55 protein-coding genes and 1 tRNA gene (2 of these 56 only partly in view) are annotated in these 57,671 nt (G+C 37.4%); 46 read left to right on the top strand and 10 right to left on the bottom strand.

The genetic code is table 11. From position 1 onward, the window contains the following. The 9 genes from M3182_RS10580 to spoVIF all read left to right on the top strand — a co-directional run. On the top strand, nt 1–191 hold the 3' end of the coding sequence (locus tag M3182_RS10580; RefSeq protein ID WP_251425321.1) for a long-chain-fatty-acid--CoA ligase. It extends 1,420 nt beyond the left edge of the window; only the last 191 of its 1,611 coding nucleotides appear in the window; its start codon lies beyond the left edge, outside the window; its stop codon occupies nt 189–191. 186 nt (nt 192–377) lie between these two features. Next, complete coding sequence (locus tag M3182_RS10585) at nt 378–947, top strand: TetR/AcrR family transcriptional regulator (RefSeq protein WP_251425324.1); 570 nt, start codon at nt 378–380, stop codon at nt 945–947. A 90-nt stretch (nt 948–1,037) separates the two neighbouring features. Continuing rightward, nucleotides 1,038–1,439 carry an acyl-CoA thioesterase gene (locus tag M3182_RS10590; protein ID WP_251425327.1) on the top strand — a complete coding sequence of 134 codons (402 nt, stop codon included), beginning with the start codon at nt 1,038–1,040 and terminating at the stop codon, nt 1,437–1,439. A gap of 37 nt (nt 1,440–1,476) precedes the next feature. Next, nucleotides 1,477–2,547 (top strand): phosphotransferase family protein, encoded by a 1,071-nt coding sequence (locus M3182_RS10595; RefSeq protein WP_251425330.1) that lies wholly within the window; start codon nt 1,477–1,479, stop codon nt 2,545–2,547. A 30-nt stretch (nt 2,548–2,577) separates the two neighbouring features. After that, nucleotides 2,578–3,333: a 2-phosphosulfolactate phosphatase gene (locus M3182_RS10600; protein WP_251425333.1), complete on the top strand. Its 756-nt coding sequence runs from the start codon at nt 2,578–2,580 to the stop codon at nt 3,331–3,333. Between the two features lie 19 nt (nt 3,334–3,352). Next, on the top strand, nt 3,353–4,132 hold the full coding sequence (locus M3182_RS10605; protein WP_251425336.1) for an SDR family NAD(P)-dependent oxidoreductase: 780 nt from the start codon (nt 3,353–3,355) through the stop codon (nt 4,130–4,132). A 323-nt stretch (nt 4,133–4,455) separates the two neighbouring features. Further along, the gene (locus M3182_RS10610) at nt 4,456–5,235 is read left to right on the top strand and encodes an enoyl-CoA hydratase/isomerase family protein (RefSeq protein WP_251425340.1); all 780 of its coding nucleotides are present in this window, start codon (nt 4,456–4,458) and stop codon (nt 5,233–5,235) included. Between the two features lie 16 nt (nt 5,236–5,251). After that, nucleotides 5,252–6,235 carry a quinone oxidoreductase family protein gene (locus tag M3182_RS10615; RefSeq protein ID WP_251558028.1) on the top strand — a complete coding sequence of 328 codons (984 nt, stop codon included), beginning with the start codon at nt 5,252–5,254 and terminating at the stop codon, nt 6,233–6,235. Nucleotides 6,236–6,426: 191 nt separating this feature from the next. After that, nucleotides 6,427–6,681, top strand: coding sequence for a sporulation-specific transcription regulator SpoVIF (gene spoVIF / locus M3182_RS10620; RefSeq protein ID WP_251425347.1), 255 nt, complete (start codon nt 6,427–6,429; stop codon nt 6,679–6,681). A 19-nt stretch (nt 6,682–6,700) separates the two neighbouring features. Here the strand turns inward: spoVIF and M3182_RS10625 are convergent, their stop codons facing one another. The 4 genes from M3182_RS10625 to M3182_RS10640 all read right to left on the bottom strand — a co-directional run bounded on the left by M3182_RS10625 (nt 6,701) and on the right by M3182_RS10640 (nt 11,384). Further along, nucleotides 6,701–9,025: a UvrD-helicase domain-containing protein gene (locus tag M3182_RS10625; protein ID WP_251558030.1), complete on the bottom strand. Its 2,325-nt coding sequence runs from the start codon at nt 9,023–9,025 to the stop codon at nt 6,701–6,703. 412 nt (nt 9,026–9,437) lie between these two features. Then, on the bottom strand, nt 9,438–9,860 hold the full coding sequence (locus M3182_RS10630) for a GNAT family N-acetyltransferase (RefSeq protein ID WP_251426175.1): 423 nt from the start codon (nt 9,858–9,860) through the stop codon (nt 9,438–9,440). 3 nt (nt 9,861–9,863) lie between these two features. Further along, nucleotides 9,864–10,376 carry a YjcG family protein gene (locus M3182_RS10635; RefSeq protein ID WP_251558032.1) on the bottom strand — a complete coding sequence of 171 codons (513 nt, stop codon included), beginning with the start codon at nt 10,374–10,376 and terminating at the stop codon, nt 9,864–9,866. Between the two features lie 279 nt (nt 10,377–10,655). Next, the gene (locus M3182_RS10640; protein ID WP_251558034.1) at nt 10,656–11,384 is read right to left on the bottom strand and encodes an alpha/beta hydrolase; all 729 of its coding nucleotides are present in this window, start codon (nt 11,382–11,384) and stop codon (nt 10,656–10,658) included. A gap of 203 nt (nt 11,385–11,587) precedes the next feature. Between M3182_RS10640 and M3182_RS10645 the strand changes: the two genes are divergently transcribed. From M3182_RS10645 to M3182_RS10655, 3 genes are all read left to right on the top strand, one after another. Beyond that, a complete protein-coding gene (locus M3182_RS10645) occupies nt 11,588–12,589 on the top strand; it encodes a TAXI family TRAP transporter solute-binding subunit (protein WP_251558036.1) in 1,002 nt (333 codons plus the stop codon). Between the two features lie 164 nt (nt 12,590–12,753). Further along, nucleotides 12,754–13,281, top strand: a complete 528-nt coding sequence (locus M3182_RS10650) for a DUF1850 domain-containing protein (RefSeq protein WP_251558038.1) — start codon at nt 12,754–12,756, stop codon at nt 13,279–13,281. Continuing rightward, nucleotides 13,271–15,229 carry a TRAP transporter permease gene (locus M3182_RS10655; RefSeq protein WP_251558040.1) on the top strand — a complete coding sequence of 653 codons (1,959 nt, stop codon included), beginning with the start codon at nt 13,271–13,273 and terminating at the stop codon, nt 15,227–15,229. Before M3182_RS10650 ends, M3182_RS10655 begins: the two co-directional genes overlap by 11 nt. Nucleotides 15,230–15,449: 220 nt before the next feature. Here the strand turns inward: M3182_RS10655 and M3182_RS10660 are convergent, their stop codons facing one another. Next, on the bottom strand, nt 15,450–15,689 hold the full coding sequence (locus M3182_RS10660) for a WYL domain-containing protein (protein WP_251558042.1): 240 nt from the start codon (nt 15,687–15,689) through the stop codon (nt 15,450–15,452). Nucleotides 15,690–15,853: 164 nt separating this feature from the next. On the opposite strand from M3182_RS10660, the gene M3182_RS10665 reads away from it, so the two are divergent. From M3182_RS10665 to M3182_RS10715, 11 genes are all read left to right on the top strand, one after another. Next, a tRNA-Val gene (locus M3182_RS10665) sits at nt 15,854–15,926 on the top strand. Between the two features lie 264 nt (nt 15,927–16,190). Continuing rightward, nucleotides 16,191–16,475 carry a hypothetical protein gene (locus M3182_RS10670; protein WP_251425372.1) on the top strand — a complete coding sequence of 95 codons (285 nt, stop codon included), beginning with the start codon at nt 16,191–16,193 and terminating at the stop codon, nt 16,473–16,475. 199 nt (nt 16,476–16,674) lie between these two features. After that, nucleotides 16,675–17,001 carry a rhodanese-like domain-containing protein gene (locus tag M3182_RS10675; protein WP_251558044.1) on the top strand — a complete coding sequence of 109 codons (327 nt, stop codon included), beginning with the start codon at nt 16,675–16,677 and terminating at the stop codon, nt 16,999–17,001. 20 nt (nt 17,002–17,021) lie between these two features. Further along, nucleotides 17,022–17,282: a metal-sensitive transcriptional regulator gene (locus M3182_RS10680; protein WP_251425378.1), complete on the top strand. Its 261-nt coding sequence runs from the start codon at nt 17,022–17,024 to the stop codon at nt 17,280–17,282. Between the two features lie 169 nt (nt 17,283–17,451). Further along, the gene (locus M3182_RS10685) at nt 17,452–17,934 is read left to right on the top strand and encodes a DsrE/DsrF/DrsH-like family protein (RefSeq protein WP_251426176.1); all 483 of its coding nucleotides are present in this window, start codon (nt 17,452–17,454) and stop codon (nt 17,932–17,934) included. A 697-nt stretch (nt 17,935–18,631) separates the two neighbouring features. Next, nucleotides 18,632–22,315, top strand: a complete 3,684-nt coding sequence (locus tag M3182_RS10690) for a nitrate reductase subunit alpha (RefSeq protein ID WP_251558046.1) — start codon at nt 18,632–18,634, stop codon at nt 22,313–22,315. Continuing rightward, a complete protein-coding gene (gene narH / locus M3182_RS10695; protein ID WP_251425384.1) occupies nt 22,305–23,870 on the top strand; it encodes a nitrate reductase subunit beta in 1,566 nt (521 codons plus the stop codon). The genes M3182_RS10690 and narH overlap by 11 nt, the downstream gene beginning before the upstream one ends. After that, nucleotides 23,845–24,384, top strand: coding sequence for a nitrate reductase molybdenum cofactor assembly chaperone (narJ, locus tag M3182_RS10700; RefSeq protein ID WP_251425387.1), 540 nt, complete (start codon nt 23,845–23,847; stop codon nt 24,382–24,384). The genes narH and narJ overlap by 26 nt, the downstream gene beginning before the upstream one ends. 21 nt (nt 24,385–24,405) lie before the next feature. Continuing rightward, nucleotides 24,406–25,110, top strand: coding sequence for a respiratory nitrate reductase subunit gamma (gene narI, locus M3182_RS10705; RefSeq protein ID WP_251425390.1), 705 nt, complete (start codon nt 24,406–24,408; stop codon nt 25,108–25,110). Nucleotides 25,111–25,166: 56 nt separating this feature from the next. Further along, on the top strand, nt 25,167–25,595 hold the full coding sequence (locus M3182_RS10710; RefSeq protein WP_251425393.1) for a hemerythrin domain-containing protein: 429 nt from the start codon (nt 25,167–25,169) through the stop codon (nt 25,593–25,595). A gap of 228 nt (nt 25,596–25,823) precedes the next feature. Then, on the top strand, nt 25,824–26,924 hold the full coding sequence (locus M3182_RS10715; RefSeq protein WP_251425396.1) for an AI-2E family transporter: 1,101 nt from the start codon (nt 25,824–25,826) through the stop codon (nt 26,922–26,924). Nucleotides 26,925–27,032: 108 nt separating this feature from the next. On the opposite strand, the gene cls is transcribed toward M3182_RS10715, so the two are convergent. Beyond that, on the bottom strand, nt 27,033–28,481 hold the full coding sequence (cls, locus tag M3182_RS10720) for a cardiolipin synthase (RefSeq protein WP_251425400.1): 1,449 nt from the start codon (nt 28,479–28,481) through the stop codon (nt 27,033–27,035). Nucleotides 28,482–28,755: 274 nt separating this feature from the next. Between cls and M3182_RS10725 the strand changes: the two genes are divergently transcribed. The 3 genes from M3182_RS10725 to M3182_RS10735 all read left to right on the top strand — a co-directional run bounded on the left by M3182_RS10725 (nt 28,756) and on the right by M3182_RS10735 (nt 31,772). Further along, a complete protein-coding gene (locus tag M3182_RS10725; RefSeq protein ID WP_251425403.1) occupies nt 28,756–29,646 on the top strand; it encodes a peptidylprolyl isomerase in 891 nt (296 codons plus the stop codon). 85 nt (nt 29,647–29,731) lie between these two features. After that, nucleotides 29,732–30,634 carry a hypothetical protein gene (locus M3182_RS10730; protein WP_251425406.1) on the top strand — a complete coding sequence of 301 codons (903 nt, stop codon included), beginning with the start codon at nt 29,732–29,734 and terminating at the stop codon, nt 30,632–30,634. Nucleotides 30,635–30,818: 184 nt separating this feature from the next. Then, entirely contained in the window at nt 30,819–31,772 is a 954-nt protein-coding gene (locus M3182_RS10735) for a siderophore ABC transporter substrate-binding protein (protein WP_251425408.1), read from the top strand. A 323-nt stretch (nt 31,773–32,095) separates the two neighbouring features. Here the strand turns inward: M3182_RS10735 and M3182_RS10740 are convergent, their stop codons facing one another. After that, entirely contained in the window at nt 32,096–32,527 is a 432-nt protein-coding gene (locus tag M3182_RS10740; RefSeq protein WP_432806702.1) for a Fur family transcriptional regulator, read from the bottom strand. A gap of 260 nt (nt 32,528–32,787) precedes the next feature. Between M3182_RS10740 and M3182_RS10745 the strand changes: the two genes are divergently transcribed. Continuing rightward, entirely contained in the window at nt 32,788–33,360 is a 573-nt protein-coding gene (locus M3182_RS10745; RefSeq protein WP_251426177.1) for a shikimate kinase, read from the top strand. 58 nt (nt 33,361–33,418) lie between these two features. Then, the gene (aroD, locus tag M3182_RS10750; protein WP_251425414.1) at nt 33,419–34,183 is read left to right on the top strand and encodes a type I 3-dehydroquinate dehydratase; all 765 of its coding nucleotides are present in this window, start codon (nt 33,419–33,421) and stop codon (nt 34,181–34,183) included. A gap of 406 nt (nt 34,184–34,589) precedes the next feature. On the opposite strand, the gene yfkAB is transcribed toward aroD, so the two are convergent. Beyond that, nucleotides 34,590–35,690, bottom strand: coding sequence for a radical SAM/CxCxxxxC motif protein YfkAB (yfkAB, locus tag M3182_RS10755; RefSeq protein WP_251558123.1), 1,101 nt, complete (start codon nt 35,688–35,690; stop codon nt 34,590–34,592). 253 nt (nt 35,691–35,943) lie between these two features. Between yfkAB and M3182_RS10760 the strand changes: the two genes are divergently transcribed. The 15 genes from M3182_RS10760 (at nt 35,944) to M3182_RS10830 (ending at nt 54,984) form a co-directional block, all read left to right on the top strand. Then, nucleotides 35,944–36,966: an STAS domain-containing protein gene (locus tag M3182_RS10760; protein WP_251425417.1), complete on the top strand. Its 1,023-nt coding sequence runs from the start codon at nt 35,944–35,946 to the stop codon at nt 36,964–36,966. 24 nt (nt 36,967–36,990) lie between these two features. Further along, complete coding sequence (locus tag M3182_RS10765; protein ID WP_251425420.1) at nt 36,991–37,833, top strand: STAS domain-containing protein; 843 nt, start codon at nt 36,991–36,993, stop codon at nt 37,831–37,833. A 100-nt stretch (nt 37,834–37,933) separates the two neighbouring features. After that, entirely contained in the window at nt 37,934–39,262 is a 1,329-nt protein-coding gene (locus M3182_RS10770; RefSeq protein ID WP_251425422.1) for an MFS transporter, read from the top strand. A gap of 135 nt (nt 39,263–39,397) precedes the next feature. Next, nucleotides 39,398–40,858, top strand: coding sequence for an alanine/glycine:cation symporter family protein (locus M3182_RS10775; RefSeq protein ID WP_251425425.1), 1,461 nt, complete (start codon nt 39,398–39,400; stop codon nt 40,856–40,858). 217 nt (nt 40,859–41,075) lie between these two features. Further along, a complete protein-coding gene (locus tag M3182_RS10780; protein ID WP_251425428.1) occupies nt 41,076–41,636 on the top strand; it encodes a M15 family metallopeptidase in 561 nt (186 codons plus the stop codon). A 618-nt stretch (nt 41,637–42,254) separates the two neighbouring features. Then, complete coding sequence (locus tag M3182_RS10785) at nt 42,255–43,064, top strand: cyanophycinase (protein WP_251425431.1); 810 nt, start codon at nt 42,255–42,257, stop codon at nt 43,062–43,064. Between the two features lie 2 nt (nt 43,065–43,066). Beyond that, nucleotides 43,067–45,685 carry a cyanophycin synthetase gene (gene cphA / locus M3182_RS10790; RefSeq protein WP_251425434.1) on the top strand — a complete coding sequence of 873 codons (2,619 nt, stop codon included), beginning with the start codon at nt 43,067–43,069 and terminating at the stop codon, nt 45,683–45,685. 155 nt (nt 45,686–45,840) lie between these two features. Beyond that, nucleotides 45,841–46,560, top strand: a complete 720-nt coding sequence (locus M3182_RS10795) for a protein-glutamine gamma-glutamyltransferase (RefSeq protein WP_251558050.1) — start codon at nt 45,841–45,843, stop codon at nt 46,558–46,560. A 411-nt stretch (nt 46,561–46,971) separates the two neighbouring features. Next, nucleotides 46,972–47,079: a YjcZ family sporulation protein gene (locus M3182_RS10800; RefSeq protein WP_251425440.1), complete on the top strand. Its 108-nt coding sequence runs from the start codon at nt 46,972–46,974 to the stop codon at nt 47,077–47,079. Between the two features lie 217 nt (nt 47,080–47,296). After that, complete coding sequence (locus M3182_RS10805; RefSeq protein WP_251558052.1) at nt 47,297–48,484, top strand: alanyl-tRNA editing protein; 1,188 nt, start codon at nt 47,297–47,299, stop codon at nt 48,482–48,484. 321 nt (nt 48,485–48,805) lie between these two features. Beyond that, nucleotides 48,806–50,383 (top strand): peptide chain release factor 3, encoded by a 1,578-nt coding sequence (locus tag M3182_RS10810; protein WP_251425446.1) that lies wholly within the window; start codon nt 48,806–48,808, stop codon nt 50,381–50,383. Nucleotides 50,384–50,755: 372 nt separating this feature from the next. Beyond that, nucleotides 50,756–52,153, top strand: a complete 1,398-nt coding sequence (gene nhaC, locus M3182_RS10815) for a Na+/H+ antiporter NhaC (protein WP_251425449.1) — start codon at nt 50,756–50,758, stop codon at nt 52,151–52,153. Nucleotides 52,154–52,323: 170 nt separating this feature from the next. After that, the gene (locus tag M3182_RS10820) at nt 52,324–52,791 is read left to right on the top strand and encodes a hypothetical protein (protein ID WP_251425452.1); all 468 of its coding nucleotides are present in this window, start codon (nt 52,324–52,326) and stop codon (nt 52,789–52,791) included. Nucleotides 52,792–53,092: 301 nt separating this feature from the next. Then, entirely contained in the window at nt 53,093–53,848 is a 756-nt protein-coding gene (sigI, locus tag M3182_RS10825) for an RNA polymerase sigma factor SigI (RefSeq protein ID WP_251425455.1), read from the top strand. Beyond that, a complete protein-coding gene (locus tag M3182_RS10830) occupies nt 53,845–54,984 on the top strand; it encodes an anti-sigma-I factor RsgI family protein (protein WP_251558054.1) in 1,140 nt (379 codons plus the stop codon). Before sigI ends, M3182_RS10830 begins: the two co-directional genes overlap by 4 nt. Before the next feature lie 59 nt (nt 54,985–55,043). Here the strand turns inward: M3182_RS10830 and M3182_RS10835 are convergent, their stop codons facing one another. Continuing rightward, nucleotides 55,044–55,250 (bottom strand): alpha/beta-type small acid-soluble spore protein, encoded by a 207-nt coding sequence (locus tag M3182_RS10835; protein ID WP_251558056.1) that lies wholly within the window; start codon nt 55,248–55,250, stop codon nt 55,044–55,046. A 208-nt stretch (nt 55,251–55,458) separates the two neighbouring features. On the opposite strand from M3182_RS10835, the gene M3182_RS10840 reads away from it, so the two are divergent. Next, the gene (locus M3182_RS10840) at nt 55,459–56,817 is read left to right on the top strand and encodes a TrkH family potassium uptake protein (protein ID WP_251425464.1); all 1,359 of its coding nucleotides are present in this window, start codon (nt 55,459–55,461) and stop codon (nt 56,815–56,817) included. Between the two features lie 89 nt (nt 56,818–56,906). Here the strand turns inward: M3182_RS10840 and M3182_RS10845 are convergent, their stop codons facing one another. Then, nucleotides 56,907–57,254: a DUF3905 domain-containing protein gene (locus M3182_RS10845; protein WP_251425467.1), complete on the bottom strand. Its 348-nt coding sequence runs from the start codon at nt 57,252–57,254 to the stop codon at nt 56,907–56,909. A 149-nt stretch (nt 57,255–57,403) separates the two neighbouring features. Between M3182_RS10845 and M3182_RS10850 the strand changes: the two genes are divergently transcribed. Together M3182_RS10850 and M3182_RS26135 are read left to right on the top strand one after the other, a co-directional pair. Then, the gene (locus M3182_RS10850; RefSeq protein WP_251558058.1) at nt 57,404–57,565 is read left to right on the top strand and encodes a protein YkzP; all 162 of its coding nucleotides are present in this window, start codon (nt 57,404–57,406) and stop codon (nt 57,563–57,565) included. Beyond that, nucleotides 57,565–57,671: the 5' portion of a hypothetical protein gene (locus M3182_RS26135; RefSeq protein ID WP_285867741.1), read on the top strand. 25 nt of this gene lie beyond the right edge of the window; the window shows 107 of its 132 coding nt (coding positions 1–107); it begins with the start codon at nt 57,565–57,567; its stop codon lies off the right edge, out of view. Before M3182_RS10850 ends, M3182_RS26135 begins: the two co-directional genes overlap by 1 nt.

A 57,671-nucleotide genomic window follows, 5' to 3' on the forward strand; every position in this document is an offset into this window, starting at 1 on the left:
GGGAAACTGTAAAAGCTGTAATTGTTTGTAAGGCTGGGAAGTCGGCGACGGAAGCTGAGATTATCCAATATTGTCGAGAGAATATGGCTGCGTATCGTGTACCTAGCATTGTCGAATTCCGTGAAGAGCTTCCGAAAACAGCTGTCGGGAAAATTTTACGCAGAGCATTAAGAGATGAAGTGAAAAAATAAAATTATATAAACATATAGTTTCTCTCTATAGATATATTGGTGAGTTTGTTATTAAAAAAACGAAAAGCCATAAAAATGTACCTTTTGTAAGAAAATAATGAAAACTAAGGCGGATTGTGGCGTATGGCGGATGCTGTTGTGGTATAATTTTCTCAGAAAAATAGTATGATTGTGAGGCTGTATACGGTGAAAGAAAAAATAACAGAACAGAGCATTCGCCTATTTGAAAAAAAGGGTTTTAGTGAAACATCTATACAAGATATTGTCGATTCTTTGGGTGTAACAAAAGGAACATTTTATTATTACTTTTCAAGTAAAGAAGAGCTCTTGATGGATATTCACTACAAGTATATTAAAACACTGGTTGAAGACGAGGAAAGGATTCTTAACAATCATCAAAATGATTGCAAAACTAAGCTTGCTGGAATTGTTCATATGCTGATTGGAGACATTGATAAAACGGGTCTTAGTGCAAAAATTTTCTTTCGCGAGATGAAAAATCTGAAACCAGAACACCTCGAAAAGATTGTTCCCTTACGAGATCAATTTCGGATTAATATTGAAGAATTGATAAAAGAAGGAATTCAAAAGGGTGAATTTAAAGAACATTTAAATGCAACCATCATTTCATTAGGAATTCTTGGTGTAACAAATTGGAGTTATCAGTGGTTCAAACCGGAGGGAGCTAAGACAGCAGAAGATGTATCCAACATGTTTGTCGACATGATTTTGAACGGTGTTGCTAACGAACAATAAGTCGGAAGAACTTTTTCTTCCGCTTATTTATAAATAAAACATACCAACTGGTTAGTATTATTATAGTTTTGAGAGGAGGCGGTTATTAAATTGAGGGAAATTACAATTACTGTTCGTTTTGGGGAAACTGATGCATTAGGCCATGTAAATAATGCTAGTTATTTTACTTATTTGGAAGAAGCAAGGATTCGTTTTTTTGAATCATTAGGTTACAACATCGATGGGGACAGCTGGAATTTTATTTTAGCATCGACAAAACTTGATTTCGTTAATCAAGGTTTTTTTAATCAAGTTCTAACAATAAAAACATATGTATCAAAAGTAGGGAATAAAAGTTTTGAATTAGGCCATGTAATTAGTCGTTCTGAGGATGGGGAGCTCATCGCACAAGGAAACGCTGTAATGGTTTTTTATGATTTTGGGCTTCAAAGGAGCATTCAGATTCCTGAACGATTTAGAGATGGTTTATCAAAGCACTTAGTCTGTCAATAATAGACGGAATTTTCTTTAAAATGGAAGGGGAGATTGTATGAGACAACAATTAAGGGGAGATACCATTCCAGTGCGTCAAGGAGAAGAACTGGACGTGACTGCACTTGAATGGTTCTTAAGAAAAAACATTGATGGCCTACCATATGAACGTTTAGAAGTACGGCAGTTTTCTGCCGGGCATTCCAATTTAACTTATCAGTTGAAAGTTGGAGATTGGGAAGCAGTATTACGTCGACCTCCACTAGGACCAGTTGCTCCAAAAGCACATGATATGGAAAGAGAGCACAAAATTATTTCAGAAATTCATCCTTTGTTTTCTCCTGCCCCAAATCCAATTTTATTCTCTGATGATCCTTCAATCGTTGGTAGTCCTTTTCAATTAATGGAGCGTAAACATGGCATTGTTTTAGATACAACATTTCCAAAATCAATTGAACCGACAGAAGAAACCTGTAAAAGAATTTCAGAAATAATGGTAGATCGATTAGCTGAGCTTCACTCTATTGATTATAAACAAACAAAGCTAGGTGAAATATCAAAGCCTGAAGGATTCATGGAAAGACAAGTATATGGATGGATTGGGCGATATGAAAGAGCAAAAACGGATGAAATTAAAGAAGCAACTTTGTTAACAGAATGGCTAGCCAAACATGTTCCAGAAAAACATCAAGCGGCGATCATTCATTATGACTATAAATTAAATAATACGATGTTTAATCATGAATTAACGGAAATGGTTGGATTATTTGATTGGGAAATGACAACGGTTGGAGATCCGCTTGCTGATTTAGGAGTTGCTCTAGGATACTGGCTGCAATCAGATGACCCTGAGCTTTTAAAAAATGGATTTAGCAAGCCTTCGGTAACCGTCAATCCAGGCTTTTTAACACGTGATGAATTTATAGAACGATATGCTAAAAAGAGTGGTCGTGACGTAACCAATATTAACTTCTACTTAACATTTGCTTATTTTAAACTAGCTGTCATTTTGCAACAAATTTATTACCGGTATAAAAAAGGTCAAACCAATGATCACCGCTTTGCCAATTTTAATGAAACTGTCCGTAATCTGATTAGTTATGGAACTTATGTCGCTTTTAATAAATAATCAAATTTAATCAATAACAGAGGTGCAGAAATGCAAAAAGTCCATCTGCTAATGAAGAAGGAAGAATTAAACGAAGAAAAGTTAGAAATCGGAAACAAGATAGCGGTTGTACTTGATGTATTACTGGCTACAACAACGATAACAGCTGCATTAAATAGTGGCGCTAAACAAGTTATTCCAGTTTTAAACAGTGAAGAAGCACTTGCAGAGGCTGAACACTTCAATGTGAAAGACCGTGTAATTGCTGGCGAACTGAATGCAAAACCAATAGATGGATTGGTTTATCCCAGTCCATCTATCATTTCTCCAATTATCCAAAATAAAACCTTAATCCTTTCAACAACAAATGGAACCGTTGCACTTAGGAAAGCTGCTGCAGCTAATAAAGTGTTTATTGCATCGTTACTCAATAACCCTTTTGTTGCAGACGCTGTGAGAAAGGAAAGAGAAGCAGAGACGATTGTCGTTGTCTGTTCGGGGAACTCGAGTGGTTTTAGTTTGGAGGATTTTTACGGTGCAGGGCACTTTATTGACTGTTTAGTAGGGGATAGAAAGCAATTTGAATTAACAGATGCTGCTCTAGCTGCAAAGCAGTTTTATCAGGCTCGTAAAAGTAGCGCGATGGAAACCTTATCGAGCTCATTGGTTGGTCGGATGTTTCATCAACATGATGGAGACCCAGAAATGCTATTAGCAGCTAATAAGGGCGCGATAAATTTGGTACCAATTCTCGAAAATGGGAAAATAGTAAACTCTGAAAAATTCCGTATTACAAAACAAGGTTGAAACAGAGGTGAGTAGAGAAGTGAACAGATTTGCGGATTGTGTTGCTGTGGTAACTGGTGCCGGTAGTGGAATTGGAAAAGCCGCTGCTGAGCGGCTTGCGAATGAAGGAGCTAAGGTTATCCTTGTTGGTCGGACAAAGTCAAAACTTGAACAAGCTGCGAGAGAGATTAACGATACCAAGAAAATACCCGCAGCTGAAATTTTCCCAGCTGATGTGACCGATGAAGAGGATTTAGCAGAGTTAACTCAGTATATTGAAGAACAATATGGGGATTTCCATATCTTAATTAATAATGCTGGTGGCTCAAGCAATGGGAAATTATTAGAGATGGACGCGGCTGAGTGGGATCAAATTCAGTCAGTTAATCTGAAAAGCGTTTTTCTTTCAGCAAAAGTTCTTGGTGGATTCATGGCCAAGGGAGCCGCGCGCACGAGGGGAGATGATAATCGTGCAATCGTGAACGTCGCCTCTTTGTCGGGGCATCAAGCAGGGGCACATATCCCCCATTATAGTGCGGCGAAGGCTGGAGTGATTAATTTAACAAAATCACTAGCTCTTGAGTTTGCTCAATATGGAATTCGAGTAAATTCTGTTTCTCCTGGATTTATTGAAACCCCTTTAACAGAGCAGGGATTGCAAAACGATAAGTTTGTTAAAGCGATTGAAAGGAATACGGCCTTGCAAAGAGTAGGGAAGGCAGAGGAGATTGCCAATATTATAGCATTTGTTGCATCAGGCGAAGCCTCTTATATGACTGGATCGGATGTATTAGTTGATGGTGGTTGGTTAATAAAATAAGCCAGCCTCTAATGGTTAAAATCAAGATTAATAATGAAAAGATTATTTGAACATCCCGAGTTTTATACATTTTAAAACATGGTTGTTTGCGAAAGGCTATTTCCGTAAAGATGTTGTTAAAATCCTAAAATTGATTTTAATGAAGGATAATTCATTTTGTGCTAAGTTTACTGGCTCCTTTTTCCTGATTTAAAGTTGCTGTCCAATGAAAACACAGTTAATTCTTTTCTCTTTATATCTAATAGCAACAAATAGCAACAAAGTTTGAGAAATGAGCCTTGCGAAAAGAGCCGAAATTTGTAAAAAGAAAAGGGGAAATGAACATGAGTGGAGAACATTTATTAATAAGCAAGGAAAAAATGATTCTTTCATTAACGTTAAATCGTCCTGAAAGTTTAAATGCCTTTAGTCCAGAGATGATTCTAGGTTTGACCAATGCCTTTAAAGAGGCACAAACGGACCCAGAGGTTAAAGTCATTGTTCTTTCAGGGGCAGGCCGTTCATTTAGTGCTGGTGGTGATGTGAAAACAATGGGAGAGAGGTCGGCTACGCATGCATACGACCATATCGGACGCTTGAATGAATTGATATTAGCCATGAGAAACACGGAAAAGCCAATCATTGCGGCCGTACATGGATTTGCAGCGGGTGCCGGTTTTAATCTTGCTCTTGCTTGTGACTTAATTGTAGCAGCGGAGGACAGTAAATTTGCCTTAAGCTTTTCAAAAGTAGGGCTTGTTTCAGATGGTGGAGGGTCATATTTCTTACCGCGTCTAGTTGGCCCACATTTAGCTAAGCAATTTTTCTTTAGTGCAGAGCCAATTCCAGCATCACGATTGTATGAGCTAGGGGTCATAAATGAATTGGTACCTTCAGAGAGTTTACAGGAAGAAACATTGAAACTTGCGACGAAGCTCTCTTTTGGTCCAGGCCGTGCTTATGGAATGATAAAAAAATTAGTTGATCATTCCTTTACGGCAACACTAGAAGAAATTCTTGAACAAGAAAGAATTACCCAGACAATGATGATTTCAACCGAAGATCATCAAGAAGGGGTAACAGCCTTTAAAGAAAAAAGACAGCCTGTTTTTACGGGGGAATAGTTAGGGGAGATAGGGAATGAAAGCGGTACAATTTAAAGAGTACGGTGGTCCAGAAGTATTAAATGTCATTGATGCTGAAAAACCAGTAGCAAAGGGACGTGACGTGGTCATTGAAGTGCATGCAGTTGGTGTAAACTACGCAGATACAGCAAGAAGAGAAGGGCAATATGTGGTTCCAACACCACTACCATATATTCCAGGGGCAGAAGTAGCTGGTGTTGTAGTGGAAGTAGGGGAAGATGTAACCAGCGTCCGTCCGGGAACAAGAGTTGTCACGTTGATTGAATCTGGTGGTTATGCGGAGTATGCCCTCGCTGATGTGAGAAGTTTAATCCCTTTGCCAGACCAAATTGATTACCATACTGCTGCGGCGTTACCGCTGCAAGGGCTAAGTGCCTATCATGTGTTAAAAACTATGGGAAGACTTGAAAAAGGAGAAACCGTTCTTGTTCACGCGGCAGCAGGAGGAGTTGGGACGATTGCTGTTCAGCTTGCAAAAGTTTTTGGAGCAGGCAAAGTGATTGCCACAGCAAGTACTCCAGAAAAATTAGAGCTTGCTCGTGAAATGGGAGCTGATGTTTTAATAAATTATACCGAAGAAGGTTGGGAGCAACAGGTCCGTGAAGCAACCGGGAAAAAAGGTGTCGATGTTGCACTTGAAATGGCTGGAGGAGACGTTTTTTATAAAACGCTTAAATGTTTAGCTCCTTTTGGAAGACTTGTTATTTTTGGTGTCGCTAGCGGGGAGCAAAGTAAATTTAACCCATCTTCACTAATGGCGAGGAACCAATCAGTAATTGGTTTTTTCCTTCCGCAAATTATGCGAAAGCCTGAACTACTTCTGCCAAGCACACAGGAGCTTTTTCAATATGTGATTGAAGGGAAAGTCAAGCTGACAATTGGAGGCGTATATCCTCTTGATCAAGCTCAGGAGGTACACACTTTATTACAAGGCAGAAAGACAATCGGGAAATTAATTTTAGAGCCTGGTAATAGCTAAGGCCGCAGGGATTGTAGCAATACGTAAAGCTTAGAAATGATTAAAGCGGTTGGTTTCTATATGTAGTAAGTGAACTTAGTTATAATAAGCAAGAGTCAGAAGAGGTTACTTACCTTTTTTGGCTCTTTTGTTTTCACCAATTTACGCCTTCTTCATACTATAAGAGTAGTTGAAAGGGGCGTGATGTTTTTATGGATAACAATTTCTTTAAGAATATTGAAAAGAAAACAGGCGTGAACATGAAGGATATATTTGAGCTAGCGAATTCATTACAAAATGCAAACTTTAAAGATGAACATACGGTAAGAGGGGTCATCCGAAAAGTTTCGCAAATTGCCAACAAGCCAGTTTCGAGAGAAATGGAAAACAAGATTGTGGATTCCATTGTGAAAGATGGAAAACAACTAGACTTTAACCAAATCTCAAAAATGCTAAATAAAAAGTAGAGTACAAAACAGGACCTAGTTACAGGTCCTGTTTTTCAATATGCGGTTCAATTGATTCTTTTCTTAAATGGGACAAGAAGCGGGAAGGCTGCGCTTTTCTTCCGCGTCGATACTGTGGAACAGAAAGATAGAGTCGCTCCATTGCTCGAGTAATTGCAACGTATAAAAGACGACGTTCTTCCTCTAATGGCTCTTGATCTCCATTTCTTAAAGAATCAAGCGCAAAATCATGCGGAAGGCTACCATCTACGGTTCCTAATATATAGACATGTGAATATTCCAGGCCTTTTGCACGGTGGATAGTACTTAAGATAATAGCATTCTCGGTTTTTTTGCTTAAAGCCCTTATTTCACGATTCATGGCACTAATATGGTCAGAGTGTTCAATGAATTCAGCTACAGTTGAGAAAGAGCGCATCGCAACACGTAAATCACGAAGATCATCTGACCCCTTTTCAAGCTGATTTCCTTCATTTCCCCGTTTTTTGATAAAATCCTGGAATCCAAGGTCCTTTTCAACAATCTCAATTGCTCCAAGTGGCGACTTTGTACGTAAAGAACGCACAATTGGTATTAATTTTTTTAACTTCTGCTCTTGGAAAGCAAAACCTGTTTTTACGTGAGACAAAGCTTCAAGCATGGAACAGTCTTTCAAGATACTTTCAGCTTGTAGGTCGCGGAATATAGATTGTTTAAGAAAAAGCGATGGCAAGATCTGTTTAATTGCTTCTGAATCGTCCTCATTTAAGCTTAGCCGAAGGAAACCCAATATTCCTTTCACCATAAACCGGTCATAGAAAGATTCGATTTCCTGGTCCATTTTAAATGGCAGACTTGATGCTGCTAATCGTTCAAAGACCGCTCGGCTAGCTGTATTGGTTCTGAACAGAATCGCAAAGTCTTGCGGATTTGCACCATTTTCAATCTTCTCCTGAATATCGGTAAGAATCATTGTGGCTTCTTCTTCCTCATCATAAGGATAAAAGAGAATAGGCTTAAATGGGATTGAGTACTGTGCTTTCATTTTCTTTTGATGCCGTTGCTGGTTGATAGAAATAACCTTATTAGCTGTTTCAACAATTTCGTGAGGAGAACGATAGTTTTGATTTAAGATGACTGTTTTTGCATCTGAAAAGTCACGTTCAAATTGCAATAAGTATCTAGGATCACTTCCACGAAATGCATAAATGGATTGATCATCGTCACCAACTGCACAAACATTTTTGCTTCGGAAAGAGAGCATTTTGATTAATTCATACTGAACTTTATTGATATCCTGAAATTCATCAATTAAGAAATAGTCAAACCGGTTTTGGTATTGTTCTAGTAACTGAGGTTCATTGCTAAATAATTGATGACAACCATTTAGCATGTCATCAAAGTCAAAATAGCCATGCTTTTCTTTACTATCCTCATACCCTTTATATAAGAGAGCAATTTTTTCTTCCCAGGGACTGTCAGGCTTGACGTGATTAGGTAATACCATTGTATTCTTCCAATAACTAATTTGTTGTAAGGCTAAATCATAGGCAAATTCCTTATCTTCAAGACCTAACTTTCGACCGGTTTCTTTTAGAATTTGTTCCCTTTGCCAGTCTTTTTTTAATAACCGATCGCCAGACCATTTTTCACGTTGGTGGAAAATTAATATTTTATAAAAAATGCTATGAAAAGTCCCTGAGACAATTCGGTTGATTTTACTTTGGTTCATATTGGGGTACATACTCAGCCTTTTTTTCATTTCATTCGCTGCTTTTGCGGTGAAGGTTACGAGCATCATCCGTTCGGGTGCTGTTTCTTTCTCCGATAGGATAAAAGCGGTCCGAGCCGTAAGTACCCTAGTTTTGCCACTTCCGGCCCCAGCAAGAATTAATAGAGGTCCCTCCGTACTCATGACTGCTTTCGCTTGGTTGTGATCAAACTGAACCCCAGCTTTTGTTAATTCTTGGAGGTATCCGCCAGTTGCAGGGGCTTCTAAGGATGACTTTCCTCCATGGAATGGGGAGTCTACTTTTAATATTTGAGCAGTCTTGTAAGGTTCATTAGCTTCAGTCGAGATAATTGCACGTGACTGTGGAAGACGAAAACCATTTTGTTCAACGTAATTCTTCTCCTCTTGCATTGGTGAGGAAGAATCTAATACCGGGTCTTGACAAGATGTATTTCGATTAAAATGGTGATAAAAGTGTGCTGCAGATTGGATGCCAAGATATAGACGAACGGGTTCTCCGCACACTCTACATGTAAGAAGACCTTTTCTTCCCGCTTCATATAATTTTTGAAACTCTTCACGATTGATATGATTAAGATTTATTGATTTCTTTTGGTACAAAGCGGTTTTCATTGATTTCCCTCATTTTTAAAGCTGTTTTCGTAAAGTTTGTTGTAAAAACTTAAAGCCGATTTTAACAAAATTGTAGCCATTCCCTATGTTTAAATTAAGTTTGCAAGCTCTTTTCTAATAATTGAGACTATTTTTGAATAACATAGCTCAATCAGCCTTAATTTTTTTGTACAATAGAAACAAAGTTTGAGAAAAGAGCCTGTTTAAAGCTGTTTTCGTATGTCTGTTGTTATAATCTGAAAAGAGTAGGCATTTATGTTGACTATAACTTGATATTATTTTTTAAAAATAAGCAATAACTCTTCAAAAGAAACAAAATAAAATTAGCCAGACTCTATCATATCAGAAGGCAGTAGTTCGGAAAAAGAGGAAATTCTCTCCCAAAACAAAAAGGACTCGTTATGAGTCCCCTTTAAATCGTCTTTTTCATTGTCTTATGAGGGATTCCTGCATCTAGGAATTCTTCTGAAATCACTTCATACCCCAATTTACTGTAGAATGGGATCGCATGTGTTTGAGCGTTGAGTTTTAAGGCACCTACTCCTTTAGACTTCGCGTACTGCTCAATTTTCTCCATAATTGCTTTCCCAGCACCCGTTCCACGTTGGGTAGACAAGACGCAAATACGCTCCACTTTTCCAACCCCATCTAAAATCCTAAATCGACCTGTTGCAACAGGTTCCCTTTGGTGATATAAAACGAAATGAGTTGATGTTTCTTCATATTGATCGATTTCCTCTTCCATAGGAACGTTTTGTTCATCAACAAATACTTTTTTTCTAACTTGGAACGCATCGTTAAGCTCTTTTTCATTGGTTACTACTTGTACTTCCATCATTTATTTTTCCTTTCCTAAACGAAATGTTTCATATACTGTCCAAGAACCATTTTCTAGTTGGTATAGTAAATGCATTCGGTCTGCTGGTTCTTCAAAAAGGACTTTGTTCATTCGTAGCGATTGGTATACATCGGAATGTTCATCATCTGATAAATTTTGACCAATTGTAATATGCGGTACAAAAGAATATTCTGGTTCAGTATTAAAATTCATATTTAAATCATTGTGTAGCTTCTCAAGCTCTTGAGAAGCTTCTACTTTTAGATATATGACATTATTAACGGGAGCGAAAGAACTGAATTTCGTAACACGTAAAGTTAAAGGTTCATGTTTTTCAGCAATGTCATGAATTTGTTGAGCAATTTCTTGAATTTCGAGGTTGGTTGCCTCAAAAGCTGACTTTATTGTTAAATGAGGTGGAATTAATGCGTAATTAGAATCATATCGTTTTCGATAGGAATTAGCAAAATCTTGAACTTTTTTTGATGGGAAAATCACAACACCGTATTTCATCACATAACCTCCATTTTAAGTGTATTATCTAGGCTCTTTTCTCAAACGTTGATGCTTTCCAAAGGAAATTTAGTATGATTTAGCTATGAACCCATTCCAAATTCGTTTACAACAGAAGAAAAGAGCTTACAAACTAATTAGAAGCGTAGAGAAAGGCTTAATTCTCGTTCCAATGGCTTTAGGATTTTAACAACAAACTTTACGAAAACAGCGATTTTCTAAAAAGAGTAAGCTTATATCAATGTTAATTGCCATTATAACAAAGATAGAACCGTTATTTTACCTAGTGAATCCCTTTTTTAATGCCGTCTTTAAGTCCGGTTGCCAGTGTGTCCAGAAATGACCACCTTCAAATTCCTGATAGAAATAGTTTCCTTTTTTATCTTGCAGAATTTTTGAAAGTTCACGATTTGGTGTTAAAAAGTCTTTTAATTGCTTATCTGTTGTCTGAACTTCTGTTTCCTTCGTTCCAACTGTATGATAAATCGCTAACTGGTCGAAATATTCAAAAAAACGAGCTTTATCGAGTACATGGTTATCTACATACGGTGATTGCATAATGACGTGACCAAAAGTATTGGGATATTCGAGAGCCGTCATTAACGAAACAGTTGCGGCGAGAGAATCACCAACTAATGCTCGCCCCATTCCCATTTGTAAAGTAGGAAATTCATCGTCTAGAAAGGGCACTAGTTCTTGTGCAAGAAAGCGAATATAATCCTGGTTTAGATCTCCTTTAGGATGATACTTTCTTCTTCTATCTTCAACTGACTTATACGGAACCCCAATAATAATTAGCTCCTCGATTTCCTGTTTACCTATTAGTTCATCTGCTACTCGACCTATTCTACCTAGTTGGAAATAATCCTTTCCATCCTGAGCAATTAATATTTTATATTTATTTAAAGGAGTAAATGACGGCGGAAGATAGACAAGTAGCGGTAGTTCTTCTCCCAAAGTATAACTAAATATGCTAGCATCCTCTATTGAACCTGTTGGGTAGTTCACCTGAATACCTCCTTAAGCTAAGACCACAAGATGTGTAAATTTTAGCATATTTACTAGAATTTCGATATGATACAGGTTAGGATTCATTTTTCTTTTTAAAAAGAATAAGTATAAAAGGACTATAGTCAACAGTTTAAATTGACAAACTTGTAAATTTATAGCTAGAATATAGTTGAGTATCTTTACCAAAAGGGGGATAAATTATGAAAAAAAGAAAGTTTCTTTTATTCACCGTTCTAATGTTGGCGCTATCATTGTTTCTAGCAGCCTGTGGAGGCGGAAATGATGAAGGCGGCACAGACAATGATGGTGAAAAAGCTTCAGATGATACACCTAAGTTTATGAGTATCTTGACTGGTGGAACTGGCGGGACTTACTACCCGTTAGGCGGTTCTTTTGCTAGCATCGTATCAGACGAGACTGGGATTGATACAACAGCAGAAACAACAGGTGCTTCTGCGGAAAACATGCAGTCGTTAAAAGATGAAAAGGCGGAAATTGCATTCACCCAGACGGATATTGCATCCTATGCTTCTGAAGGGAAGCTTATGTTTGAGGGAAATGCTGTTGATAATATTCAAGCAATCGGTACTCTTTACCCAGAAACAATTCAAATTGTAACAACTGAAAAAACAGGAATTAAATCTGTTGAAGATTTAAAAGGGAAAAAGGTTTCTATCGGTGCTCCTGGTTCTGGGACAGCTGCTAATGCAGAACAAATCCTTGAAGTTCATGGAATCACTTTAGACGATATTCAAAAACAAGATTTAAGCTTTGACGAATCTGTAAGTGGGATTCAAGATGGCAATATTGATGCAGCTTTTGTAACAGCTGGTACTCCAACAGCTGCTGTTGAACAGCTTTCTGCAACAGAAACAGTTGTGATTGTTCCAGTTGAAGCAGACAAAGCAGAAGCTTTAATTGAAAAATACCCTTACTATACTACAGATGAGGTTCCTGCAGGGACATATAAGCTTGCGGACACTGTACCAACAGTGGCAGTTCAAGCAATGCTTGTTGTAAAATCAGACCTCTCTGAACAAGTAGTATATGATGTAACAAAAGCTGTTTTTGAAAATCTTGATCAAGTAACACATGCAAAAGCTGAGCAAATTAATCCTGAAAAAGCACTAAACGGTGTGGGCATTGAAGTTCATCCTGGTGCACAGAAATACTTTGATGAAAAAGGAATTGCGGCTGAGTAAATAAGACCACTGACCGGACATAGGTCCTTTTAAAAAGGACTATTATGCCCGGTCAGTTTATTCATATGGAATTATTGAAATTGAGTAAAATAATCCGAATGACGCCAGTAAGTTCCATAGCAGTGGTAAATTTGTGTTTTAGTGAGAGGTAAGGCGGTCATTTTATGGAGAAAGTTAAGATTAGAAAAACTCACTTCGTTTTGGTCCTCATCACCGTAATGATATTCATTTCATTGTTCATTCCTTACAAACAGGCTCTAGTTTTTATTCAAGTTGAAACCAATAGAGTAAGCGCCTTTTTGCCAATATCTATTGGAGAAACCTTTAAAATAAAATATACACATTCCATTCACTTATCTGATGTAATCGAAAGCTATGAGGTTGTGAATCAGGATGTGATCCGGCAATTTGAATTAGAGTATGAAAACTTCGGTATAGGAATGCCTTCAGAGGTTACAGCAGGAGAGACTTTTGAAATAAAAGACGGCAAATACCTTATTAAAAATATGAAAAGGGATTTTCCTTCTTTTATTTTACGAATAGGCCAAGTAAGAGCCAATCATACTCTTATCTATAATAAAAATTCATACCCGCTTTCAGAGTTCATTGAGCCTGGTACACGGGTGAAAGTTCAAATTAAAAAATTAAATGTCATTCAACAATTGAAAGGAGTGGGGATCCTTGCCGACTAAAGATGGGACATTGTCGCAGGAAGAACAACAAGAGTTGCTAGAGAAATTTGACCCTGAAGCAGCAACGAGGAAATTGACAGGCATAATGGGTTGGATTGTATTTTTTGGCCTTTTAGCGTTTTCGTTATTCCAATTATATACAGCTATCTTCGGGGTGTTTACGGCTCAAATTCAGCGCTCGATTCACTTAGGTTTTGCCTTAGCACTGATTTTTTTACTTTTTCCAATGAGAAAGAAGACATTACGTAAAAATAAAGTGGCCTGGTATGATATCATTCTTTCGTTATTGGGAATTGCAGTAGGAGCATACTGGCCATTGTTCATTGATGACTTAGTCAACCGAGTAGGTCGTTTAACAGAAATGGACTATAGTATTGGATTGATCGCCATCTTGCTTGTTCTTGAAGCAACTAGAAGAACAGTGGGATTGCCAATCACAATCATAGCTACGGTGTTTATGATTTATGCCTTATTTGGACCATATATGCCAGGGTTTTTAGCCCATCGGGGTCTAGATTTAGACACACTCGTACAGACGATGTTTTTCACAACAGAAGGAATTTTGGGAACGCCACTTAGTGTTTCAGCTACGTTCATCTTCTTGTTCTTATTATTTGGAGCTTTCCTCGTGAAAACCGGGGTGGGGCAGTATTTTAATGATTTAGCTGTCTCCTTTGCAGGAAAGCGAGTTGGTGGTCCTGCAAAGGTAGCGATTTTTTCTAGTGCACTTCAGGGAACAATCAGTGGTAGCTCGGTAGCGAATGTTGTAACCTCGGGGTCTTTTACAATTCCGATGATGAAAAAACTAGGCTATCGAAAGGAATTTGCTGGTGGCGTCGAAGCCGCGGCTTCGACTGGTGGACAGCTGATGCCTCCGATCATGGGTGCGGCAGCTTTCTTGATGGTTGAATTTATTGGCGGCGGTATAACTTACTGGGATATTGCTAAAGCTGCTACAATTCCAGCTTTATTATACTTTGCTGGAATCTGGATCATGGTCCACTTTGAGGCGAAAAGGGTTGGGCTTCGTGGTTTAACTGATGAAGAACTACCAGATCGTAGCGAAGTTTTAAGAAAAATTTATCTATTATTACCAATTCTTGCGGTTATAATTTTAATGGTAAGTGGTATGAGTATAATGCGTGCCGCGCTTTGGTCAATACTAATCACAATTTTAGTGAGTTTATTCCGTAAAGATACTAGAATTGGCTTTAAAGATGCAATTGATGCTCTTGTCGATGGAGCAAGAACTGCATTGAGTGTGGCTGCAGCAACAGCCGCAGCAGGGATCATTGTTGGAGTCGTAACCAAAACAGGTCTCGGACTTAAATTGGCAAATGGATTGCTTGATCTGGCAGGGGGAGTATTGATTCCAACCCTTATGCTAACAATGGTTGCTGCCCTTATTCTTGGGATGGGGTCACCAACAACAGCGAATTACGTTATTACATCAACAATTGCAGCACCAGCGATTATTTTATTAGGTGTACCTGATCTCTCAGCGCATTTGTTTGTGTTCTACTTTGGAATTATTGCTGATATCACACCACCGGTCGCATTGGCTGCGTTTGCCGCAGCAGGTGTTTCAGGAGGGGAACCTTTAAGGACAGGCGTAAACTCGGCAAAGCTTGCGATTGCAGCGTTTATCATTCCGTATATGTTTGTTCTCTCACCAGAGCTATTGATGATAGATACAACTTGGTATTATTTAGTCTGGGTTGTGTTTACGGCCGTTGCCGGAATGATGGCGATTGGTGCAGGGGTCATCGGATATTGGTTAAGAAAGCTTACAGCAGTTGAAAGAATAATTGGGTTAGTTGCCGGAATTCTGCTTATCTATCCAGAGGGGATGTCTGACATCATTGGTCTAGGGCTCTTCATTGGATTGGTTATTCTACAATTGGTTTTCAAGCGTAATAAACCAAATTTAGAGCAACCAGCAAATTAAAGAAAAAAGAAGTCCTATGGTAGTAGGGCTTCTTTTTTTCCTTAGGGTCTTTTCTCAAACTTTGTTGCTTTTAACAATAATAAGCCTGAATGAGCTAGGTTATACAAAAAATAGTTTCACTTATTAAAAAAGAGCTTGCAAACTTAATTTAAACATAAGAAATGGCTACAATTGCGTTAAATCGGCTTTAGAATTTTAAAAACAATTTTTACAAGATCTGTTATCCTAATTTTTTGTGTATATGTCTAGATTGAATTGCATCACAATCTGGAGTGATAGATAGGATATTTTCTACTTTGAAGAGCCGAATTTGTTTCCGTAGATAACAATATCCTTTTAGGGTATTCCCTGACAGCGCGTAGGGAATAATTTTACGGTGTGTAAACTGCTGTTTGGAATCAAGGTATATCATTTGCAGTGGTTGTTTATCTCGAAGCGCCTTTAAAAGTATGCTCTTCATGGTAACACTCCTTCCTAATTATATTATATACGAACGTATGTTCCTTATACACATGAATTTTTTGGAACATATGAGGTATCAAATAAACCCTAGAAATTTTTTTGTTGACTTCTTTTGAAAATCGGTATATATTTATAAATGTCCTTACAATATTTAAATTATTTGATTCCGTAGCTCAGCTGGGAGAGCGCTACCTTGACAGGGTAGAGGTCGCTGGTTCGAACCCAGTCGGAATCATCAGAAAAACATCACTAAATAGTGGTGTTTTTTGTTTTTATTGTAGCTCTTTTAAATGAAATTGGCTTGTAAAGATTGTAGTAGACATTTCGTATGCAAGCTCTAGCCTCAAAAACTAGGCAAATTTACAACATAAAAATTTACGATACCACTTTGTTTTTAAATTGTGTAACATTGCCAGCATTATCAAGCTTTATCTAGAGCATATTGAGAGTATGAGAAGCGAGTGAAGCTTTTCAAATTCTAGCCAGGGGATGTGTGGATATGAATAAAATGATCTCCTCACTTTTTCAAAATAAAAATACTCGTAACCTGATGAAGCTCGTTACAAGAAGAAAAAGTAGCAATAAAGGCATAATTGGAGCATCACTCATTGGGGTAGGGTTAGTCGGCGCATCTCTTTTGAGTATGACTAAAAAGAAAAACACCGAAATCCCTAATGTACAAAAAATGCTTAGTCAGCTTGAAAACGGAAGCTCTAACCAAATGCCAAGTCTAGCGGCTTTAACAGAGTTCTCAAAAGAGATAACGTCCGATAATAAGAAATAAAAGATGCCCACACAGTGGGTATCTTTTTTTACGCAAATTGGAAATAATTATCTTAGCGTCATTCGCCTTTTTTTGGTAATATAGGACGGGTAAACTATCTGAGGTTGACCTAATACCCTCAAGGGTATAATATAAAGATGTAAACAAACAAATAATAAATGAGGTACTAAATATGTATACATTAATTTTGTTGTTAATCATGATTTTGGGTATAATCTATGTAAGATATATACCAGTTAAAGGCGTTAAATGTACTAGTGTATCTGATTCCAATAATGATTCTGTACAACTAGTTGATATTAGAGAGTATAACCAATCTTATAAGCATCCAATACCAAATGCGGTTAACATCCCGATTGCATATTTAAAAAGGCATATTCAGGAAATTACAGGCTGTCAGTTACACGTCATTGCCTCCGATTCCTTAGAAAAAAACATCGGCATTCGGCTCTTGCGAAAAAAAGGTTATAATGTTGTAGGGTATACACTAATCGACAACCACTGTTTGAAAAATAAATCTGCATAAATAGAAAGGAATATCATTCAATGGAATATAATGATCAAGTTAAAAATAGAGTTAAGCGAATGGAAGGACAGCTTCGAGGTATTTTGAGAATGATGGAGGAAAATAAAGATTGTAAAGACGTCATTACACAACTATCAGCTGTGCGTTCAGCTGTTGACCGTACAGTCGGGGTGATTGTCAGTTCCAACTTAGTTGAGTGTGTGTTAGAAGCCGAGAAAAATGGCGAGAATACGGATGAATTCATTAAGGAAGCTGTTAACTTGCTCGTGAAAAGTAGGTAAGATTTCACGAGTAAGTTGACATTCTTTTTTTTATCTAGTAATATACCCATAGGGGTAGGGGTAGCGTCGAAAGAAGCAATCCCAATTCCCTTAAGGTTTGAATTTAAAGACTCTTTTTTTTAGATAAAAATATACCGTTACTGGTAGTGGTAATTAAATATTAGGAGGAATAACAATGGAAAAAAAGCGTACAACAATTATTTTATTTAGTGGAGACTATGACAAGGCAATGGCAGCTTATATAATTGCCAATGGTGCGGCAGCTTATGACCATGAGGTAACTATATTTCATACATTCTGGGGATTAAATGCTTTACGAAAAGACGAGCCAATTGAATTGAAAAAAGGCTTTCTTGAAAAAATGTTTGCGAAAATGATGCCAAGAGGCGCTGATAAAATGGGGCTCTCTAAAATGAACTTTGCGGGCATGGGTCCGAAGATGATTAAGAATGTGATTAAAAAGCATAATGCGATGACATTACCGCAGTTAATTGAAATGGCACAAGAGCAAGATATTAAGCTAGTAGCATGTACTATGACCATGGATCTTTTAGGTCTTCAACAAGAAGAATTACTAGATAATATTGAATATGCTGGTGTAGCTGCTTATTTAGCAGATGCTCAAGAAGGAAATGTAAATCTTTTTATCTAGCCATTTGTAACTCTCCTATGCTAGTTTTCTTTAAAAGAAAATGTCAACTATTCGAACGGTAATAAATATTAGATGGTTGTTGGAGAGGCTCCTTGGTTGTGTATTCTAAAATAGCAGAACAGGCCCCATGAAGGAGCCTGTTTTTATATTCCTTTTGTAAAGAAAAATTCGTCTGTACCTGAATGGGTATGGACTTTTTTATTTAAGGCCCTTTTCTCAAACTTTGTTTCTTTTGAATATAGAATATGAGGATTTAGGCTTCGTTGCACTCCAAAATATCGTAATCTTCATGAGAAAAGTGCTTGCAAACTGACTATAACGTAAAAAATAGCTTAGCTTACGTAAAATTAGGCTTTCGGAATTTAACAACAATCTTTATGAAAACAGCTTATTTAATAATCTGTTTAGCTTAAATGTTTATTAGTACGTAATTGGAGCTTAATCGTTTAAACACAAACAATTATAAAAAATATATAACAAATTGTTGAGAGAGTTGTTCACCAAAGATTCCTATTTATTAGTAACGTGTTTAATTAAATATTTTGGATTCTTGAATAATTTAAACGAATATTGGGACAGTAAAAAGGGATAATTGGATAAATTTTGTTTATTTTCCATTTGTATAACCATAAACACGAGATTTATGGATTAATACCCTTAAAGGTTGAGGGAATTTTTTGCGGAAAGGGAGTAGAAAATGGCGAAAAAGTCAGCTCCATTATGGAAGAAATTAAAATTTTTTGGCGGTGCTGTTGCTGAAAATGATCATACAGAGGTTCAGCCCAATGATCGTGATAGTGAAAAAATCTATCGTCGTCGCTGGCAGCATGATAAGGTAGTACGCACCACGCATGGAGTGAACTGTACTGGCTCTTGTAGTTGGAAGGTCCATGTGAAAGATGGAATTATCGCTTGGGAAACCCAGCAGGTTGATTATCCAACAACTGGCCCAGATATGCCTGAGTATGAACCGCGCGGTTGTCAAAGAGGTGCGACTTTCTCTTGGTATACATATAGTCCATTAAGAATTCGGTATCCATATGTTCGCGGGTCCTTATTAAAAATGTGGCGTGAGGCGTTAAAGGAAACCGCTGACCCTGTTGCTGCTTGGAAAAGCATTGCAGAAGATGAGTCGAAAGCAAAGAAATTTAAGGCTTCAAGAGGAAAAGGTGGATTTATTCGTGCTACTTGGGACGAAATCAATACCCTTATATCAGCTTCTTTGATTCATACGATTCAAGAATATGGCTCTGATCGTATATTTGGATTTTCTCCGATTCCTGCAATGTCAATGGTGAGTTATGCAGGTGGAGGGCGCTTTCTCAATCTCCTAGGTGGTTCTTTGCTCAGTTTTTATGATTGGTACGCAGATTTACCAAATGCCTCGCCGCAGGTATGGGGAGAACAAACAGATGTACCAGAAAGTTCAGACTGGTTTAACTCAAGTTATTTACTTGTTTGGGGTTCGAATATCCCGCAAACCCGTACACCAGATGCCCATTTTTATACAGAATGTCGATATCGCGGTACAAAGGTTGTTGCGGTTGCCCCGGACTATGCAGAGTATGTAAAATTTGCGGATAAATGGCTTCCAGTACAAGTTGGCATGGATGGAGCATTAGCAATGGCGATGACCCATGTGATTTTAAAAGAGTTTTATGTGGATCAACAGGTTGATTTTTTCACCAATTATCTCAAACAGTACACGGATATGCCGTTTTTAATTACTCTCAACAAGAAAGATGATGCCTATGTAGCTGATAAGTTCCTCCGGGCTAGTGATTTGGGGATGAATGTAAAGAATGGTGAATGGAAGCCAGTTCTACTTGACCGGAAGTCGGGACAATTTGCCTCGCCGAATGGAACGATTGGGCATCGTTGGGAAGAAGGAACCAATTGGAATTTAAAACTCGAAGATATGGATAATGGGTTGAACGAAATAGACCCATTTTTAACTCTTTTAGGTCAAGAAGATGAAGTTTTAATGGGGGCATTTCCTTACTTTGGTGAAGATCAAGAAAAAATTTTAAAAAGAGGAATCCCAGTTAAAGCAGTGGATATTAATGGTGTGACAATATATGTAACGACCGTCTTTGATTTAATGATGGCCCATTCTGCCGTCCCTCGTGGGCTTTCAGGGGATTATCCACAAAATTATGACGATGATATTCCATACACTCCAGGATGGCAAGAAAAATTGACTGGGGTGGACCGTCATCAGTGCGCACAAATTGCCCGAGAGTTTGCACAAAACGCTATTGATTCAGAAGGACGTTCGATGATTATTATGGGTTCTGGAATTAATCACTGGTATCATTCTGACGCTATCTACCGATCAATACTAAATTTGGTTCTATTAACAGGTTCTCAAGGAAGAAATGGCGGAGGATGGGCTCATTACGTAGGCCAAGAGAAGGTTCGTCCATTAGAAGGTTGGCAAACGATTGCGATGGCAAGAGATTGGGGTGGTCCGCCACGCTTGCAGAATGGTACAAGTTTCTTTTATTTTGCAACTGAACAATGGCGTTATGAAGATCAAAAAATGGAAAATTTAAAGTCACCGCTTGTTGACAATAGTCATTATAAACATCCTGGTGACTATAACGTTTTAGCAGCGAGGCTAGGTTGGTTGCCGAGCTATCCACAATTCAATAGGAATAGTATGAAACTTGTAGAAGAGACAGGGAAAACAACCAATGAAGAAGTCGTTGAAGAGATTGTTAATCAATTAAAAAATGGTCAATTAAAATTTGCCATCGAAAATCCTGAAGACCCTAAAAACTTCCCAAAAGTATTGTTTGTTTGGCGAGGGAATTTGATAGGAAGTTCTGCAAAAGGCCATGAATATTTCTTGAAACATTTACTTGGTACTCATCATGGAAATTTGAGTCAGCAAAATGAAGAGGATGCCACCGAAGAAATCAATTGGGTTGAGCACATACCGGAAGGTAAATTAGATTTAATGGTTAGTATTGATTTCCGAATGTGTAGCACTACTTTATACTCTGACATCCTTTTACCAGCGGCAACTTGGTATGAAAAATACGATATCTCTAGCACAGACATGCATCCTTTTATACATCCATTCAATCCTGCCATTACACCACCATGGGAAGCAAAATCCGATTGGGATACATTTAAAAATTTAGCGAAACGCTTCACGGATATGGCTAAGGTTTATTTGCGTAAGCCGATGAAGGATGTTGTCTCAAGTCCTCTTCTACATGACTCAAGGGATGAAATTTCACAGGCATATGGAAAAATCCCCGATTGGAAGAATGGCGAGCATGAACCTGTCCCGGGTGTGAATTTACCTAGGTTGCATATAGTTGAGCGAGATTTTACAAAAGTTTATGACAGATATATTTCTCTTGGTCCGGTGATAAAAGAACAAATCGGGGCAAAGGGAATGAGTTGGGATGCAAAAGAAGAGTACGACATGTTGGTAAGAATGCTTGGTCGGTCAAAACAATCAAAAGAGTATCAGGATCACCCAAGTTTATATACCGACCGAAATGCAGCAGAAGCCATTTTAACGTTATCAAGTACAACCAATGGTCACCTCGCGATGAAAGCATGGGACAGTTTAGAGAAAAAAACCGGTCAAAAGTTAAGTGATTTGGCAATTGAGAGGGCCGAGGAACATGTAAGTTTTGATGAGATTTCAGCTCAGCCGAGGAAAGTTATTTCATCGCCAGTCTTCAGTGGTACAGAAACCGGTAATCGCAGGTACTCGCCATTTACAACAAATATTGATCGTTATATTCCGTTTAGAACGTTAACTGGTCGTCAACATTTTTACCTTGATCATGATTTAATGCAAGAGTTTGGTGAAGAGTTACCGACGTTTAAAAGTCCACTGAAAAAATTAGCCTTTTATGATCATGACAATCGTCCAGTTACAGAACAAAAAGAGATTACACTGAAGTACTTAACACCACATTTCAAATGGAGCTTCCATAGTACATATGGAGATACCGTCCCGATGTTGACCTTATTCCGTGGTGGTCCACATATCTGGATGAATAATGATGATGCGGAATCAATGGGTATTGAAGATAATGATTGGATTGAAATGTATAACCGTAATGGGGTAGTTGTAGCGAGAGTGGTGGTAAGCCACCGAATTCCACAAGGAATCACTTATATGTACCATGTTCAGGAAAGACATATCAATACGCCAGGCTCACCAATTACGAAACAGCGCGGTGGAACATTCAATAGTCCTACTCGGATTCATATGAAACCGACTCAAATGATTGGTGGATATGCGCAATTAAGTTATGGATTTAATTACTATGGGCCTACAGGGAATCAAAGAGATGAAGAGGTTGTTATCCGTAAAATCAATCGGGAAGAGGTGGACTGGCTTGAGAATTAAAGCACAATATGGAATGGTCATGAACCTTGATAAGTGCATTGGGTGCCATACTTGTAGTGTGACATGTAAGACGACCTGGACCAACCGCCCCGGTGTAGAATATATGTACTGGAATAATGTTGAAACTAAGCCAGGTGTTGGATACCCGAAAGAATGGGAGAATCAAGAGAAGCGAAAAGGTGGATGGGAGTTAAGGAACGGCAAGCTTGAATTAAGAGCTGGTGGTCGTGCGAGTAAATTGTTAAACCTTTTTTATAATCCAGACCTAGCATCAATTGATGATTACTATGAGCCTTGGGATTATGATTATGAAAATCTCATCAATAGTCCTGAAGGAAAACATCAACCGGTCGCCCGTCCGATTTCACGATTAACTGGAGAGTATATGGATATTCAATGGGGGCCAAACTGGGAAGACGATCTGGCAGGTGTTTATAAAACCGGGAAAGATGATCCAAACATGAAAGGCTTGGAAGAGCAAATTAAATTTGAGTTTGAACAAACGTTTATGATGTATTTGCCTCGTATTTGCGAGCATTGTATCAATCCAAGCTGTTTAGCCTCTTGTCCATCTGGGGCGATTTATAAGCGTGATGAAGATGGGATTGTCTTAGTAGATCAAGATGCCTGTCGCAGCTGGCGGTTCTGTATGACGGGTTGTCCGTATAAAAAAGTCTATTTTAATTGGAAAACGAATAAAGCGGAAAAATGTACATTCTGTTTCCCACGGATTGAGGTTGGTCAACCAACTGTATGTTCTGAAACTTGTGTCGGGCGTTTACGTTATATTGGTCTTATTTTATATGATGCTGATAAAGTGAAAGACGCTGCATCAGTGGCAGATGATAAGGATGTTTATCAAGCTCAGTTGGATATGATTCTTGATCCGCATGACCCAGAAATCATTGCAGAAGCAAGAAAACAAGGAATTGCAGATGATTGGATTGAAGCCGCACAGCGGTCGCCGATTTATAAACTTGCTGTTGAGCAGGGTATTGCATTACCTCTACATCCCGAGTATCGTACTCTTCCAATGGTTTGGTACGTTCCACCACTAAGCCCATTTATGAATGCATTTGGGGGAACGGCAGATTCAATTGATCCTCGTGTAGTATTTCCAACAATAGAGCAGATGCGAATTCCGATTGAATATTTAGCAAATCTATTTACTGCAGGAGACACGCAAATTATTAAAAATGTTCTCCGTAAATTAGTTGCGATGCGGAGTTATATGCGACAGGTCAACCTTAATAAACCAATCAAGACCGATATGATTGAATCAGTAGGTTTGACAGAGGAACGAGTACGAGAAATGTATGAATTATCAGCGATTGCTAAGTACTCTGACCGCTATGTGATTCCTTCATCTCATAAGGAAATGTCTGGAGATATGTTTCATGAACGGGGGATGGCTGGATTCGAGGAATTCAGTGGTGCGAGTGGAGGTGGCTGTGAAAGCTGTGCAGTTGGAAGTCACCCACCAGAATCTCCTCTTGAATATTATGGTGAACAATATTGGAGGGAGCTCGATGAATCAAAAGCAAATGGTCTATAGCTTGATTTCTACACTATTGCAATATCCAGAAGTGGAATGGAAGAGCCAAATAAATGAGGTTTGGGAGGAAGTTGGCCAAATCCCTGATAAGGAAATTCGTGAGCCTCTAGGAAAGTTTTTAACTTACCTAGAGGATACTCCATATGAAGAGTTATGTGAAAATTATGTGTATACCTTTGATTTTTATGAAAAGACAACACTTTATTTGACACATAAAGTATTCAAAGACAATCGGGAACGAGGAGAAATTCTGGTTCAATTACGGCAGGAGTTTTATAAAGCGGGACTAGAATTTTTATCTGATGAGTTGCCAGATTATTTACCACTAATCTTAGAGTTTGCTGCGATTGCCCCTGAGGAACAATCTGAGCGGATTTTAAGGCTGCATAAACGTTCGATTGATAGTTTGCAATTAGAACTTCAAGGAATAAACAGTCCATATAGGTATTTAATTGCAGCATGTATGGAAAACATGGTGTTGAAGGATGAAAACGAAAATGAAAAGGTTTCCTAAAGAAGCAGATTGGAGGAAAGCATGAGCTTTTTCGATTATTTCCTATGGGTGTTCTTCCCCTATATCGCCTTAACCATTTTTGTTGTCGGTCATATTTTTAGATATAACAATGATCAATTTGGGTGGTCGGCAAAATCAAGTGAGTTTTTGGAAAAAGGAAAATTAAAATGGGGAAGCCTCTTGTTTCACTGGGGAATCGTCTTTGTCTTTTTTGGTCACGTAGCCGGTATTTTGATTCCGAAATTCTTATACGATGTTATCGGCATAAGTGAAGACATGTATCACTTTGGGGCCGTTTGGTTTGGTGGTGCGGCTGGTGTTGCTACTGTAATAGGTGGGGCCATTTTATTTTACCGCAGGACAAGTATAAAACGTGTGAGGATCAATAGTTCGTTTAGTGACTATTTCTCCCTTATCGTTTTGGGAGTTGTGGTGTTAGTAGGATTCACGAATACTGTTGGATATACGGCCTCGGGTGGTTCTTTCGATTATCGTACAACCATTGGTCCATGGTTTCGTGGGTTGCTGACATTTACACCGCAGCCAGAGCTAGTTGCGTTTGCGCCAATTGGGTTTCAACTGCATATTTTAGCTGCGTTTGCTTTGTTTGCGATCTGGCCGTTTACTCGATTGGTACATGTCTGGAGTTTGCCTTTGGAATATTTATGGCGCAGATACATTATTTTTCGTAAAATGGGCCCTGCTCAAGTTGAAAAAAAGAATTAATGATAGAAAGGCCTGTCACAGGATGTGATAGGCCAAAGTTTGAAAGGAGTGTTTAGATGTCTGGACCTTCATTACGGAAACTGGATGCCCATCAATCAATTCATGAAGGGGCATTTATGGAGGCGAAAAGTTTAACTGAATTGCTAGAAAAATTGATTAAGGATGACAAAGAGAAGGAAGCAACTGAAGTGGCAGACGCCCTAATTGAACATTGGGAGAAGAGAATTATTGGACATGCTGATTCAGAAGAAGAGGGCTTTTACCCAGAAGTGGTTAAAAAAGAGCCTGAGCTAAAGGATATAATTATGATGTTAACAAGAGACCATAATTTATTAAGGATGCTTGCTAAAGAAGCAAAAGACAGGTTAGCTGAGTCTGGACCAACAAGCAAAATCTTGGGCAATTTCCAAGCACTCCTACTAGTAAATGAGATACATAGTCGTGAGGAAGAGCAATTATTGTTAGGTCATGACCACCATCATTGAAAAGTGAATTTAGACCGGTCTACAGATGAGAGAAGGTTTTGGATTCTCTCTTTTTTGTTGTTTAACACTATATCGTGAATTTATACCTTAGAGCTGTTCTATATAAGTTTCTTTACGGTGTATTTTTCAACAAGGTCCTATGCTTCTACGATTTTCAAAGTTTCAGATTCAGCAAATTTGTGTGAATATTGTATAATGAGGGTAAATGTTCTAGAAAAAGGTGAGAATGTGGCTAAGAAAAATTTTCAATATTGGGCGTTACAAATTTTAATTATTTTGAGCATCATTTATGTTTCATCTAAAATCAGCTTTCTATTTGAGCCTGTTGGAGTTTTTGTATCGACTTTGTTTTTCCCGATCCTTATTTCAGGCTTTCTGTTTTTCTTATTTAATCCCTTGGTAAATCTACTGGTTAGATGGAAGGTTCCGCGTGTTTTAGCCATTATTCTTCTATACATAGGGATTATCGGTTTGATTGTACTTGGAATTGGGAGCCTTGTCCCAGTTATTTCAAAACAGATTATGGAGCTTGTGAGCGATATACCAGGGTATGCAAGAGACGCACAAGTATTCTTTAACAATTTTGCTACAACCGAACAATATCGTTGGTTAATGACGCAGCAATTTATCACACAAGAAGAAGTGATACAGCGTATTACAGAATTTGCAAATACCTTGCCAGATCGGCTATCGAATGGGATTTCAAATATAGTAGGTTTAATAGCGAATATCACGATAACCATTGTTACCGTTCCATTTTTGCTGTTTTTTATGTTTAAAGACGGACATAAGCTAAAGTCAGCAATTGCTAGATTTATCCCAGTTGCTTATCGTAAGCAGGGGATAGAAACTTTAGAAAGTACAGCAAAAACTTTATCTGCTTATATTCAAGGTCAGGTAACAGTCGCTTTGTTCGTAGGAACATTATCCTTTATTGGTTTTCTAATCATTGACCTAGAGTATGCGCTGGTAATGGCGTTAATCGTATCAGTTACGAACATTATCCCTTATGTTGGACCGATTATTGGAGGAGCACCAGCCGTGATTGTTGGCCTATTTGATTCTCCAAGTAAAGCTCTATTCGTGCTCATTGTCATTGTGATTGCTCAACAATTAGAGGGGAACTTATTGTCGCCATTAATTTTAGGAAAGACACTTGATACCCATCCTGCAACAATCATTATTATCCTATTGGTAGCTGGAAATCTTGCTGGCCTTGTTGGTATGGTATTGGCGGTTCCAACCTATGCTGTAGCGAAAACAATCATATTACATACCGTTCATTTCCTTAAATTAAGGCGAGATGCAAAAGTGAATATACAAACATAAAGAGCGAAACAAAAAAGAGAGGACTCCCCTCTCTTTTTTGTTTCGCTCAATTATTGCTGTTTTATCCTACTTGTAACCTTGGGAATAAGTTTTTTGTATTGCTGCTTTTTACAAAATGGGTGAAAGCAGTCTTGATACAGATTCTTTAAGTTGAATCCATTTGGATCGATTTTGGTACTCTGCCCATGTCAATAGACGGGACTTTTCAATATCCTTGTTGAATGCATTGATAAGCTTTTTTGCAATTTGCCGGTCATAGATGAAGGCATTAATTTCAAAGTTAAGGTTTAAGCTTCGAATGTCAATATTAGCTGTTCCTACGGAAGAGACCTCATCATCAATAACCACTGTCTTTGCATGCAGGAAGCCGTTATCATAAATATAAACTTGAGCCCCAGCTTTTAACAGTTCTCCGATGTGAGACAAAGTTGCCCAATAAACGAAAATATGATCTGGCTTATTAGGGATCATAATTTTAACATCGACGCCTGACAAACAAGCAATTCTAATTGTATCTAATAAGCTAGCGTCAGGTATAAAATAAGGAGTTTGAATAAGAATCGATTCTTTAGCTAGCGAAATCATTTTAATATAGCCATTCTTAATTTGAGACCATTCCGCATCAGGACCACTTGTGACAATCTGCATTCCTACATTGTCTTTGCTCGTTGGCTTTGGAAAAAGTATAGGATCATAATCAATATCATGACTATTGGAAGCCTGGTTCCAATCTAGTATAAATCGAGTCTGGATCGCATGAACGGATGTACCATGAATTCGAAGGTGGGTATCACGCCAATAGCCAAAACGTGGATTTAATCCAAGATACTCATCACCAATATTAAATCCACCAATATAACTCGTTTTTCCATCAACAATGACAATTTTACGGTGATTCCTATAGTTCAGTCGGAAATTAATTAATCGGAATTTTGATGGGAAAAATACTTCAACCTCGCCACCAACCTGTCGGAGTTCATCAAAAAACTTCCTTGAAAGTCCCCTTGAACCTAGTTCATCATAGAGTACCCGCACTTTAACTCCTTCTTTGGCCTTTTCGATTAAGGCGTCACGTATTCTTTTTCCAAGATTATCTTTTTTAATAATATAATATTGGATGTGAATATGGTGTTTAGCAGAAGCGATATCCTTTAGAAGTTGTTCGAACTTTTCTTTCCCATCGGTGAAGATATCAACAGAATTGTCCCGTGTAAGCGGGGCATCATTCCCTAATAAATGAAGAAAGATTAATTCTTGTGCATTAAATTCTGATTCTTTTTGGTACTTGAATGTTCCAGACCGAATTTGATCTAGCTGATAAGCAATATCTTGTTCGATTCCAATCTTTTTCTTATCTTCCCAAGTGAACAGCCTCGTACGACTTAGATTTTGCCCTAAAAATAAATAAAGAAAAAAACCTAGAACTGGAATAAAGGACAACACTAAAAGCCATGCCCACGCCGAACTTGCATCGCGGCGCTCCCCAAATACCACAACAAATGCAAACACAATATTTAGAATAAGGACCAAACTTAGGAGAATGGTAGTTATATTCATAAATTCCCTTCCTGAAACATACTTTGATTTGGCTCTCTTTCCTAGTATTGAAATACAACTATATAGTTGAGAGAAAAAGCTGCAAATTACTTTTAAATAATCATTTTTTCTTTACAATAAATCCTAGTCTTGATGTTTATTATACATTAGATTTGAAATTTACATAAAGGAATTGCTGACGTAGAATTTCATACCTTAGTAAAAGCTTCGTAATAATTTATTCATATTATCAAGTTACCATATGGACATACCAAATGACCAGATGGAGGAAATCATGAATAAAAATTCCGGAAAGAAAAAGATTCTTTATTCACTTATAGGGATCGCTGCTCTAATTGGCACATTTTTTATTGGAATAGTTTACGCTAATAAAGAGGTTGTTGCAACGGTAGGAGAAGTAGAGATTACCGAGACTGAATTCTATGATTATCTTGTAAGTTTATATGGACGTAACGCATTAAGCACTTTAATCGATAATAAGTTGATTGAAATTGAAGCAGATAAAGAAGATATTAAGATTGAAAGCGAAAAAATTGAAGAAGAGTACCAAGTATATGCTGAAACATATGGAGGAGAAGAGGCACTCCAGAGCGTCTTAAATCAGAGTGGAATGACCAAACAGGACTTAGAGACAGAAATCGAAACATATTTAAAACTAGAAGAACTACTGAAACCAAGGATTGAAATTACCGATGAAGAGTTGAAAACTTATTTTGATGAAAACAAAGAGTCTTTTAACCAGGAAGAAGAAGTTCAAGCTAGTCATATTTTAGTTGAAGATGAAGAAACGGCAAAAAAGGTAGCAGACAAACTTGCTGATGGTGAAGATTTTGCTGAAATGGCAAAAGAATACTCAACAGATACAGCCAGTGCAGAGAACGGTGGCGATCTAGGTTTTTTTGCAAAAGGGACAATGGTAGAAGCATTTGAAGAAAAAGCCTTCGCGATGAAGGTAGGAACAATTAGTGAACCGGTTGAAACAGAACATGGATTCCATATTATTAAAGTAACCGATAAAAAGGAAGCGAAAGAAGCAGTGTTTGAAGACCATAAAGATGAAGTTTATGAAATTATTATGAATGAAAAAATCCAATCCGAATATGGAGCATGGCTATCTGAAATGAAAGAAGAATATAGTATAAAAAACAGTTTAGAAACAGTTTAAGAAGTTTTATTTTATATTCATTTTGTTCCCAATATAGGGCATCCTATCTTCTGTAATTAACCAAATCCTGTAAGGAGGAATGGACATGAAGATTAGGATGTCTTTTTTGTTTGCACTTGTAATAGGACTCTCTTTCATTTTGGGCGCCAATTCAATGCATGCAGGGGAACATACAAGTACTGAGAAAGAGAAAAACCCAAAGGTTGAACATAGTGAGAAAAAGAAACATGACTCAGAATTTATCAAAAAACGAGCAAGTGAACTTGGGATTGAATCGGAGGGAAAAGACTCTAGTACACTTGTTAGAGAAATTAAAGGAGAAATGGTCACTAGGCTTGCAGAATCATTAGGGGTGGAGACAAAAGGAAAAGAAACTGACCAGTTGCTCCAGGAAATCCATGAAAGGCATATTAAAAGCCAAGCGAAAATTTTAGGGGTTTCGACAAAGGGAAAGGAAATCGATGCAATTAAGGGTGAGGTCCATAAAGAGCTGGTTTTTAAAAAAGCAAAGGAGTTAGGCATCCCTACTGAAGATAGGGAGCTCGAAGGTCTAGAAAAAGAAATATACGAGACCAAAGTGAAACTGGAGGGAAAAAAACTTGGTCTATCAACGGACGAGAGAGACGTTAAAGAGCTAGCACATGAAGTTTTCAAGAAAAAATTAGCAAAAGAAGCTGGCATACTAGGGGTCAGTACCGAGGGCAAAGACACCCATCAATTAATATATGAGGTTAAGCAGGCAAGGATAAAAAAATTAGCAAAAGAATATGGGATTCAAGAGGAAGGCAAAGACTACTTCGAATTCACGAATCAAGTTCGCGAAACGCAAATTTTAATGAGAGCAAAGGAGCTTGGGATTGAAACAACAAATCGAAATATTTTAGATATCATGAATGAATTATATATTAACCATGAGAATAAAATAGAAGATTTAAAACTACATCCTATTATGCCAAGACAATTTCATGGTCACCAAAATAAAAATTAATTAGAGATCCAGTAAACATCCTCGGCATTGGCGAGGATGTTTGTTATATAAGTAGAGAATATAATTAACGTAAAAAAATATAATTTGTTGTTTTCACAAAATAGACATTGACAAATGACATTGAAAATCATTATCATTTAGTTATAACGAAAATAAATAACAAAACTATGAGGTGGGAAACCTGATGAAGAAAAAACTGCAATTTTTATTTTTAATTCTATTTGTAGCCATTTTTGCTGCAGCATGTGGAACAGAATCAGAGAGCGATAACAGCGGTTCCGATAAAGAAGCTGAAGCAGAAACAATAACGGTTACTCATGAGCTTGGTGAAACAGAGGTTAAGAAAAACCCAGAAAAAGTGGTTGTATTTGATTATGGTGTACTAGATTCTTTGGATAAGCTTGGGGTTGAAGTAACAGGATTACCTAAACAGTCTTTACCAGGATATCTTGAAAAATATAATGATGAGAAATATGAAAACCTAGGTGGTCTAAAAGAGCCAGATTTTGAGAAAATTAATGAGGTAGGTCCAGACTTAATCATTATTTCTGGAAGACAACAAGATTCTTATGAGGAATTAAGCGAGATTGCCCCAACTATTTACATGGCAATCGATACGACTAGATACATGGAATCTTATGAAGAAAATGCTATGTTATTGGGAGAAATCTTCGGAAAAGAAGCAGAAGTGGAAGCTGAGCTTGCAAAAGTAAAAGAAGACATTCAGGCACTTAATGAAAAGGCAAAGGCTAGTGGAAAGAACGGCTTGATTATCCTTGCGAATGAAGGAAACATCAGTGCTTATGGACCTGGATCGAGATTTGGTTTGTTACACGACGTATTTGGTGTTACTCCAGTTGATGAGAAAATTGAAGCTTCAACACACGGTCAGAATGTCTCTTTTGAGTATCTTGTGGAAAAAGACCCGGATTACTTATTCATCGTTGACCGCGGGTCTGTTGTTGAAGGTGGAGAATCTTCAGCAAAATCAATTGTTGAAAACAAACTTGTAGAAAATATTAAGGCTGTTCAAAATGATCAAGTAGTTTATTTGAATGCGGATTACTGGTATTTATCAGGTGGCGGACTTACATCCGTTGCAGCGATGGTAGAGGAAATTCAAACAGCTCTTGAATAATTCTAGAAAAAAGGTTTATGACGAATTAAGTCATAAACCTTTTTTCTTATCTCAGTTGGAGAGCTCCAGTCCATACGCCGTTGAGCAGGGCCCTTACGCTTTTCAAGAGTGTCTAGCTCCAGCGGCTAACTCCTCGGGATGGCTTATGCCTGTCGGAGTTGAGCAAGCCGCTTCCGTTTTTCTATTTTAAGACACGATGGATTTTATTGCTTTTAGTTTTAATCCACAATTACAGAGAATGCTGTGTTTTAATTGTTTGATTTCTGTTTGACATTTTGGGCAAATTTGTTTTTCACGGGTCACAAAGTTCACCCTTTCGTTGTTTATTTGTTAGTAGCGACTGCTTTTGAATCATTTTTTTTATTTTGGCAGGATGAACAGACTCCATAAACTTCAAAATGATGATGGTGTATATCATAGTTGGTTAGTTTTGAGGCAATTTGTTCAACCTCTATTAAATCCGGATATTTAAAATCGACTATTTTCCCGCATGCTTCGCATATTACATGATAATGTTTGGAATGGTTAAATTCGTACTTACTTAACCCATTTCCATAAGGTAATTCATTTAGAATTCCAAGCTTCACGAACAATTTAAGATTGTTGTATATGGTTGTTAAACTCGTAAAAGAAATTGATTGATGGATATCTTCAGCTGTTGGATGTCCATCTAAGGATAAAATGGTTTCTAAGATTAACAATCTTTGTGGGGTAATGCGAAGGCCGCGTTCTTTTAAATAGGGGATTAATTCCATGGTTTTAGTATCGTCCAAGATAACCATCCCTTTATTGTTTTTTTAGGGAGGCAAAAGAATAGCCGTGATAAGGATTATCGATTAAATAGTTGAGAATAAAATTTTTATTGAGAATAAAAAGTGCGGATTCTTTTGCCTAGCCTTTATATTATTAATAATATTGTTAAGTTAATGATATCACACTCTAAATAAAAATCAATACTAAATTATAATTATTATAAACAAATAGCGAGTTTACGTTGGAAATGTTTTCATCTATAATGCTGATAAGAGGAGGGAGCAGACTGGTGAACCAACAGATACCATTAAAGGAAAAAAGCATCGTATTTATCGGTTTTATGGGTGTCGGAAAGACTACCATTGGAAAATTAGTAGCTAAGAAGCTTTATCGTGATTTTATTGATATAGATGAGGAAATTGAAAAAGAGTTTCAAATGCCAGTTTCTCAAATATTTAATGAAATTGGAGAGAGCGCTTTTCGCCAAAAAGAAAAAGATATAATCATTAATATGTGTAGGAAGAGACTTCAGGTTATCTCTGTAGGAGGAGGTGCATTTCTCCAAGAAGAGGTCCAAAAAGAATGCTTGTCTTCATGCATCGTGTTTTTTCTCGATCTTTCATGGGAGTCATGGAAAGAACGTATTAGCATGATTATTGACAGTAGACCTGTTTTGCAGGGAAAAACGATTGAGGAAATAGAGGAACTTTTTTATAAAAGGCAAAAAATATATTCAAACCACCATTCAAAGGTACATACGGATCATCAGGAAATTGAAGAAATAGCTGATTATATTGTGGAATCTTTGAAGTTAGCTTGGGAATTGTACGGTTGAGGATTCTGTTAAAAGTAATCCCTTAATCTATTTAAAGTCAAAGGTTTGGTGAATAAGCATGAAGAAAACGTTGGCTGTGAAAGGAATAACAATTGGGGAAGGTCGACCAAAGGTTTGTGTCCCTATGATTGGAAGTACATATGAAGAACTAATGAAAGAAGCGGAACGCTTAAGTACATTAGACATAGATCTAGTAGAGTGGCGTGTAGACTTTTTTGAATCAGTAAATGACATTGAGCAAGTAATACAAACGTTGACAAAATTGCGTTCTATTTTGGCTGAAGTTCCTGTCATTTTCACCTTTCGAACGGCTAGAGAAGGTGGCGAAAGGGAAATAGCTGAAGATGAATATTCTATCCTGTATGAAGCCATTATGGATTCTGGCTTAGTAGATATTGTTGATATAGAGTTGTTTTTAATAGAGGACCAGGTAAAGGAATTAATTGAATTTGCTCATGCTAGGTCAATCTATGTCATTTTGTCCAATCATGACTTTGAGAAAACTCCTACGAAAACGGAAATCATTACTAGATTACAAAAAGCACAAGAATTAGGGGCTGACATACCAAAAATCGCGGTAATGCCTATACAGACAGCTGATGTTTTGACTCTTTTAGAGGCATCCTTGGAAATGGTGGAACAGTATGCCGATAGACCAATTATTACGATGTCTATGTCAGGTATAGGAATGATTAGTCGTTTAGTAGGGGAAACATTTGGCTCGGCCATCACTTTCGGTACTACTGGGAAAGAATCTGCTCCAGGCCAAATTGCTGTAGAACATCTAAGAACTTTTCTTGATGTACTCCATAAGGGGTTATAATTTAAGGCTCTTTTCTCGAACTTGGTTGCTTTTCAAGATGAAATGAAGAGAAATCACTTTGTTTTCACTGGAAAAGCCTTTTTTAGATTAGGAGAAAAAGGCCAGCAGAATTAGTACAAACACACAAAATGGCTGATTCTCCGTTAAAATCGGCTTTAAGATTTTAACAACAATCGTTACGAAAACAGCTAATTAAATAAAGAATTGTACTAATTTACTGTACTTTCAGGCTGTCGAAAATCGACAGACTCTTACTTTTCGACTTAACAATTTACAGCGCTAAGTTGCCATAATTTTAATAAAAGTTAGTTAGTCTAGGGAATGCAGAGAAAATCTTTTATAAAATTGCCGAGAAAAATAGCTTTCTCGGCAATCTTGCGGTCCTTTTTCACTTACTCTTTTTGCGTTAGGCTTGTATTTTGGCACGCTGTTTACGGAAGTCAGTTGTCTGATAATACGTATCTTTTACGAGGACATTTGGACCAAGGCATTTTACTTCCGGGCAATGACAACTAAGCGATTTTGCTAGGGACGTTCTGCTCCATGATTCATAAATATCCTCAAGGCGATGTGTTTGAATATTCCCAAGTGGTGGGGTATCCCCGAAATCTGTTACAATGACATCCCCTGTGAAAATATTGATGTTTAATCTTGAGCGGCCATCGGGATCATTTCGAATGGTTACATTTTTTTCAGTATATAAACGTTTTAAAAGTGCTAAATCTTCCGGATTTCCACTACAAGCATAAAATGGCAATGTTCCAAACAGCATCCAAATATCTGGATTACGGATAGTTAACAAATGATTGATCGCCGTTCGAATCTCATCAAGTGTTAGAGATTGTAGGGATGAAGCAAAATCTGAAGGATACATCGGATGAATTTCATGTCGCTTACAGCCCATTTCTTCTGTTATTTGCTTATGAATCTTTTCTAAGTATGGAAATGTTCGTTTATTGAGCATCGTTTCTGCGGAGACAAGAACATTGCTTTTAGATATTGCTTTACTATTGTCAATCATTCGCTTAAATAACGACTCGCGTTGTTGAATGGATGGTTTTCTCTTCATCATTGCAAAACCTGCTTCGATAAACTCATCTTCCGTTCCCCAATTATGAGAGATATGAAGTACATCTAAATACGGAAGAATCTGTTCATATCGCTCAATATCAAGGGTTAGATTTGAGTTAATCTGCGTATATACTCCTCGTTCGTGTGCATATTTAAGCAGCGGAAGGACATATGTTTTTAGAGAAGATAAAGATAGCATGGGTTCTCCACCTGTTATGCTTAGGGAACGGAGTGTCGGAATTTCCTCTAATCGATCAAGTAACAGTTTTAAAGGTAAAGCATCAGGGTCTTTAGGGCTCAATGTATAACCAACTGCACAATGTTCGCAGCGCATATTACATAAGTTAGTTGTCGTTACTTCAATGTTTGATAGAGTAGGTTTATGATACTGCTCCATATCCATGTATGCTTCCCAAGGGTCAAAGGTGGGACTCATTGATTTTTTTATTGATAGTGCCAAACAAGAACACTCCTTTTAATTTTTAATCCAGAATGAAACAAAGAATAAGATTGGTTTTGCTCACTTTATTTAACCACTTTTTTCAATGATGTAAAGAAAATATTCTCATATTCTATCAAAAGGGTATAAATGGACAGCACAAGATGAAGACTGTAAACTTATCTTGGAAATGATTCAAAAAATACATAAAGACTACTATACATCATTCTATACTTTAGGGGGTTACAAAATGAGTGATTCTTCCAATTCAAATATTAGTGTAGGTGGTCTTAAGTTCGGCTGGAACCTAAGTCAGGGGCAGTTTCTATTCGAAGAGGAAGATGCCGTCCTTTTTTGGATTTCTTCAGCGATGAAAACATTTTTTGATACGATTGAAGAGATTTCTGGGGAGGAAGCCACAAACTTAGTGCTTGAAACGACAGGTTTCCGTCAAGGGTTGGTTGTCGGAGAGTATTTCAAAGGAAAGAATATTCGTTTAACAGAAGTTTTAGACTTGATTCCAAACACTTATGCATCTGCCGGATGGGGTTCATGTTTTATTAAGGAAGTTGATGAACCAAAACGAATGCTTCAAGTTGAATTAAGGAATAGTTGGGAATACAAAATCAATAAGGCGCAAGGAAAAAAAACAGCCGGAAAGTTCTTACCTGCACACTATGCTGGGATTCTTTCGGGTTTATTTGGTGAGAATATTTGGTTTCGTATTATAAGCAGTCAGTTGGAAGGGAACGAAAACGATACAATTGAATACTTTCCATCAGATATGACGGTTACGAAAAATATTCATAAAGCAATTCGACTAAAAGAATCTAATGAAATTTGTCGTCTTGAAAGGATGGTTGAAAAGAAAACGAGTGAACTCAAAAGTTTGGTTAGAGAATTATCTTCTCCAATTATTCCTGTATTAGAAGGAATTGTAGTGGTGCCCTTAGTTGGTCGATATGATAACAGTCGGTCCGATGATATGATTGAAAAGACACTTAACAGTTTACCAAAGCATCAAGCACGTTATTTAATTGTGGATCTGACAGCATTACATATTGATGAAGAGAATTATACTGCCCATATGATTGAAAAGCTAGGAGCAGCTTCCACGTTAATTGGTACGAAAATGATTCTTGTAGGTATTTCAGCTGAATTAAGTGTATTAATGACCCAATCAGGATTTAACTTTGCAGGTTATCAGTGTTTTCAAACTTTGCAGCATGGAATCTATCATGCATTAGCTCAAGATGGCCATCAAATTATATAAGACTAATCTAAGGGAGGGGAGATTATGCATAGAAACCAGGATTTATATCAGTTTCTTTTAAAGAGAACCAAGGATTTGACAGAAAATTGGTATGAGAATCTAGATAAAAATGACCCCACAGGTATTTATGCCTCAACTAACCCAGCGGTCATTACTCGAGTGAAGGATCAGAATAATGAATTTCATAAGCACTTTATTGAAATTTTCACGAAAGAACAGAACGTGTTTACGGTAGAATTTAATCAATGGATTCATGGGGTTGCGAGTGATCAACAACATTTAGAAACTCCGTTGCACTATATTATTCGTGAATTTATGAGAACGAGAAGCCAATACTTAGAGCTAATAGATGTATTTAGACAAGAGTTCCCCGACAAAGTTGCTGAAGGTCAAATAAAGCGATGGAGAACAATTATCATTGAAACGATTGATGAAGTGATTATAAAATTCACAGAAGAAACTCATAAATACGCCAATTATCAATTACAAGCTCAACAGGAAATGATCAATGAGCTTAGTTCACCAGTTATATCTATTTCGGATAAAATTGCCCTTTTACCGTTGGTTGGTGATATTGACACAAAAAGAGCTAAAATCGTGATAGAAAATACTTTGTCCCAATGTGCAGAAAGAAGAGTAGAACACCTTTGCATTGATTTATCTGGTGTGGTCATAATTGATACGATGGTAGCGCAACAGCTTTTTCAGTTGATTAATGCATTAAAGCTAATTGGAGTAAAAACAACACTTTCTGGGATTCGGCCGGAAATTGCTTCAACAGCCGTTAAGCTTGGTTTGTCGATGGAAAATATCGATACGAAAGCAACCCTTGCACAAGCTTTAGAACTAAACTTTATAAAGAATTAAGTCAGAAGTCAGATGATTCTTATAGATCATCTGACTTCTTTTATTTGAATAGAAACAGCTTTTAAGCAAAAACTATCCATGATGAAATGGAGGTTTTTTTGTGAATCAGACAAATTATTGGAATCCGAATGACCTGACTTTCTGGGAGGCAAAAGGGAAGCGGGTTGCAAATCGGAATTTATGGATATCAATTGCCAACTTGATGATTGCTTTTAGTGTTTGGCAAATTTGGTCAATGCTTTCGCTCCAACTGATTGATGCCGGCTTTCCTTATACAACCGAACAAGTTTATAATCTAGCAGCTATCCCTGCTCTAACAGGGGCAGTTGTCCGTTTTTTTTACTCGATAGGCGTAACCTATTTTGGAGGAAGGACATGGACATTTTTATCTTCATTAATCTTGTTAGTCCCTGTTCTTGGTGTCGGATGGGCACTGACAAATACGGATACACCTTATATAGTAATGATAATTTTAGCTGCGCTCTGTGGCCTTGGTGGAGGAAATTTTGCTTCATCGATGGCGGCAATTGGACATTTTTTTCCAAAAACACTTCAAGGGTCTGCACTTGGAATCAATGGGGGACTAGGAAATTTAGGTGTAAGTCTTGCGCAATTTCTAATCCCTATAGTGATTGTTTTTCCGATATTTGGAGCACTTGGAGGAGAGCCGCAGACAATTGAAACTTCAAATGGAGTTACGCAAGTGTGGTTACAAAATGGAGCATTGATTTGGGCAATACCGATAGTCATTTTCTCTTTCCTTGCCTTATTTGGAATGGATAATTTGCCTTTAGAGAAACCAAAATTATCAAGTCAATTACAAGTCTTTCGCAGAAAGCATATGTACCTAATTACAATCTTATATATTATGTCGTTTGGTTCTTTTATCGGTTATTCTGCAGCCTTTCCACTTCTATTAAAAGGGGAATTCCCACATATTAATACTGTCCAACTCGTTTTTATCGGTCCATTGTTAGGAGCAATTGGTCGGCCGGTGGGGGGATATTTAGCGGATAAATTCGGTGGAGCAAAGGTCTCATTAATAGATGTGGGAATTATGATACTTGGGGTTCTAGGAGTAATCTTCTTTATCCAAGAATTGACTAATAGCTTTATTGGCTTTTTTCTTTCATTTTTATTGTTATTTGCTGCTGGTGGAATTGCCAATGGGTCAATTTTTACGATGTTCCCCCTAATTTTTGGCCCAGTTGAGTCTCCTGCGGCGATCGGCCTCGCTTCTGCTATTGGTGCTTTTGGAGGTTTTTTTATTCCAAGTCTATTCGGGTGGTCCATTGATGCTACAGGTAGCGTTGGCTTTGCATTAACGATATTTATTGGTTATTATATCCTCTGTGCTGGAATCATTTGGTTTTATTACACCCGTAAGAAAGCAGAAATTCCAATTGATCAGTTAACCAAAAAAAATTAGCCTAATTCAAATGATTTAGGCTAATTTTTTTTGGGAATTAAAACTTCTCCCTTCGAAAAGCATTGTAATAAAGTGTACTTTTACATATAATTCAAAATAGAAAGAAAATTTGTAAAAGCTAAGGGGGGATTGGCTTTGGAAGCTTTTGTAAACAGTTTGAATAATGTTTTATGGAGTACACCGGTCATTTATATTTGTCTTGCGATAGGGTTATTATTTTCAGTTTTAACTAGGTTCTTACAAGTTAGGTATATTAAAGAAATGGTAAGGCTAATGTTTCAAGGAAAAAGCTCGGAGGCAGGTGTGTCCTCATTTCAAGCATTATCGTTAGCTCTTTCCGGACGTGTAGGTACAGGAAACATCGCTGGAACAGCTACCGCGATTGCTATGGGAGGCCCGGGGGCTGTTTTTTGGATGTGGATGATCGCTTTTATTGGAGCAGGAAGTGCCTTCGTTGAATCTACATTAGGTCAAATTTATAAGGTCAAACAGGACGGGGTTTATCGCGGAGGACCGGCGTATTATATTGAAAAGGGGATTGGGATAAAGTGGTTCGCGGTTCTGTTTGCGGTTGCTGCCTTGTTAGCAATGAGTTTGTTAATGCCTGGGATTCAGTCTAATTCAATTGCCTTAGGGTTAGAAAATGCATTTGGAATTAGTCCCACTGTTACTGGAATCATTTTAGTCGTTTTATTAGGATTAATCATTTTTGGTGGGGTAAAACGTATCGCTAATGTAGCTATGTTTGCGGTTCCATTTATGGCAATTGGTTATATATTAGTTGCCTTAATTATTATTGCAATGAATATTACTGAGCTACCTTCAGTAATTTCGTTAATTTTTTCAAGTGCTTTCGGTGCAGATTCAATTTTTGGTGGGATCCTTGGTAGTGCGATTGCTTGGGGGGTAAAACGGGGGATTTATTCCAATGAAGCAGGTCAGGGAACAGGGCCGCATGCAGCAGCTGCCGCAGAAGTTTCTCACCCGGCAAAACAAGGGTTGGTTCAGGCATTCTCTGTATACATCGATACATTATTTGTCTGTTCCGCTACAGCGTTTATGATTCTCTTTACAGGAGCCTTTAACGTTTATGGATCAGATGGTGAGACACCAATAGTCGAGAACCTTTCTGGTGTGGAAGCTGGTCCAGGTTATACTCAGGCGGCTGTAGAATCAGCGATTCCAGGGTTTGGAGCAGGTTTTGTTGCCATTTCACTCTTATTCTTTGCTTTTACAACCATCATGGCATATTACTATATCGCTGAAACGAATATTGCTTTTTTAACTCGAGGAAGAAATAGTAAACCAGCTATGTTTATTTTAAAGATTGTCATACTAGCAGCTACATTCTATGGAGCTATCCGAACAGCAAGTCTTGCTTGGGCATTAGGAGATGTAGGCCTTGGATTAATGGTTTGGTTAAACTTAATCGCTATCGTAATCCTTGCAAAGCCGGCGCTGATTGCGCTTAAAGATTATGAAGAACAAAAAAGACAAGGACTTGACCCAGTATTCAATTCTACTAAGTTAGGGATAAAAAATGCAGAATATTGGGAAGACGGTTATAAAACTGAGAAAGATAAAGAAGTTTCTTAAGGGAATGCAGCAGCTAGGATTGAATCCTAGCTGTTGTTTTTTTGTTCAAACTTTAATATTGAACAAAGTGCTTCAGTTACTTACTGAGTAAACCAACCTATGGCTACCTGAAAATGTACTTTAATCAAAACAAAGCCTCCAACACAATAAAAACTTGAAACCTTTTTTTACTGCAAACGTTTATATAGATAGATAAGGTAGAAAGAGGATTAGATTAATGAAATTACGTGGGAATTTAATGATTACGGTTTTACTAGCCATCGTGATCCTCATTTTATATATTCGGACAATTGGGAGTAGCTCAGTGACTCAAACTCAAGAACTACCAGAAGATTTACATCCGGAACTTGCCTATCAAGCTGATATTCTAATCGGGAAAGCTGCAGAAAATGGGATTCAAGTTGTGATTACGGATGGCTTCAGAAGTTTTCAGGAACAAGAAAACCTATATGCTAAAGGGAGAACAGTTGCTGGAAACGTTGTTACGAATGCTAATGCGGGTGAATCGTATCATAATTTTGGATTAGCCATAGACTTTGCACTGAAAACCCCCGATGGCAAGATTATTTGGGACATGAAATATGATGGAAATAAGAATAATCAGGCAGATTGGATGGAAGTCGTTGCGGTTGCCAAGGAATTAGGGTTTGAATGGGGCGGAGACTGGATAGGGTTTAAGGATTATCCACATTTACAAATGGATTTCGGATTATCTATTCGCGAGTTACAAAAAGGGAAGAGGCCAGACGAGTCATTATTAACGGTGGAGAGTCAATAAGTAAAGGAGACATTTATCCTGTCTCCCTTTTTTCTGTCTTCCATCGATAAATCTCTGAGTATTTTTAGGTACATAGTTGTTGTTGAAATCCCAAATTCGACTTTAACGCAATAGTAGTGATTTCGTACGTTTAAATTAAATTTGCAAGCTTTTCTCTCGTAAATAAGCTATTTTTTAGGATTACATTGCTCATTCATCCGAATTGATCTTCAAAAGAAACAAAGTATAAGAACTATGACAAATACACCTCCATATCCTGCACTTAAAATAACAATTTTCCTCTTAATCCTATTCTCAATAGTAAATATCATATTCTGAAATGAAAGAGATAGTACAATGCAAAACACAATATCGCGAAAGAGAAAATTGTTACGATTTGATGAAGAAGGTATTTAAAAGTTAGGATACGAATTTTTCATGTTGGTTGTTAGGCTATTGTAAAAATACTTAACAGTTGTTTGGTAAAAAAAGCCTTGTATAAAAGCATTCAATTTATGGAACAAAAGAAATACGAATGAAAACAAGCCTAGTTTGGGTAACCTGTTATAGGAGCAAATTTTGGAAAGATGGAGGGCCTTTTAAAAATTATCTTAATTTAAGAAAGGTGAAGAATTAAACATGAGTCCAGGCAGATTGCTGATTATCGGAGGCAATGAAGAAAAATGTAAAACGGGTGAAATTCTTCACGCCTTTTTAGAACTATCAAAGGAAAGGCAAGGTGCGATTGGAATTTTACCTACTGCCTCTAGCATTCCGGATGAGATAACTAAAGGATATATGGAAGTCTTTGAAAATCAGGGGGTAAAGGATATCGAGGTTATTGACGTCGATTCACGCCAAAAAGCAGATGACCCAGCGATTCTAGAGACGGTTTCCAACCTTGGGTCATTGTTTATCACAGGTGGGGATCAGAAAAGATTGTCTGATTGTATTCGCAATACAAAACTTCATACCCTTCTATTGAATAAGTGGCAATCAGGATTGTTAATCGGTGGAACAAGTGCCGGGGCAACGATTATGGGAGAAGAAATGATTATTTATTCCGAGATGAAAAATAATGAAGAAGAACGACTGTTAATTGAGATGGGAAAAGGGTTTGGTTTTGAAAAAAAACTTCTAATAGATCAACATTTTTCACAGCGAGCGCGTTTTGGACGATTAATTACGGCAATTGCTGAGAATAATGATTTAGTTGGGATTGGCATCGATGAAAATACAGCCATTCTGGTTGAGGGAGACCAATTCGAGGTAATTGGTGAGCATCAAGTTTTTGTGATTGATGGCAAGAACGGAAGTCTTGTGGATTTTGTAAGGTCTGAAAATGGGGGCGAAGAGTTAACCATTACAGACTTTAAACTTCATGCTCTGACAGATGGGTATTGTTTTAATTTATCCTCCCGGAAAATCATGAAAAGGAAAGAGGCATAGTAATGAAGATCATCCGAGTAAGACATTTGAAGGGTCCAAATTACTTTAGTTATAAACCAATGATGTGGATTGAATTAGATATCGAGGAGTATGAATTTCAGCCATCTAATCAAATTGATGGCTTTCCTAAAGAGTTAATTCATCTACTTCCGGGACTGAAAAAGCATACATGTTCTACAGGTTATGAGGGAGGCTTTGTAGAGCGGCTAGAGGAAGGGACTTGGATGGGCCATATCCTTGAACATATGGCTATCGAGCTACAAATCATGGCAGGAATTGATGTTAAACATGGTAAAACCATCACAAGTAGACAAAAGGGAATATATTATGTCGCTTATGAGTATAAGGAAGTTGAATCCGGTTTTTACGCTTTTAAAGCTGCTTTAGAAGTGGTTGATAAACTACTTAAGGGTGAAAAGAATCTATTGATTGAGTCCTATGTAAAAAAGGTATCCTCTTTGTATTACGAAAATAAACTAGGACCAAGCACCGAAGCGATTATGAAAGCAGCCCAATCGATGAGAATTCCAGTTGAACGTGTCGGAGAACATAGCTTTCTTCGTCTAGGACATGGTTCAAAACAAAAACATGTACAAGCGACAATTACCAGTCAAACTTCTTGTTTAGCAGTTGAAACAGCTTGCGATAAACAAGCAACAAAGGACCTGTTAGCTAGTTGTGGTCTACCTGTTCCACAGGGGGAAGTAGTCCAAACTAAAAAAGAAATCTTTTTAGCTGCGGACAAGCTTAAATTTCCTCTTGTCATTAAGCCGTTAAACGGACGACAAGGTCAGGGAGTTATTACGAATATTAAAGACAAAGATGAGTTGTTTAATGTGGTCAATTGTATGGATAATCATGTGAAAGAGTTTATTTTAGAAAGATATTATGAAGGACATGATTATCGTCTTGTTATTATAGACGGAACATTGGTTGCAGCCAGTCTAAGGCTTCCTCCTTTTGTGATTGGCAATGGACAAGATTCTATCCGCAGATTGATAGAGATTGAGAACGCCAATCCCTTACGTGGTGACGGGCATGAAAAGCCAATGACCAAAATACCTTTTAACTATACTGTTACCTGCTTTCTTGAGAAATTTGGATTAACTTTAGACTCAATTCCTCAAAAAGGTCAAATTGTCCAAGTTGTCGGCAATGCCAATTTATCCACCGGAGGACAGGCCATTGATGTTACGGATGAGGTACACCCAACCGTAAGAGAGATAGCAGAAAGTGCCGCAAAGGCAATTAACTTAGATATTGCAGGTGTTGACTTTATTAGTCGCGATATCAGTAAGCCATTTGATGCTAAAACGTCTGCGATTATAGAGGTGAACGCTGCACCAGGAATAAGAATGCATCATTTTCCAAGTAAAGGGAAAAGCAGGGATGTAGGAAAAGCCGTTGTAGAGTATTTGTTTAAGAGTCGTTCAGAAGCAACAATCCCGATTATTTCAGTTACAGGGACAAATGGAAAAACGACCACTACGAGAATGATAAAATACTTTCTGGAAAAAGAAGACTTTACCGTAGGGATGACGAATTCAGATGGGGTGTATATTGGAGAACGTTGCATTGAAGAAGGGGATTGTAGCGGCCCCATTAGTGCGCGAAGCGTCCTGAGCAATCCGCAAGTTGATGCTGCGGTATTAGAGACAGCTAGGGGAGGAATTCTTCGCGAAGGTCTAGCTTTTCGTTATTGTGATGTTGGGGTTGTAACAAATGTAGCGGAAGACCACTTAGGTCTCGACGGAATTGAAGAATTTGATCAATTAGTAAAATTAAAACGGCTCATTCCAGAGGTCGTAATAGAAGGCGGTTATTGCATTTTAAATGCTGATGATTCAGATGTGGCAAACATGGCTTCCTATACAAAAGGAGAGGTTATTTTCACATCTCTAAGTGAGCAAAATCCTTTGATACAAGATAAAATAAAGGAACAAGGAAAGGCTTGGTTTCTTCACAGCGATGGTTGGATTTATTACCTCCAAAATGGAAAACGAATCCGCTTTCTGCCTGTAAAAGATGTCCCAATTTCTTTTGGAGGATCAGCGAAACATAACGTCATGAATTTATTACAGGCGCTCGCATCAGCCTATTCCCAAGGGATTGATATTGAGATTTTAAAAGAGAAAGCAATATCATTTAATCCCGATTTTCACCATTCAAAGGGAAGATTTAACAAACTTGATATTGATGGTAGACAAATTATTATCGATTATGCCCACAATTGTGCTGGACTTAAAGCTGTTTTTGAAGCCGTGGAGGCAATGAAAACAGGAAGGGTCATAACGGTTCTCTCAGCACCTGGTGACCGGCTCGATTCTGATATTATTCAACTAAGTGAAATTACAGCTAACAGTACCGATATAATGATTATTAAAGAAGATGCTGAGTTAAGGGGAAGAAAAACACTCGAAGTTCCAAATATGATGAAAAATGTAGCCCTAAAACGGTTAGCACCAGGATACATTCATGTTATCCCTAAAGAAGTTGAGGCATTTACAAAGGCCTGGGAACTATCAAAAGCAGGTGATTTGTTGTTACTCGTATATGAGGATTTCTCTAAGGTAAAAGAATTTATTGAGAATTGTGTTCATGAGTCAAAGGTAGATAAATAAATTTTTTTCTAATTACTCAATCCGAAGAGGATTGAGTTTTTTCTTCTGAAAAAGCAAAACCGGTCATAACATGGGGTTAATGAAGGATTTTCTTATTACTATGGTTGTATCAATGGCTAGTTAAAATAGAGCCTAATGAAGAAAAGGAGGCCATAATGATAAGCATCTCAACCCCAAATCCTGGGATAGCTGAGCAAAGTCTACATGGGGTAAAAAGGGAAATTTATTTAAAACTGCAAGCAGCTCGGGAGTCATTTGTCTATAGTTCCCATAGAGAACTTGAGTTTGAATTATCGTTACGAGCGAATACAATTCAGGCTGCACTCGACCTTAATAAAAGTGGAGCTATTTTCACTTCCTTTCAATATTCAACTTTTAACTCAGCGTTTTGGGTAAGAAGTAGGAGTGGATACCTACTTAGACCAGACGTGCTGCCATCCCAAGCGATTCGTGATCTTTTTCAGAATGGGAAAATGTACGGTTTTGAGTGTTCAACCGCTATGGTGATTGTTTTCTATAAAGCAGTCCTTGATTCGATTCGTGAATCCCATTTTAATTACCTATTTAATAACTTGCTTGTTTGGAATTGGAATAACGACCCTGATATGGAAATTATAACCAGAGTTGGGAGTGAGTTTATTCCTGGTGATGTGATTTATTTTAATAACCCGGACTTTCGAGAACCAATATGGCGAGGGGCGAATGCGGTAGTTCTTGGAGGGAATCAGTATTATGCCCATGGAATTGGAATTAAAACAGTGGAAGACATGATCGCAGCCCTAAATACTTTGAGAAAAGAAAACGCAACACAATCTGCTTATATGCTAAATCAACATAGTAGGCTGAATGTCCGATATTTATACCGCTTTTCATGAACGCGGATGAATGAAGTTTTGCTAAATGGAACAAGTTGATTGGATTCTGAGCGTATTACAAAGTTTTGATAGCATCAGAAATAAGGGCTCTTTTCTCAAACAATGTTGCTTTTCTAAAGAAAGAATGATTTAGCTATGATTCCATTCTAAATTCGTTTATAAGAGGAGAAAAGAGCTTACAGACTAAGCAGTATCGCAGAGAAAAGCTTACTTCTAGTTAAAATCGGCTTTAGGATTCTAACAACAAACTTTACGATAACAGCCTAAATAAAAAGGCCCCATACGCAGCAGTTGTCAGGTCAAAATGTAAGTATGTACTAAAGATTGGGCACAATTTTTTTCCTCATTTCATTGCACAAAATGCCTAGCTTGAATAGGATATAGTGAAAATGAAAAAGGAGGTAGTTATGAATGTCTGACGTACGCGGTGGATATGGGGCAGGATTTGCCTTAATCGTTGTTCTGTTCATTCTGTTGATTATAATTGGAGCTTCTTGGGGATACGGCGGATTTTATTAAGAACATCTAGGTTAAAATAAAACTGGTAAACATATAAGTTGCTATAGAAACATATTGCTATGGAACATATCCGTGCGTAGCAACTAACAGGAAGTGCCCAATCAGCGGGCACTTTTTTAGATTTAACTCCTAAGTTGTTACCTATCTAGAAGCGATGTAGTCTCTATAATATTAGTGGTATACTGGAAAATAAAATAGACACGGAGGCATTGGAAGAGTGGAAAAATTGTATTATCATGATCCATACATAAAATCCTTTTCGACCGAGGTGGTTGAGCAACGAAAGGAAAATGGTGAAACATATTTGATTTTAAAAGAAACAGCTTTTTATCCTACTGGCGGTGGACAACCTCACGACACTGGATTGATTAACGGTATTAAGGTAAAAAATGTCGAGGAAGTAGATGGAGAAATTCGCCATTATTTAGAACAGTCACTCTCCAAAGATATTGTTAAGGTTGACTGTGAGTTGGATTGGGAACGAAGGCAAGACCACATGCAACAACACTCCGGTCAGCATATATTATCAGCAGCTTTTGAAGAAATCTATGGTTATAGGACCGTTTCTTTTCACTTAGGGAAAGAGACATCTACGATTGATTTAGATATTGAAGAGCTGCCAAGCATGGAGGTGTTAAAAGTAGAAGAAAAAGCAAACCAGATTGTTATGGAAGCTAGAAAAATTGAAACCATTTGGGTGAAACCGGAGGAATTAAGTCAATATCGATTACGAAAAGAAGTTTCCGTAACGGAAAACATTCGACTTGTGATTATTCCGGACTATGATTATAACGGGTGCGGTGGAACTCATCCCCGAACAACTGCCGAGACGGGCTTCATTAAAATTCTCGGTTGGGAAAGACAGCGAAAGAAAATCCGTGTAGAGTTTATATGTGGAAATAGAGTTCTGGCTCAACTACAAAAAAAACACTCAATCCTTCACAGTATGACGGGTTGTCTTAACGCTCCTGAGGAAGATTTATTGAGTGCGGTGGACCGATTACTGGATAGAAATAAAGCACTTAATCAATTACTCGATGAATCCAAAGATACTATTTTGCAATACGAAGCAAAGGATCTTATAAAGTATGATTCTGAAGGGTGTATAACTGCTGTTTTTCAAAATCGAACAATTAAGGAACTTCAAAAGCTTGCCCGTTTAGCAACACAGCTAGCTGAAACGAAAGTCATTGTCCTAATTGCGGAAAATGATAGTCAGTTGCAGCTCGTTTGTGCTAGAGGCCAAAAGGCACAACAAAATATGAGAGATTTGTTGAATGAACTCCTTCCTCTTATAAATGGAAAAGGAGGGGGAAGCCCTAGCTTCGCTCAAGGCGGTGGTGAAAGCTTGGTTAGAGGAGAGCAGCTTGTTCGTTTTATAAAGGACAAGTACAATGTTTCTTAATGGAAGTTTTCATAAAGGTGTTGTTAAAATCCTAAGCTGATTTTAACGCAAATAGTAGCGATTTCCTAAGTTTGAATTAAGTTTTCATCCTCTTTTCTCATAAAATGTAGCTAATTTTTTGAATAATCTAGCTTGGTTAGATGTGTTTTCTGTTCGAGAGCAACAAAGTTTGATATAAGAGCCTTCTAGTAGAGATTGATTTTAGTTGGGAATGAAAAGCAGATTGCAAACTCACCTCTTAGAATATATGATAAAATTTATGAAGATTTTTTTGTTTAAAAAACGCTTTTTGTTTAGGCGTTTTATAGAAAGGATAGATATATGAAAAATTTAAAGGATCAAGTTTCATCTAGAAGAACGTTTGCGATTATTTCCCACCCTGATGCAGGGAAAACGACGTTAACGGAAAAATTGCTCTTATTCGGTGGTGCAATACGTGATGCGGGAACTGTTAAAGGGAAGAAGACAGGAAAGTTTGCAACGAGTGATTGGATGGAGATTGAGAAGCAACGTGGGATTTCCGTTACGTCTAGTGTGATGCAATTCGATTATGATGGATTCCGAGTGAATATTCTTGATACACCAGGTCACCAGGACTTTAGTGAGGATACGTATCGAACCCTAACGGCTGTTGATAGTGCAGTAATGATTATTGATTCAGCGAAAGGGATTGAAGAGCAAACATTAAAATTATTTAAGGTTTGTCGAATGAGAGGAATCCCAATTTTTACGTTCATTAATAAGCTTGATCGAGAAGGAAAAATGCCTCTCGAATTATTGGCTGAACTTGAGGAAGTGCTGGGGATTGAATCTTATCCGATGAATTGGCCAATTGGGATGGGAAAACAATTTTTAGGAATTTATGACCGCCATCATAAACGGATTGAACAATTTAGGGTTGATGAGAAGGACAAATTTATCGATCTTAATGAAGATGGAGAAATTCCAGGAGACCATAAGTTAAAGGAAACCTCACTTTACGAACAAACGCTTGAAGAAATCATGTTACTAGATGAGGCTGGCAACGAGTTTTCGGAAGAAAGGATTCGTGATGGTAAATTAATCCCAGTTTTCTTTGGGAGTGCGTTAGCAAACTTCGGCGTGCAAACATTTCTTGAATCCTATTTGGAATTTGCGCCAATGCCGCAACCAAGAAATTCGACAACAGGGGAAATTGACCCAATGTCTGAAGAATTCTCTGGATTTATTTTTAAAATCCAAGCGAACATGAACCCTGCCCACAGGGATCGTATCGCCTTTTTACGGATTTGTTCAGGAAAATTTGATCGAGGTATGACAGTTACGCTTCCACGCACAGGAAAAACAATGAAAATTGCTCAATCCACCCAATTTATGGCAGATGACCGCAGTACAGTTGAAGAGGCTGTTGCCGGTGACATCATTGGATTATATGATCCGGGTACTTACCAAATTGGAGACACGATTCTTTCGGGAAAAGAAGTCTTCCAGTATGAGGGATTACCACAATTTACACCCGAAATCTTTGTTAGAGTTACGGCTAAAAATGTTATGAAACAAAAACATTTTCATAAGGGAATTCAGCAATTGGTTCAAGAAGGAGCGATTCAATTATTTAAAACCGTTAAAACAGAGGAGTATCTATTAGGAGCTGTAGGTCAGCTTCAATTTGAAGTTTTCGAACATAGAATGCGGAATGAGTACAATGTTGAAGTGATTATAGAAGGATTAGGCTCTAAAATTGCCCGCTGGATTGAAAATGAGGAAATCGACGAAAATCTTTCTAACTCAAGAAGTCTACTCGTTCACGACCGATATGGTCAGAAAGTATTCTTATTTGAAAACGATTTTGCTTTACGTTGGTTCCAAGATAAAAATCCTGATGTTCGGTTATATAACCCTATGGACATGAATCAATAAGTCAAGTATCCCAAATTAATGAGCTTGCTATCTATAGCAGCTCTTTTTTTTTAGGCTCTTTTCTCAAAAGTGAACTAGGTTATGCAAAAAAATAGCCTCATTTAAGAGAAGCTTGCTAACTTAATTTTCACTTTGAAAAAGTGATGATTACTGCGTTAAAATTGACAATAGGATTTTAACGAAAATGATTTAAAAAAACAGCATTACTTTAGAAGAAAGCGATAAATGATTTTTACTTTGAAATTTTCCAGTTCCAGAATCAACTGCTTTTATTTTCTAATTGACAAAGCGAGGATTGATAAATATATTATTACTATAATACTTTTGTGCATAAAAGCGTTTAAGTGTAAAAGTAGGGGCGGAGGAGAGAATATGCAGCAAATGTCAAGGAGCCAGGTCGTTAGTCCGATTGAGGCAATCATCATGATTCTCCTATTATTAAGTGGAATTGGTTTCGGAATTATTAAGTTACAACTTGTTCCGCATGTTCCTGTCATTCTAGCTATATTATTTTTATTGAGCTATGGAATCGTAAAAAAGATAAAGGTGAAAGATCTGGAAACAGCCCTAGTTGAAGGGGCAAAATCTGGTGTAGGAGCTGTCCTAATTTTCTTGTTTATAGGAGTATTAATTAGTAGTTGGATGGTAGGCGGTACAATTCCCACATTTATTTATTTAGCATTAGAATTGATCTCTGGTAAATGGTTTTATGCTATTGTGTTTGTGTTAACAGCATGTATTGGATTAGGGATCGGGAGTTCTTTAACAACTGCTGCTACGGTGGGTGTTGCCTTTATTAGTATTGCAGATGTATTTGGGTTATCCAGTGCCATTACAGCAGGAGCAATCGTCTCGGGGGCTTTCCTAGGTGATAAAATGTCCCCTTTATCAGACACCACTACTCTTGCAGCAGCTACTGTTAAGGTCGATTTATTCGAGCATATTAAAAATATGACTTGGACAACTGTTCCGGCATTTATTCTATCGTTTCTGTTGTTTCTTATGCTTTCACCATCAGATATAGCAGGGAATTTCGGACAAGTAATAATGATACAAGAGGAATTACGTTACCTGAACTTAGTCCATTGGTATTCTCTTATTCCCTTTTTTGTCTTAGCAGTCCTTGCGTTCAAAAAAGTGCCGTCCGTGATTACACTTGGTAGCAGTTCTTTAACAGCTTTAGGAATTAGTCTGTTGATTACCGATAAAGAGAGCTGGGCAGAAATACCGTCAATTTTGTACTCAGGTTTTAAAGTTGATACAGAAATGGAAGTTGTTCACTCCTTATTATCGCGGGGTGGGGTTGAAAGTATGTTTTTTTCCATTTCCCTTGTATTGCTCGCATTGTCGATGGGAGGAATATTGTCACGAATTGGAATACTGTCCGTTTTCTTTTCTTTGTTTATTAAAGGCACAGCAAAGGTCTCGGTATTAATTACATCGACTGTTGCTACTGCACTGGGTATAAACATTTTAGTAGGGGAACAATACTTATCAATCATCATGACCGGTAATTTATTTGAGCCTTATTATCAAAAAGCTGGATTACATCCGAAGAATCTTTCTCGCGCGTTAGAGGATGCTGGCACAGTCATTAATCCACTCGTACCATGGGGAGTATGTGGAGTATTTCTAACAGGGGTATTGGGAGTTCAAACGATTGAATATGCTATGTTTGCTTTCTTCTGTATCTTATCTCCAATTCTAACGATTGTTGCCGGTTGGACAAAAATTTCTATAAAAATGATTGAACAAAAAGCGGCTGCATAGGCAGTACGCTTTTTCTTTTTCTTTACCAGTTAAATGGTAATATTTTTATCCTTTAAGGACAGAATATGGAGGCAGAGAACTCCATTCATTTATCATGGTAAATCTCCCCCGTGGTGGAAGTTCCTTTCCCGAAAAAAATCATTAATGTAATAAAGGAATGACAACATTCTATGAAGCGATTGAGCAAACTTGAAGGTATTCTTTGGTCCGTTGCCCTACCTGGATTTCCACAGCTATTAACTGGACAATTTCTTAAGGGGGCGTTATTAGTAATATTGGAATTTGTCATTAATGTAAACAGCAATTTTAATCAAGCGATTATGTATAGTTTTTTATGGGAAATTGATAAAGCTTTTAAAGTTGTTGATTATCAATGGTTGATGTTTTATCCCTGCGTTTATATGTTTTCAATGTGGGATGCTTACCGTCATGCTCTAGATGAGAAAGTAAAAAGAAGTTACCTCCCCTTTGTATTTGGTGCGTATATGGTGACGGTTGGTTTAATGCTTTCCCCAAAATTAAAAATTTTCGGTATTTCATTGGGCCCTGTTTTTTGGCCAATGCTTTTTCTATTGCCAGGTCTCTTAATTGGGTTTGTAATTAGAATCATTATGAATCATATCTCTAAAGAAAAGTAGGAATTAATTTTAAATAGAAATGACCCCCATAATTGATTAAATTAAATCGTAATTCTTTATTGTCAAAAACTTATCTCCCTAATGAAAGATACAGCTCAAGTATTAGTAAGTTGAATACTTAGCCGTATTTTTCTGCGTCGTCTTTTCCTACACAAGAATTCTCAAAAATAATGAATCTTAAGGATTAGATAAATCTAATAGTTTTTTGGATTCAAATTATTAGTTATTAAAGATGTTTCACTTTCTTCTTACTCAAAATATCAAATTGACACTTTATGATATAATTTTGAGGGGGAGAGAGGTGAGGCCAATGCTAAGTTTATTGTTTTTATCAAAAAGAAAGCCAAAAACGATTGAAGAAAAAATAACTCTAATTCAACAGGGTGACCAGAAGTTACGCGATGAATTGATCCATGACTACAAACCCTTTATAGCTAAATCAGTTTCTTCTGTTTGTAAACGGTACATCAATGAGTCGGACGATGAATTTAGCATTGGACTTATTGCTTTTAACGAAGCGATTCAAAAGTTTTCAACTGAAAGAGGAAGTTCTCTGCTTAGCTTTGCTGATGTATTAATTAAACGGAGAGTTATTGATTATATCCGCCAACAATCACGGGCGGTGACTATCTCTATGGATTTTGAAAGCGAGTTTCAGGACGAGGAGCATTCAAGATCAAGTATTGAAGATGAGCTTTCAATTGAGGAGTTTCGAAGAAAAAACGAAGAGCAGCTAAGAAAAGAAGAAATCATTCAGTTCCAAAAGATTCTTGAAGATTTCGGTCTTTCTTTTAATGAAATTGTTGACCAAGCTCCTAAACATGCAGATGCACGAAAGAATGCAATTGAAGTAGCAAAACTATTAATTGAAAATGAAGAACTTAAAAAACAGCTTCTTGAAAAGAAACGTTTGCCGATAAAGCAATTAGAAAAAATGGTTCATTTAAGTCGAAAAACAATTGAGCGAAATCGGAAATATATCATCGCAATCGCTATTGTTTTTATGGGCGACTTTGTTTATTTAAAAGATTATCTAAAAGGAGTGCTGGAGGGATGAAAAAGGGTGTAGTTTTAGAAATCAACCATCACTATGTAACGGTGTTGACGCCTGAAGGTGATTTTATCAGAACCCGCAAGCTTCCTCAAAACTATCATGTAGGAGAGGAAATCTATTTTTATCCCGCTGAGTTTAGTCAAGAACCTAGATTTAATTTCCTGGCTAAGGTAAAAAATTTCAAGGTCGTTGCGATTCTTCCAGCTGTTTTAATACTAGGCATTTTCTTCCTACCATTCTATAGTCAGCAGCAAGTCTCAGCTTATATGTCAATTGATGTAAATCCTAGTATAGAATTAGGTCTAAATGATGAGTTAGAGGTTGTCGGGATTGAGGCCTATAATGAAGAAGGTCAAAAAATCATCGGAAAGCTGACAGAATGGAAATGGGAAGATGTTATTGTCGTAACAAATATGATTCTTGCAGAAATTGAAAAGCAAGGCTTTCTACAAGAGCAGCATGAAGTAGTCATTTCGACTACCAATAAGAAAGATGAGGAATTTGAAACCGTGTTAGAAGAAACGGTTTCGGAGGTTGCTCAACAAGCGGCGGTTGAAGAAGAACTGGATGTGACGGTGGTAACGGCTACAGAAGAGGAAAGACAAAATGCTGTTGAATTAGGAATAACTCCTGGTTTATATAAACAACAAAATCATTCAGTTAAACAAGGCATTCATGTTAAGGAGAAACTAAGTAATAAACCTGTTCAACAATCTCAGCCTCCAAGTGACAACCAAAAACAAAACACGGACGAAAAGGTTGATAAACTAAAGCCAAAACAGCAAACTGAAGTTCAACAGAAAGTTTCAAGCCCTACCATTCCGAAAAATGGGAATACAAACAAAGATAATAAAGAAACAAAAGCTAATTATGGACAGGAGAAGAAACAGCAGAATATAGATATACAAGAAAAGGCACAAAAGAACAATGGGAAGAATCAAGGTAATAGTGAAAACGCGCAAAAGAATCATAGGAAGAAAGAGGAACACAAAGTAAACAATCAAAACAATAACAAAAGTCCTAAAGAAAAGGTCAATCAAAATAGAGGCAATCAGGATCAAAACGGAAACTCTCGAAACAAGAATGACCAAATTAAACGTGTCAATGGAAACGACAAAGGAAATCAGCGTTTTCAATAGATGAAAAAAGTCCGGGAAGGTACCGGACTTTTTTTTATCCAATTTTATTAAATTATTTCTTAGAATTGGTTTTGATTTCTGCCTGTCAGCTCAGCTTGTGCTTGTTGTACTAAACGCTTAGTGATTTCTCCTCCAACCGACCCGTTTGAACGAGAAACTGTATTGGCACCTAATTGCACCCCGAATTCTTGGGCGATTTCATATTTAACTTGATCTAAGAATTGTTCCACTCCTGGAACAAGTAGTTTGTTTGAATTGTTAGCCATAATTGTCAACTCCTTGGTGAGTTTGCAGGATTTTATCTGCATTCTTATGTTTAACTTTTCTTGGGGAAATATGCGTCCAAACTTAATTTGGACAAAATAAATAAATGTTGGATAACCTACAATTAAGTGGTATTTATAAATCCTTCGTTTACTTCTGCTTTGCCCTTTGGTATTTTATATTACAGGACTTAATTGAGAGGAAAATAAAATGTATACCAATCTTAGAAAAAAAACCAATTCACTAACACCAGCTCAGATGATCGTTGTTTATTACTTTATTGCGGTGTTTGTATCGGTGTTATTGCTTAGTCTTCCAGTCTCAATAAAACCTGGAGTAGATTATACATTTATGGATGCCTTATTTGTTGCAGTTAGTGCTGTAAGTGTCACTGGGCTTACCACTGTAAGTATTAGTGAGACCTATACCGTCACTGGGAGTTATATTCTGTTGTTTATCTTTCAGTTTGGTGGAGTAGGGATTATGGCACTGGGAACCTTTTTTTGGTTGATCATTGGGAAAAAAATTGGGCTTAAAGAACGAAGATTGATAATGGCTGATCAGAATCAAACTGGTTTATCAGGGATGGTCAAGATGTTAAAGGGAATACTCCTGATTATTATGGTCATTGAATTATTCGGTGCACTACTCTTAGGTATTCACTTTCATCAGTATTTTCCTACTTGGAAAGAAGCCTTTATCCATGGTTTATTTGCCTCTGTTAGTGCAACAACGAATGCAGGATTTGATATAACAGGGAATTCGATGCTCCCTTATGCCAATGACTATTTTGTGCAACTCGTCACCGTTGTTTTGATGGTCTTAGGGGCAATTGGCTTCCCGGTTCTAGTTGAAATAAAGGAATTCTTTATTCAAAGAAAAAACAATAAACGGTTATTTCGATTTTCCTTATTTACAAAAATAACAAGTGTTACGTTCTTCGCTTTGTTATTGTTTGGAACAGTCATAATTTTGGCCTTAGAGTATAATCATTTTTTCGCCGATAAAACATGGCATCAGTCTTTTTTCTACGCCTTTTTTCAATCTGCGGCAACTAGAAGTGGGGGACTCACCACAATGGATGTCAACGATTTTACTGAGACCACTTTGTTAGTGATGTCGTCTTTGATGTTTATTGGTGCATCACCTAGTTCAGTAGGTGGAGGGATTCGTACAACCACTTTTGCGTTAAATTTATTATTTCTTTATCATTATGCTCGCGGAAATCGAACCATTAAAATTTTTAAACGTGAGCTAATGGAAGAGGATATCATTAAATCCTTGGTTGTAACAACACTAGCAATTGTGATGTGTTTTACAGCGACAGTTATTTTGAGAGTGACTGAAGACCATGATTTAATTGCCATCATATTTGAAGTTGCATCAGCTTTTGGTACTTGCGGATTGTCCATGGGGATTACATCCGAACTAAGCACGATTGGAAAATTTGTGATTATTGTTATAATGTTTATCGGTCGAATTGGATTGGTAATTTTCCTATTTTTCATTGGTGGCAAAGGAGACAAAACACAATTTCACTATCCAAAGGAAAAGGTTATTATTGGGTAATGACAAACGCTGTTCAACAAGAACAGCGTTTTTGTTGTTTGTTCGTTTATAATTACGACCTTCCTAATATACCTAAACGAATCCTTCGTTTAATCTTTTCCTTTACTGACATCGATTGTCGGATGCATAAACGGATAGGCTTGAGGAGCGCGTTTTTCTTCTAATATTTCTTGATTCTCTGTTGTATTCCATCCAATGTCATTTGTAGGGTGTACCCATTCATCGCCTGACATAATTGCTGGGTCAGTATCTTCACTCCAGTTTTCCAGCGGAGAGTTTTGAGAAGAATAATGACTATCTCCGATTACTACACCATGCTTATTTCTAAATGTCGGTTGAATGTTCATGCCAGTGCCTTTAAAACTCGGGGCACTAATCTGGTGAGGGAGTGTATTATCGATATCAAGCCTTTTTGAATTATTTTGATTTTTCTTCATCAAATTCACATCCTTTTGGGTTAGTTTTTGTTGACTGTGTTGTTTTATGAAAATGAATGAACAGTAAAAATAGGAAGCAAACTACATACATAGTCAACCTAAAAACCGAAGAACATAATAATGTTTTAAATTTGGGGAGGTGGCTTAAGATGGCAAAGCGTAAAGCCGAAAGAAATGCAGTTGAAAAATATTCAAAAACACCACATCGCAACATGCATGAATCAGAATTCTCTGCTGAGTTTTCCCATGGAGAAGATGCTGGTAAATTTGCAAACCGCAATTCAAAGCAGGGTAGAGAGGGGAGAGCTTAATGAGCAGGAAGAAGCAAGTCGTGCGTAAGGAAACAGCGAATGTTGAATTTGGTGTTGAATTCGGTGACTTGAATGCTTCAAAAATGTTTGAAAGACCTTTTCCTAA

The sequence above is a fragment of the Mesobacillus maritimus genome (genome assembly GCF_023715205.1).
GTDB lineage: Bacteria > Bacillota > Bacilli > Bacillales > Cytobacillaceae > Mesobacillus_B > Mesobacillus_B maritimus_C.

Bases quoted from the DNA above. Each gene is read 5' to 3' on its own strand.
- spoVIF (WP_251425347.1), top strand. From the start codon at position 6,427: ATGGATAACAATTTCTTTAAGAATATTGAAAAGAAAACAGGCGTGAAC.
- nhaC (WP_251425449.1), top strand. From the start codon at position 50,756: ATGCAGCAAATGTCAAGGAGCCAGGTCGTTAGTCCGATTGAGGCAATC.
- M3182_RS10760 (WP_251425417.1), top strand. From the start codon at position 35,944: ATGAGTGATTCTTCCAATTCAAATATTAGTGTAGGTGGTCTTAAGTTC.
- M3182_RS10660 (WP_251558042.1), bottom strand. From the start codon at position 15,689: ATGAAGAGCATACTTTTAAAGGCGCTTCGAGATAAACAACCACTGCAA.
- M3182_RS10795 (WP_251558050.1), top strand. From the start codon at position 45,841: ATGATAAGCATCTCAACCCCAAATCCTGGGATAGCTGAGCAAAGTCTA.
- M3182_RS10780 (WP_251425428.1), top strand. From the start codon at position 41,076: ATGAAATTACGTGGGAATTTAATGATTACGGTTTTACTAGCCATCGTG.
- cphA (WP_251425434.1), top strand. From the start codon at position 43,067: ATGAAGATCATCCGAGTAAGACATTTGAAGGGTCCAAATTACTTTAGT.
- M3182_RS10645 (WP_251558036.1), top strand. From the start codon at position 11,588: ATGAAAAAAAGAAAGTTTCTTTTATTCACCGTTCTAATGTTGGCGCTA.
- M3182_RS10800 (WP_251425440.1), top strand. From the start codon at position 46,972: ATGTCTGACGTACGCGGTGGATATGGGGCAGGATTTGCCTTAATCGTT.
- cls (WP_251425400.1), bottom strand. From the start codon at position 28,481: ATGAATATAACTACCATTCTCCTAAGTTTGGTCCTTATTCTAAATATT.
- M3182_RS10820 (WP_251425452.1), top strand. From the start codon at position 52,324: ATGAAGCGATTGAGCAAACTTGAAGGTATTCTTTGGTCCGTTGCCCTA.
- M3182_RS10600 (WP_251425333.1), top strand. From the start codon at position 2,578: ATGCAAAAAGTCCATCTGCTAATGAAGAAGGAAGAATTAAACGAAGAA.
- M3182_RS10745 (WP_251426177.1), top strand. From the start codon at position 32,788: ATGCTGATAAGAGGAGGGAGCAGACTGGTGAACCAACAGATACCATTA.
- M3182_RS10845 (WP_251425467.1), bottom strand. From the start codon at position 57,254: ATGAAGAAAAATCAAAATAATTCAAAAAGGCTTGATATCGATAATACA.
- M3182_RS10670 (WP_251425372.1), top strand. From the start codon at position 16,191: ATGAATAAAATGATCTCCTCACTTTTTCAAAATAAAAATACTCGTAAC.
- M3182_RS10810 (WP_251425446.1), top strand. From the start codon at position 48,806: ATGAAAAATTTAAAGGATCAAGTTTCATCTAGAAGAACGTTTGCGATT.
- M3182_RS10725 (WP_251425403.1), top strand. From the start codon at position 28,756: ATGAATAAAAATTCCGGAAAGAAAAAGATTCTTTATTCACTTATAGGG.
- M3182_RS10835 (WP_251558056.1), bottom strand. From the start codon at position 55,250: ATGGCTAACAATTCAAACAAACTACTTGTTCCAGGAGTGGAACAATTC.
- M3182_RS10830 (WP_251558054.1), top strand. From the start codon at position 53,845: ATGAAAAAGGGTGTAGTTTTAGAAATCAACCATCACTATGTAACGGTG.
- M3182_RS10675 (WP_251558044.1), top strand. From the start codon at position 16,675: ATGATTTTGGGTATAATCTATGTAAGATATATACCAGTTAAAGGCGTT.
- M3182_RS10690 (WP_251558046.1), top strand. From the start codon at position 18,632: ATGGCGAAAAAGTCAGCTCCATTATGGAAGAAATTAAAATTTTTTGGC.
- narJ (WP_251425387.1), top strand. From the start codon at position 23,845: ATGAATCAAAAGCAAATGGTCTATAGCTTGATTTCTACACTATTGCAA.
- M3182_RS10610 (WP_251425340.1), top strand. From the start codon at position 4,456: ATGAGTGGAGAACATTTATTAATAAGCAAGGAAAAAATGATTCTTTCA.
- M3182_RS10615 (WP_251558028.1), top strand. From the start codon at position 5,252: ATGAAAGCGGTACAATTTAAAGAGTACGGTGGTCCAGAAGTATTAAAT.
- M3182_RS10840 (WP_251425464.1), top strand. From the start codon at position 55,459: ATGTATACCAATCTTAGAAAAAAAACCAATTCACTAACACCAGCTCAG.
- M3182_RS10635 (WP_251558032.1), bottom strand. From the start codon at position 10,376: ATGAAATACGGTGTTGTGATTTTCCCATCAAAAAAAGTTCAAGATTTT.
- M3182_RS10650 (WP_251558038.1), top strand. From the start codon at position 12,754: ATGGAGAAAGTTAAGATTAGAAAAACTCACTTCGTTTTGGTCCTCATC.
- M3182_RS10765 (WP_251425420.1), top strand. From the start codon at position 36,991: ATGCATAGAAACCAGGATTTATATCAGTTTCTTTTAAAGAGAACCAAG.
- M3182_RS10735 (WP_251425408.1), top strand. From the start codon at position 30,819: ATGAAGAAAAAACTGCAATTTTTATTTTTAATTCTATTTGTAGCCATT.
- M3182_RS10595 (WP_251425330.1), top strand. From the start codon at position 1,477: ATGAGACAACAATTAAGGGGAGATACCATTCCAGTGCGTCAAGGAGAA.
- M3182_RS10680 (WP_251425378.1), top strand. From the start codon at position 17,022: ATGGAATATAATGATCAAGTTAAAAATAGAGTTAAGCGAATGGAAGGA.
- aroD (WP_251425414.1), top strand. From the start codon at position 33,419: ATGAAGAAAACGTTGGCTGTGAAAGGAATAACAATTGGGGAAGGTCGA.
- M3182_RS10630 (WP_251426175.1), bottom strand. From the start codon at position 9,860: ATGGAAGTACAAGTAGTAACCAATGAAAAAGAGCTTAACGATGCGTTC.
- M3182_RS10785 (WP_251425431.1), top strand. From the start codon at position 42,255: ATGAGTCCAGGCAGATTGCTGATTATCGGAGGCAATGAAGAAAAATGT.
- M3182_RS10740 (WP_432806702.1), bottom strand. From the start codon at position 32,527: ATGGAATTAATCCCCTATTTAAAAGAACGCGGCCTTCGCATTACCCCA.
- yfkAB (WP_251558123.1), bottom strand. From the start codon at position 35,690: ATGAGTCCCACCTTTGACCCTTGGGAAGCATACATGGATATGGAGCAG.
- narI (WP_251425390.1), top strand. From the start codon at position 24,406: ATGAGCTTTTTCGATTATTTCCTATGGGTGTTCTTCCCCTATATCGCC.
- M3182_RS10730 (WP_251425406.1), top strand. From the start codon at position 29,732: ATGAAGATTAGGATGTCTTTTTTGTTTGCACTTGTAATAGGACTCTCT.
- M3182_RS10710 (WP_251425393.1), top strand. From the start codon at position 25,167: ATGTCTGGACCTTCATTACGGAAACTGGATGCCCATCAATCAATTCAT.
- M3182_RS10850 (WP_251558058.1), top strand. From the start codon at position 57,404: ATGGCAAAGCGTAAAGCCGAAAGAAATGCAGTTGAAAAATATTCAAAA.
- M3182_RS10625 (WP_251558030.1), bottom strand. From the start codon at position 9,025: ATGAAAACCGCTTTGTACCAAAAGAAATCAATAAATCTTAATCATATC.